The sequence below is a fragment of the Rothia sp. BD8 genome (assembly GCF_044878465.1).
GTDB lineage: Bacteria > Actinomycetota > Actinomycetes > Actinomycetales > Micrococcaceae > Rothia > Rothia kristinae.
This window is the reverse complement of sequence record NZ_JANJES010000008.1, coordinates 1-57,170: the sequence shown is the minus strand read 5'-3', so window position 1 is coordinate 57,170 and position 57,170 is coordinate 1. Positions and strand designations below refer to the sequence as shown.

The following is a 57,170-nucleotide window of genomic DNA, read 5'->3' as shown; positions in this document are numbered from 1 at the left end:
TGAACGAGCAGTTCAGCGGCCCCACCACCCCGCAGCCGGACGCGCAGAAGGACTGGGGCGAGCCCGTCGTCGGGAAGGCCCCGGCCCACGGGCAGCCCTTCGGCATCGTCTACATCCCCCGCTTCGGCGAGGACTACGAGCGCCCCCTGGTGCAGGGCACCTCCCAGGACGTGCTGGACACCCTGGGCCTGGGCCACTATGACTCCTCGGCCATGCCCGGGGCGGTGGGCAACGTGGCCGTGGCCGGGCACCGGCAGACCAACGGGAAGGTGCTGGACCGCATCGACGAGCTGAGCCCCGCGGACCGCATCTACGTGCGCACCGCGGACGGGTACTACACCTACGCCGTGCGCAACCGGGAGATCGTGCTGCCCTCGGACGCCTCCGTGATCGCCCCCGTACCGGGCGAGCCCGGGAAGGAGCCGGCGGACCGCCTGCTGACCCTGACCAGCTGCAACCCCCGCTTCGGCAGCACCGAGCGGTTCATCGTCTACGCGGTGCTGGAGCGCTGGCAGCCCGCCTCCGCCGGCCCGCCGCAGGAGATCGCCCACCACCTCGCCGAGGAGCGCTAGATGTACGCCTGGATCTTCCGCCACCTGCCCGGACCCCTGTGGGTGCGCATCCTGCTCGCGATACTGTTGATCCTGGCGGTCGTCCTCGCGCTGATGCAGTGGGTCTTCCCGTGGCTGGCCGAGTACAGCCCGCTCAGCCCGGACGTCACCGTGGACCAGCCCGACGGCGCCTGACCCGCCCGCCGGGCGCCCGCCCATCGCACCCCGACCCAGGAGGAACCCGTGAGCATCCGGATCCTCGTCGTGGACAACTACGACAGCTTCGTCTTCACCCTCGTCGGCTACGTCCAGCAGTTCGGCGCCGAGACCACCGTGATCCGCAACGACGCGCTGAGCCCCGACGAGGCCCGCGCCCTGGCCGCCGAGCACGACGGCGTCCTGCTCTCCCCCGGGCCCGGCGCCCCCGCGGAGGCCGGGGTCAGCATGGACCTGATCCCCTGGGCCGAGCAGACCGGGACCCCGCTGTTCGGGGTGTGCCTGGGCCACCAGGCCATCGCGGAGGCCTACGGAGGCACCGTCTCGCACTCCCCGGAGCTGATGCACGGCAAGACCTCCGTGCTCACCCACGACGGCACCGGGGTGTTCTCCGGGGTGCGGATGCCCTTCACCGCGACCCGCTACCACTCCCTGGCCATCCAGGACGGCACCCTGCCGGAGCAGCTGCGCGCGACCGCGCAGACCGAATCCGGGATCATCATGGGGGTCGCCCACCGCACCGCCCCGATCCACGGGGTGCAGTTCCACCCCGAGTCCGTGCTCACCGAGGACGGCTACCTCATGGTCGGCAACTGGCTGGAGATGACGGGGCTGCACGGGGCGGCGGGCCGCGCCCGCGGCATGTCCCCGCTGCTGGCCTCCTGACCCGCCGGACCGACGCCGCCCGGACCAGACGAGACCGGGACCCGACGACGATGGGCCCGCCCCTCCCGGAAGGAGGGGCGGGCCCATCGTCGTATCGATGCCGGACCGGCGGTTCCCGGTCCCGCGGGGCTCAGCCGCGGCGGCTGGCGCTCGGGCTGGGGGTCGCGCTCGCGGTGGGGGCGGCGTCCCCGGCCGGGCTGCGGTCCTCGGAGGAATCCTCTTCGGTGCTCTCCTCTGCAGCGGAGGCCGAGGCCGACGGCGTCGGGGAGGCCGTGCGGGTGGTGCCCGCCGGGCCCTGGGAGACGGTGATCGTGATCGTGGAGCCCTGGGCCACCGCGGTCTCGGCGGCGGCGGACTGCCTGATCACCGTGCCGGCCGGCTGGCTGGAGTGCTCCGTCTCGATCTGGGTGCTCAGCAGCACGTCCTTGTCCGTCAGGGCCGCGACCGCCTGATCGCGGGTCAGCCCCACCAGCTGCGGCACCGCCACCTTGCCGTCGGAGAGCACGAGGTTCACGGTGGATCCGTTGGCCACCTGCTGCCCCTGCGCCGGATCTGTGTCCACGACCATGCCGGCCGGGATGGACGGATGGTGCACGGTCTTCGTGGACCCGGCCACCAGCCCCATCTTCTCCAGCTGGGAGCGCACGTACGCCTCGGACTGCCCGGCGAAGTCCGTCGGGATCGTCAGGTTCGCCGGGCCCTCGGAGACGACCAGGGTGACGGTGGAGTCCTTCTCCACCTGCGTGCCCTCCCGCGGGTCCGTCTTGATCGCGGAGCCGGAGGGGATGGAGTCGTCGTACTCCTTCTTGACCGTGACCTTCAGGCCCTCGTTGCGCAGGGACTCCTCGGCCTGGTCCTGGGCGACGTTGCGCACCGCCGGGACGTCCACGTACACGGGCTTGTTCAGCTCGTGGCTGTAGTACAGCCAGGCCCCGGCCGCGGTGGCCGCCAGCAGCAGGATCACCAGTCCGAGGATGGTGTTCTTCCATGCCGCACGACGTCGGCGCTTCGCGGCCACGGCCTCGTTGCGCTCGTTCTCGTACAGCTCGTCCTCGGAGTACTCGTCCTGGGCCTGCGGGAAGAACCCGGAGACCCCGGCCTCCTCCAGCTGCGGCTGCTCGCCGGTGGCGGTGGTGTACGGGTCGTCCACGGTCTCCATGCTGGTGCTGTCCGGGCCGTACCCGCCGGCGGTCTGATCGTGGGCTCGACCGCCGTAGGCCGCGGCCGCGGCGAGCCCCGCGGCGGCCGCACCGGCCCCGGCGCCGTGGGCCCCGGGGGCGTCGGCGGAGGCGCCCGGGGCGCGCACCACCAGTCCGCGGGCCGCGTTGTCCAGGGCCCAGCGGAAGTCCTCGGCGGACTGGAAGCGATCCGCGCGGGTCTTCTGCAGGGCCGTGAGCACCACCTCGTCCAGGGCCTCGGAGACCTCGGGGCGGTGGGTGCTGGGCGGCTCGGGCCGCTCCGTCAGGTGCTGGCCGGCCACCTCCACGCTGGTGGTCCCGTCGAAGGGCGGGCGCCCGGCGAGCATCTGGTACAGCACCACGCCCACTGAGTACAGGTCCGTGCGCGCGTCCACGACGGCGCCGCGGGCCTGCTCGGGGGCGATGTACCGGGCGGTGCCCATGATCGTGTGCGTCTCGGTCAGCGGGGTCGCCGTCTCCGTGAGGGCGCGGGCGATCCCGAAGTCCATGACCTTGATGCGGGAGGGCCGCCCGAGGGACTCATCCTCCTCGTCCCGGTCCAGGACCATGACGTTGGCCGGCTTGATGTCCCGGTGGATCACCCCGTGCTCGTGGCTGTAGGCCAGCGCATCCAGGATGTCCTCGGCGTAGCTCACGGCGTCATCCAGGCTCAGCTCGCCCTGCTCGGCCAGCAGGTCCTTCAGCGTCGTTCCCCGCAGGCGCTCCATGACGATGTACGGGACCTGCGCGGCCCCGTCCCCGGCATCCAGGGCGACGGTCGGGTCGCCCTCCAGCTCGGGCTTCAGCGCCGGCATGGGAGCGGTGGCCTGGGGATCCCCGTCATCCCGGGACTCCTCGTCCAGCGGGGCGAAGGCCCCGGTGTCGTACACGGCGACGATGCACGGGTGGTTCAGGGAGGCCACGGCCTCCGCCTCCCGCTGGAAGCGGGCACGGAAGGTCGGGTCCTTCGCGTGCTCGGGGCGCAGCACCTTGATGGCCACCTGCCGGCCCAGGCGCGTGTCCTCGGCGGCGTAGACGGTGGCCATCCCCCCGGAGCCGATGACGTCGTGCAGCTCGTAGCGGGAATCGAGAATGCGGGGAACGCGCTGGTTCATGGGTGCATCATCCGTCAGTGTCCTGGGAGGCCTGCTCGGTGGGGGTCGGGCTCGGGGAGGCCGAGGGGGAGGTGGAACGCTGGTCGGAGCCGGAGTCCTGATCCGAGCCGCCGGAGTCCCGGGAGGAGGAGCCGGTGGAGACGTACACGTCCACGCTCGAGCCCACCTCCACGGTGCTGCCCGCCGACGGGCTGGTGCGGATGACCTTGCCGGAGCCCACGCTGTCCGAAGCCTCGTCGTGGCGGGTCACGTTGACCCCCTCGGAGGTGATCTCATCGATCACGGTGTCCGCGTCCCGGCCCTCCATGCTGGAGGGCAGGGTCACCGAGCCGGGTCCGGTGGAGTAGGTGACGGTCACGTCCGAGCCCACCGCCAGCTGGCCCTCGGGGGAGACGCCGAGCACCGTGTTGGCGTCCTGGTCGGAGCGCTGGCCGGAGGACTTCACGCTCAGCCCCTTCCCGGACAGCTCCGAGACGACGGCGTCGAGCTTGCGGCCCTCGTAGTCCGAGGAGCGCACCTGCACGGTCTGCTGCCCCGAGCTGCTCTCCTGGGCCTGGGTGGGCTCGGCGGAGGCGGAGGTGACCGTGCCCTGGGTGGGCTGGGTGCCCGGGTCGTCGTCGCCGCTGGCCCCGTTGGTCAGCAGCAGGGCCACGCCGACGGCGATCGCGACGATCAGCACCAGCAGGGGCACGAGCCACCGCCAGGGCCCCCGTCGCTTCCCGTCCTTGCCGGAGGCCGTCGAGCCGGGACCGTCGTAGCCGCCCTGGTACTCCAGGGAGCGCGGCTGCTGATCCACCGCCGGCAGGGAGGCGGTGCTCGGATGGGTCGCGGCACCGGCCGCGGCCCCGGACCCGAAGGTGCGGGTGGGGGCGTCCCCGAGGGCCTCGGTGGGGGCCGTCATCGCCTGGGTGGGATCCTCGGAGCCCAGGTCCAGGTACGGGGCGAGCCCCGGCACGGACTTCACGGCCGCCCGCAGGTCGTTGCGGCGGATCGAGTCCACGGCGCTGGCCAGGGTGGTCGCGTTCTCCGGGCGCTGCGCGGGGTCCTTGGACAGCAGGCACATGATCAGCGCCTGCGCCGGGACCGGCACCGTCTTGGGCAGCGGCGGCGGCGGATCGTTCACTTGGGCCAGGGCGATGGCGATCTGGGACTCCCCGGTGAAGGGGCGCTTGCCGGCCAGGCACTCGTAGCCGATGACGCCCAGGGAGTACAGGTCCGAGGCGGCGGTGGCGGTCTGGCCGGTGGCCTGCTCCGGGGCGAGGTACTGGGCGGTGCCCATGACCTGGCCGGTGGCGGTCAGCGGGACCTGGTCGGCCAGGCGGGCGATGCCGAAGTCCGTGACCTTGATGCGGTTGTCCGGGGTGATGAGGATGTTGCCGGGCTTCACGTCCCGGTGCACCAGGCCCTGCGCGTGGGCCGCGGCCAGGGCGCGGGCGGTCTGGGCGATGATGTTCAGCACCCGATCCGCCGGGAGGGTCTTCTCCCGCTCGATGATGTTGGACAGCGGCTCGCCCGGAACCAGCTCCATGACCAGGTACGCGGAGCCGTCCTCCTCGCCGTAGTCGAAGACGTTGGCGACGCCGGGGTGGTTCAGCAGGGCGGTGTGCCGGGCCTCGGCGCGGAAGCGCTCCAGGAAGCCCGGATCCCCGGTGTATTCCTCTTTGAGGATCTTCACGGCGACGGTCCGGCCGAGGACCTTGTCCTTGGCCTTCCAGACCTCGCCCATGCCGCCCACGGCGATGCGCTCGGTCAGCCCGTAGCGACCACCCAGGGTCGTGGATGATGAGGGCCTCACTTGTCCAACACCGCCTCAAAGATCTTCTGTGCGCCGGGCGAGGTCAGCTGCGCGCCCGTCGTCGCATCTACGTCTTCATAGACAATAGCAACCGCAACCTGGGGATCGTCGGCCGGAGCGAAGCCGGTGAACCAGGCGTCGTTGAGCCCGTCCTGTCCGGTCTCCGCGGTGCCCGTCTTCCCGGCCACCTCCACCCCGGGGACCTTGGCCCCGGAGGCGATGCCGTCGTCCACGTCGTTGACCATCCACTCCTTGATCTGCTGGGCCACCGGAGCCGTCGTGGAGCGGCGCAGCTGCTGGGCCTTGAAGTCGTACAGGGTGGACAGGCTGGAGGAGCGGACCTTGCTGACCAGGGTCGGCTTCATCTGCACGCCGTCGTTGGCGATCGCCGAGGACATCATCGCGACCTGCAGCGGGGTGGTGCGCACGTCGTACTGCCCGATCGAGGCCATCGCCAGCTGGGAGCCGTTCATGTTCTGCGGGAACGTCGAGGAGGTGACCTCCTGCGGGATGCCCAGCTGCTGGCCGTAGCCGAACTTCTCCGCGGCCTCCTGCATCCGCTGCTGGCCCAGCTTCATGCCGATCTGGGCGAAGGGCACGTTGCAGGACTGCGCCAGCGCCCACTCGATGGTCGCCTCCGAGCGGGTGTGGCACTGGCCGTTGACGTAGTTGGGCAGGGTCGTGGTGGAATCCGGCAGGGTCAGGTTCTGCGGGTTGGGGATCACCGAGTCCTTGTCGTACTCCCCGGACTCCAAGGCGGCGGCGGCGTCGATGATCTTGAACGTGGACCCGGGGGCGTACAGGTCCCCGCCGATCGCCCGGTTGGCCAGGGGCTTGTCCGGGTTCCCGTTGAGCTCGTTGTACGCGGCGATCGTGGACTTGGAATCGTGGGAGGACAGCGCGTTGGCGTCGTAGGAGGGGCTGGAGGCCATCGCGAGGATCTTCCCCGTCTTCGGCTCCATCGCCACGATCGCCCCGCGGTGGCCCTGCAGCAGCTGCGTGGACAGCTTCTGCAGGTTGGCGTCCAGGGTCAGCTCCACGGAGGCGCCCCGGGCCTGCTGTCCGGAGAAGATCCGGGAGATGCGGTCGTAGAACTGGGAGTCCGAGTCTCCGGACAGCTCCTGGTCCATGGCCTGCTCGATCCCGGTGGCGCCGTACACCAGGGAGAAGTAGCCGGTGACATCCGAGTAGGTCTCGGAGTCGGCATAGACCCGCTGGTAGTTGAAGCCGTCCTTGGATGGCTGGGAGGAGGCGATCTCCTGCCCCCCGACGAGGATCGGGCCGCGGGCGGAGCCGTACTCGTCATACAGGCGCCGGGAGTTCCAGGCGCTGGCCTCCAGGGAGTCGGCGTCGAAGAACTGGACGTAGGTCAGGGAGCCCAGCAGCAGCACGAACACCCCGGCCACGGCCAGCCAGGTGCGGCGGATCGCTTGGTTCATCGACGGTCTCCATCCGGTTGCGGGGAGGTGGTGGGGGCGGCGCCGTGGGAGTCTGCGCGGGACCGGCCCAGGTGGGAGATCGCCGCGGTGGCCCCGAGCTCCTCGGCGGGGGCGGCGGGGCGTCCCGGCTCCTCCGACGTCGGCTCGGCGGCGTCGTCGACCACCCGCGGGGCGCGGGCGGAGTGGGAGATCGCCAACAGCAGGCCCACGATCACCCAGTTGGCCAGCAGCGAGGAGCCGCCGGCGGACATGAACGGGGTGGTCAGCCCGGTCAGGGGGATCAGTCTGGAGACCCCGCCGACGACGACGAACAGCTGCAGCACCATGACCGCGGACAGCCCCGCCGCCAGCAGCTTCCCGAAGGTGTCCGGGGTGCCCAGAGCCGCGCGCAGCCCGCGGGTGGCCAGCAGGAAGAACAGCATGAGCACCGCGCCCAGCCCGAGCAGGCCCAGCTCCTCCCCGATGAGGGAGACGATCATGTCCGAGTTGGCGAAGGGCACCAGGTCCGGGCGACCGTTGCCCAGGCCGCGCCCGAACAGCCCGCCCGAGGCCAGGCCGAACAGGCCCTGGACCACCTGGCTGGAGCCGCCGAACTCCCGGTTGTACACCTCCGGGTCGAAGGCGTGCACCCAGGAGTCGATGCGCACGGTCACGTGGCCCATGGTCCGGTAGGCGAAGACCCCGCCCACGGCCACCAGCACCAGCCCGATGCCGACCCACGTCAGGGAGTTCGTGGCCAGGTACAGCATCACCAGGAACAGCCCGAAGAACAGGATCGCGGAGCCCAGATCGTGCTGCATGACCAGCACCCCGATGCTGACCAGCCAGGCCACGAGCATCGGCGCGAAGTCCCGGAACCGGGGCAGGCGCACCGGGCCGATGCGCCGACCGGCCAGCAGCAGCAGGTCCCGGTTGGCGGAGAGGTACCCGGCGAAGAACACGGCCAGGGTGATCTTGGCGATCTCCCCCGGCTGGAAGGTGCGTCCGCCCAGGGAGATCCAGATGCGCGCCCCGTTGATCTCCTGCCCCAGCCCCGGCGCCAGGGGCAGCAGGAGCAGAACCACGGAGGCCGCCAGGCAGATGTAGGTGATCCGGCGCAGCGCCCGGTGATCGGTGAGGAACCACACCGTGCCCGCGCAGACCACCATGCCCAGCCCGGACCACACCGTCTGGGAGCCGATGACCTTGGCGGAGGTGGTCAGGCCCACCCGGTAGATCAGGGCCAGCCCGATCCCGTTCAGCGCGACGGCGATGGGCAGGATGAACGGGTCCGCGTACTTGGCCTTGGCGCGCAGGATCACGTGGATCACCAGGGAGCCGACCACCAGCACGACGGCGGCCGAGACGATGCGATGGTCCAGGGACTCGGCCAGCTCCAGGTCCACCAGGCACATCCCGCCGATGCCGATGACCCAGGAGAGCACCAGCAGGAGCAGCTCGATCAGCCGCCGCGGGCGCGGTGGACGCGAGGGGGTGCCGGAGTCCGGATCTTCGCCCGCGCGGGGGCTCGGGGCTGCGGTCATCGCGTTCACGGGCGCTCACCGTCCGTCCGGGAGGGGCTGGCGGAGGAGGAAGGGGACGAGGGCGCGGTGGAGACCGTGCCCTGCGGGGCGGGGGAGGCGGAGGGCTTCGCGGCACCGGAGGCCTCCTGCCGCAGGTCCCCCACGATCTGATCCGCCTCCGCGCGGGAGCTGGCGGCGATGCCCGCGCGCACCCGGGACTGGTCGTAGTCCGGCAGATCCGCGACCAGCACGTCGCTGCGCTGCTCGAGGTCGTCCAGGTGGATCGGACCCAGGGACTGATCCACGCCGCGGTACACCGCGACGTGGCCCTCGGACTCGCCGACGTAGTACTGCTGGCTGACCCAGTGCAGCACGGCCCACGCCGCCCCCACCACCAGCACCAGAGCGAAGGCGGCGATGAACAGGGGCAGCACCCAGCGGCGTCGGCGCCGGGAGGGGGTCTCCTCCACGAGTCCCTCCGGCAGCTCCTCACCCGGGGCGGCCGCGGTGGCCTGGGCCAGGCTGGCCCGACGCTGCACGGTCACCTCCGCGACGGCGGGGATCGCACCGGTGCGGGTGGCCTCCGAGGCCGCTCCCACCAGCACGTGCGGGCGCTCGGCCAGCTCGGTGCGCAGCGCCGAGGCGGAGCTGAGCTCCTGGGTGCCGGCATCCTCCAGGTCCATCCCGGAGCGCTGGGTCATGGCGTTGAGCACGCCGTCGGAGAAGGAGTCGCCCTGCCACGCGCCGTGGCGCAGGGTGTGCCGGACCATCGCTCCGTGCTCGCGGGGCAGGCGACGACGCCACGGGGCCACCCGGCGCAGGGGCCGGGCCTGCTCGGGTCCGCCGGGCTGGGCATCGGCCTGCTGCGCGTCGGTGTCGGGGGTCTCTTCCGCGGTCTCCGGGTCCTCGCGCTCGGCGGGGTCCCCGCTCGGCTGCTCGCCTGAGTGCTCGACCGGCTGCTCGGCCGGCGGACGGGCGGTGTCGGTCGCGGCGTCCTCGGCGGGCGAGTCCGGAGCCCGCCGGTCCGCGTCCACGGGCGGGCTGGAACGCAGGGTGCGGGTGGTCGCGGTGGGCAGCGCCGGGGCATCCTGGGCGGGCAGGCGGCTGGTCGTGGGCTGCGTGGCATCCGGGTCCGGGATGACCTCCACGATCGCCACGGTCACGTTGTCCGGGGCGCCGCCGTCCAGGGTCCGCTCGATCAGGGTGCGGCAGATCCGGTCCAGGTCCTCGCCGCCGGCTAGGGCCGCGCGGATCTCCTCCTCCGGCACGACGCCGGAGAGCCCGTCCGAGCACAGCAGCCACCGGTCCCCCGGGACGGCGTCCACCCGCAGCAGCTCCAGCTCGGGGGAGGCGTCGGTGTCCCCGAGCACCCGCATGACCACGTTCTTGTGAGGGTGGTGCTCGGCCTCCTCCGGGCGGATGCGGCCCTCCTCCACGAGGCGCTGCACGAAGGTGTGGTCCGTGGTGACCTGCTCGAAGTCCTCCCCGCGCAGCCGGTACGCCCGGGAGTCCCCGATGTGGGCGACCTCGATCTGGTCCCCGTCCACCAGCAGCGCGGTGCAGGTGGTGCCCATCCCCGCCAGCAGCGGGTTCAGCTCCACCAGCTGGTTGAGGATGATGTTGGCGGTCTGGATCTCATCGGCCAGGTACGTTCCGGCGGAGCCGTGGTAGCCCGGGTGGTCCAGGGGGGTCAGGTCCAGCACGGTGGCGGCGGAGGCGACGTTGCCGCCGACGTGCCCGCCCATCCCGTCCGCGACTACGACGAGGTAGCGCCCCGTGTAGGCGGAGTCGTCGTTCTTGGACCGCACCCGACCCGTGTCCGAGGCGGCGGCGTAGCGGAAGGCGATGCTCATGGGCCTCAGGCTCTCAGCTCCAGCACGGTGCGCCCCACGGTGAACGGCTCCCCGGGTTCCAGACGGGCGGTGCGGCTCAGGCGCTGATCGCCCACGAAAGTTCCGTTGGTGGAGCCGAGGTCCTCGAGGAACCAGCGGGAGCCCTGCGGGAACAGGCGGGCGTGGTGCCCGGAGCAGTAGTCATCCTGCAGGGTCACGGTGCAGTCCGGGGCCCGTCCCAGCAGCACCGGGCCGTGCCCGAGGGCCGCGACCCGCCCGGCCTCCGGGCCGTCCACGATCACCAGCTGGCCCGGCAGCTGGGGGGCCGGGGGCATCTGCTGGCGGAATCCGGCGGACGCGGAGCTCTCCGCCGGGGGCGCGGCCTCGGCCGAGCGGGCGCGACGGCGACCCGGCAGAGCGGTGAAGCGCACACCCTGCCCGACGCCGAGATCCCGCCGCTGAGCCGCGAGGATCACGAAGACGAAGACCCACAGCAGGGCCAGGAACCCGAAGCGCAGCAGGGTGACGGTCAGCTCTGAGGCCATGCGGTGCCACTCCTCGGGGTCAGCAGACGGAAGACGATCGTGGTCCTGCCCATTGTAATGACGGACCCGTCCGTGAGCTCCCGTCGCCCCCGCAGCCGCTCCCCGTCCACGGTCGAGCCGTTGGTGGAGCCGAGGTCCACGGCGAGGTAGACCCCGTCCTGGTGGAGGATCTCCAGGTGGCGCCGGGAGACCCCGGTGTCCTCCACGGTGATGTCCGCCGCGGAGGAGCGGCCCAGCACGACCGACGGGGCCCGCAGGGTGAAGCGCTGCCCGTTGATGTCCAGGACCGGCTGCGGGCGCGGGGCCGCCTCCGGGCGGCGCACCGCACCGGCACCGGAGCGCCCATCGGCAGCAGCGGCGGCGGCCTGCGCGCGGGCGGCACCCCGGCGGGAGCTGGGCACCCGCGGGGCGATGCGCGAGGAGCCGGTGGGCAGGGAGCCTGCCGCGGCCGCGGCCGCGGCGGCGGGGGCTGCCTCCGCGGGGATGGGCGCCCCGGCGTCGGGGGCCTGCGGGGCGCGACGCCGGTACTGGCCCTGATCCGAGGACGCGGTGCGCGTCCCGTCCTCGCGGGGGCGCGCGGCGGCCGGGCGGGGCCGACGCCGGTCCCGGGAGGCCTCCTGCGGGTGGCGCCCGGAGCGCTCCTGCCCGGAGGTCACCACGAACTCGCCGGGACGCAGCTCGCCGGTGCGGTCCCGGGTGAAGCTCACCCGCACGGCCCCGCGCAGGGTGTAGCCCTGGGCGCGGGCGTGGCGGATCGCGACGTCGCACAGTTCCTCGGCGAGGTCCTGACCCCAGTCCTGGGCGCGGGGGAAGTCGGTCTCGGAGAACTCGATGACGAAGACGTTGGGGGCGATGGTGCGGCCCTCGGCGATCGCGTAGGCCTTGTTGTCCATCTCCGCGCGCAGGCGGCTGGCCAGGTCCACGGGCTCCAGGCGGTGCTTGGAGCCCGCGCTGAAGACTCCCCGCACGGCCTTCTCCAGGCCGCGCTCGATGTTCTCGATGACTCCCATTGAGTCCTCCTCGCTCCGGGCCGCCGTCGGGGGCGCCCTGCGCGGCGCAGGGCTCTCGCGGGCCTCGTCCCAGGATAGAGGAGACCGCGCCGCCCCGTGCCGGGACGGACCTGGGGATCCGCTGGGCGCGGGATGGTGCGGGCCGGGACGGGGGTGGCGCAGCTCATGCTCGCGCGGATTGGACAGCGCCGCCGGGAGCTGGGTACGATCAACAGCGTTGCTTTTCGCGACGACCCTCCAGGGTCGCTGCGAAGGTCCAAGCGCGAGTGGCGGAATAGGCAGACGCGCACGGTTCAGGTCCGTGTTCCTTAATCGGAGTGGGGGTTCAACTCCCCCCTCGCGCACCAGTCGGAACCGGCTGATCGCTTCGGCGATCAGCCGGTTCTTCGCGTCTGGGGACCCTTCTCGCGGTCCGGATGCGGCCTTCGTGCTCAGATGCGGGGTTCCTGCTGAGGTGCGTCCCGTCGTGCGGTATCTCAGCACGAACACGGTATCTCAGCAGAAACCCCGCATCTCACGCGGGTGGGGTGAGGTGGGGTTGACCCCCGGGGGCCGGATCAGTCGTCGGCCTCGGTGCCCTCCTCGGGGCGCTGGGCCAGCTCGGCGTCCAGACGCAGGATGCCGGAGCCGTCGTCGCCGACCAGCTTCACGCGGCCGATGATCTCGGAGACCGTGGCCTCCTCCTCGATCTGCTCGTCCACGAACCAGTTCAGCAGCGGACGGGAGTCGTAGTCGCCCTCGGCGTCGGCTTCGCGGTACAGCTCGCGGATGGACTCGGAGACCTTCTGCTCGTGGGCCAGGGCGGCCTCGAAGATCTCCAGCACGGACAGCCCGCGCTTCACGCCCGGGGCGGGGATGTCCCCGATGGCGGCGTGGTTGTCCCGGTCCGCCAGGTGGTCGATGAACTTGTTGGCGTGGACGATCTCCTCGTCCGCCTGGTGGCGCAGCCACGCGGCGATGCCGGGGAGGTCCTGCTCCTCGGCCTCGATGGCCAGCTGACGGTAGGTCAGGGAGGCCTCGAACTCCATGGTCACCTGGGCCTGGAACTTCTTCTCAAGATCTGCAGACATCTTCATGGTCCCGACGATATCCGCGAAACCGCTCCGTGTCAGCAGTGCCCAGCCTTGCCTCAGCCGCGGGTGCGGCGCACCAGAGCGACGGCGCCCACCACCACCGTGCCGGCGAGGAACCCGGCGACCATCGCGCACAGCGTCTCCACGAGCCACGTCAGCGCCCCGGCCGCAGCCCCCGCGCCGTGCACCAGGTGCTCCGCGGCGTGCACCAGCGCCATCGGTGTGTGCCAGCCCAGCTCATCCGCGCCCGTGAGCAGCAGGTGCCCGCCGACCCACAGCATCGCGAAGACCCCCACCACGGAGATCACCGTCATGACCGCGGGCATCCCCCGCACCAGCCCGGCCCCCACGCCCCGGGAGGCCGGCCCGCCGCGGCGCGACAGGGCCAGCCCGACGTCGTCGGCCTTGACCAGCAGCCCCACGACCCCGTACACGAGCACCGTGATCACCACGGCCACGATCACCAGGACCACCGCGCGGGACCAGAACCCCTCCGAAGCCACCTCGTTCAGGGAGATCACCATGATCTCCGCGCTGAGGATGAAGTCCGTGCGCACCGCCCCGGAGACCACCTGCCGCTCCGCATCGGGACCCTGGTGCGCGGCCGGCTCCTCCTGCGGGGCGTGCCCGGTCAGCTTCTCCCAGATCTTCTCCGCGCCCTCGAAGCACAGGTAGGCGCCGCCGATCATGAGCAGCGGGGTCAGCGCCCACGGGGCGAACTGGCTGAGCAGCAGCGCCAGCGGCAGGATGAACAGGATCTTGTTGCGCAGAGAGCCCTTGGTGATCTTCCAGATGATCGGCAGCTCCCGCGCGGGACTGACCCCCTGCACGTAGCGCGGAGCCACCGCGGTGTCGTCCACGACGACGCCGGCCGCTTTCGCGCTGGCCCGTCCGGCCGCCGCCGCGACGTCGTCCGTGCTGGCCGCGGCCATCTTCGCCAGCGCCGCCACGTCATCCAGCAGCGCCGCGAGCCCTCCCGCCATGACCGGGTCCGCTACTTCGCCTCGACGCGCGGGCGGACCCACACCTCGGTCAGCTGGGTGTCCGCGGGGGCGTCCAGGACGTGGCGCACCGACCGGGCCACGGTCTCCGGCTCGATCAGCCGGGCCGGGGCGGCCTTCGGGTAGTCGTCATCCCACTGCACCATCGGGGTGTCCACGGGCCCGGGGGCCACGGTCGCCACCCGCAGCCCGGTCTGCGCGGTCTCCTGCCGCAGCCCGTCGGCCAGGGCCTGGACCGCGTGCTTGGAGGCGGCGTAGGCCACGTTGTACGGGTTCACCGCCCGGGAGGCCCCGGAGCCCAGGAACACCACGGTGCCCGGCAGGGCGTCCGCCTCCACCGGGGCCGCGGCCTCGCGCAGCAGGGGCAGCAGCACCCGGGTCAGCTCCGCCGGGGCCATCACGTTGGTCTCGAGCATGTCCCGCCAGTGGGCGATGCCGGCGTCGGCCACGGTGGCGCGCGGGGCGATCGCCGCGGCGTGCACCAGGGCGTCCGCGCGCGGCAGCCGGGAGAACACCGCGTCGATGCCCTCCAGGTCCGTCAGGTCCGCGACCAGCGGCAGGATCGCCCCGGGGGCGGCCTCCGGGCGCCGGGGGCCCTGCTGGGCGCGGGCGGCCAGCTCCTCGAGGCGCTCGCGGCGGCGCCCGACGGCCACCACGAGCCGGTCCCGGGACAGGTCCAGGGCGATGCGCGAGCCGATGCCGCCGCTGGCGCCGGTCACGACGACGACGGGCAGGTCGGAGCGCTGGGTCGCGTCCTGGATGGCGTCGAGATCTGCGGAGAGGGTGCTGTGCTGCTCGGTGCTCATGGGGACAGCCTACGGGGCGAGCCGGGGGTGCGTGTCGGGTGCGCGCCGACCCCGGATGCTTCGGCAAGCTCAGTATTGTCAGGTGGTTCCCAGGTCCCTGGGGGTGCGGCCACAGGATCGGCCCCTATCGTCATCAGTACCTCATGAAGGTGCGAGTGATTGATGAGGGGCGGACCGCGAATCCGCTCCCACCGACGGCCCGGCCGCAGCGTCTCCCACGACGCGGCGTCCGGGCCGTCGGCGTCTGCGGGACCCGCTCCTGCGCGCACCCCCCGCCGCGTCCGGGAATAGAGTCCCCGCCCCGCGAGTTGATTGATCCGTAAAGCAATCGGCCGTGAGGGCCGGGACGAGGAGGAAGCCATGAAGATCGCCGTCATCGGAGCCACCGGCATGATCGGATCCCGCACGGTCGCCGAGGCCGTGCGCCGCGGCCACGTCGTGGACGCCTACAGCCGCAGCGGCCGCACCGTCGAGGGCGCGGACGCCTCCGCGGCGCTGGACCTCGCGGACACCGCCGCCGTCATCGACGTGATCGGCCGGCACGACGTCACCCTGATCGCCGCCGTCTCCGGTCGCGGCGGGGAGATGGACCAGAACGTGGCCGACCACCGGGCCCTCATCGAGGCCGCCCCCGTGGGTCGGCTCGTGGTGGTCGGCGGGGCCGGGGCCCTGCAGGCCGATGCCCAGACCCGCCTCAAGGACACCCCGGACTTCCCCGAGCAGTTCAGGACGGAGGCCCAGACCTTCTCCGACGTGCTGGACCTGTACCGCGCATCCGAGGGTCTGCACTGGAGCATGCTCGCCCCCGCGCTGATGATCGCTCCCGGGCAGCGCACCGGCAGCTACCGGACCGAGCTGGACGTGCCGGCCGGGGAGAGCATCTCCGCCGAGGACTTCGCGGTGGCCCTGGTGGACGAGGCGGAGTCCGACGCCCACGCCGGCCGCCGCTTCACCGTCGCCAACTGAGCCGCCGGGGGCCGGGGGCCCGGGTGCGGCGTCGATAGAGTGGTCGCCATGAGCACCACCGACCCCGCCCCGCAGGGTCCCGGCAGCGTCCGGCTGGACGCGTGGCTGTGGTCCGTGCGCCTGTTCAAGACCCGCTCCGCCGCGACCGCCGCCTGCCGGGCCGGGCACGTACGGCTGGACGACCAGCCGGTCAAGGCCTCCCAGCCGGTGCGCGTCGGCGACGTCGTGAAGGTCCGCCAGCCCGGCTGGGAGCGGGTCTTCGAAGTCACCCGGCTGATCGCCAAGCGCGTCGGGGCGCCCGTGGCCCGGGAATGCTACGTGGACCATTCCCCGCCCAGACCCAGCGCGCTCACCGCCCCCGTCCCGCGGCGCGAGCGCGGGGCCGGGCGGCCCACCAAGAAGGAGCGGCGCGAGCTGGATCGGCTGCGGGCTCGCTGAGCCGCGGAGGGAGCTGGCACCGCAGCGCGTCCTCCGCGAGCCGTCATCCCCGTGGCCACCGGGACCCTGCGCACGACCGCGAGGGCGGCGTGTGGCCCTCTGCCGTGCCGGGACGGCTGAGAGCTTAATCGGCGGGTCCGGGGCCGACGCCGCGCTCCGGTGTGGAGAAGAATCGCAGCCGAGACAGGATCGGCCGCACGACGAGCGCGCGGCGGTCCGTTCACGAGAAGAGAAGGGAAGGCACGAACATGATGGGCAAGCGTCGTCAGCGTCGTCAGCAGGAGCGCCGGCTGCAGCGGTTCCAGGAGGCCGCCGGAGTGCCGCAGGGGGAGGACCGCGTGGTGCCCGGGCACCCGGGTCGCAGTCTGGCCCGGGTGGCCCTCGGCGGGTTCCTGACCTTCGCCGGGGTCGGGCACCTGACGTTCTCCCGGCAGGAGTTCCAGGCGCAGGTGCCCTCCTGGATGCCGCTGGACCCGGATCTGGTGGTGCTGGGCTCCGGGGTCGTGGAGATCGCCCTGGGGCTCGGCCTGATCTCCGGGAAGAGGCCGAAGATGTTCGGGCACCTGGCCACGGGCCTGTTCATCGGGGTGTTCCCCGGCAACGTCGCGCAGTTCGTGGAGCGCAAGGACGGCTTCGGGCTGGACACGGACCGCAAGCGCGCCGCGCGCCTGCTCTTCCAGCCCGTGCTGGTGGACTGGGCCCTGTCCAGCACCCGCCAGGACTGACGCCCCGCTGAGATACCGGGTTCGTGCTGAGATACCGCACGGCGGGACGCATCTGAAGCACGATCTCCGCATCTCAGCACGAAACCCGACCCGGCCCCCGCCCTCGGTGGGCGGGGACTGCTGCCTGAGCCTCAGGGGACCCGGTGGGTCCACTCCTCGGTGCCGAACTTCTCCTCCACCAGGCGGCGCCCGGCGTCGAGCTCCTCCTGGCTCAGCTGACCGTCGGCGGCACCCGTGCGGGCGCGGAACACCCGCGTCATCGCCGCGATGATGCCCTCCCGGGACTCCCCGGTCTGCCGGCGCAGCGGGTCCACTCGCTTCTTGGCGCTGCGGATGCCCTTGTCGGAGATCTTCGCCTGCCCGACCCGCAGCACCTCCATCATCTTGTCCGCGTCGATGTCGTAGGACATGGTCACGTGGTGCAGGATCGCGCCCGGCACCCGCTTCTGGGCTGCTCCGCCGATCTTCCCGCCGGTGGAGGTGATGTCGTTGATCGGCTTGTACCAGGCCTGCACCCCCAGCTCCCCGAGGGCCTGCAGCACCCACTGATCCAGGAAGGCGTAGGACTGCTCGTAGCTCAGCCCCGCCACCAGGGAATCCGGGGCGTACAGCGAGTAGGTGACGCAGTTGCCGCCCTCCATGAACATCGCCCCGCCCCCGGAGATCCGGCGCACGACGTCGATCCCGTGCTCGGCCACCCCTTCCGGGTGCAGCTCGTTGGCGTAGGACTGGTAGGAGCCGATCACGGTCGCCTTGTCCTCCCAGTCCCAGAACCTCAGCGTCGGCCCGCGCCGCCCGGCCTGCACCTGCTCCAGCAGGTGCTGATCCAGGGCCACGTTCAGCGCCGTCGGCAGGGTCCCCGGGCGCAGGATCTCCCAGGAGAAGTCGGAGAAGTCCTGCGCCTCGGTCACCGCCCGGCGCACCGTGAGGGCGACGTCGGCGGTGGAGAAGCCGTGCAGGTGCAGCTCCTGCCCGAAGGGCGCCAGCGCCGCATCCAGCCGCGCGGTCAGGGCCGCGCCGTCCTCGTGCACGGAGGCGCCGACCAGGGCGGGGGCCAGACTCTCGAAGGCCTCCTCCGGCTCCAGGAAGAAGTCCCCGGAGATGGTCGCGGCCGTGATGCGCTCGGCGTCGGTGGTCACGTCCGCGACGACGAGCTTGCCGCCGGGGACCTTGATCTCAGCATGGTGTCCGCTCATATCCTCCAGCCTAGGACCGCCCGGGTCCCTCCGCCCGACCCGATCCCGCTTCCGGCGGATACGACCAGGACCGCGGAACCCGCCGGACCCGTCCGCGCAGACCGAAGACCGCCGGCTCGCGGGCCGCCAGGCGCGCTCGCGCCCGGTCCGCGCCTCGCCCCGGTGGAGGTCCTCCTGGCACGTGCCCGTGGGGCTGTTCGTCCTGGCGCTGTCCGTGCTCGGCGTCGTCGCCGGCACGCTGGTGGGCCGGATGCCGTGGGAGACGCCCAGCAGCGCCACGGCCCAGTTCCGCTCCGCGCAGACCTACCGGCTGGAGTCCGGGCATACCTACGACATCTACAGCAAGGTGCTGCTGCTGGAGGACGCCTGCACCGTGACCCCGCAGGGCGGAACCGGAGCGGTGCTGCGCCAGGACCTGGACCTGGACAGCGCCGTGGTGCAGGACGAAGCCCTCTGGGTGCCGGTGCTCACCTTCCGGGTGAGCGCGGCCGGGGAGTATCGGCTCTCCTGCGAGGCCGGGCACCCCATGCTGCTGGCCGATCCCCAGCAGATCCCGGATCAGCACCGGCAGAACACCGCGGTGATGGGTGAGAACGACGCGGACGTCGCCGTCCTCCTGGGGGCCTTCCTCGGCCTGCCGCTGGGGGCGGTGCTGTGCGGGGTCGGCTCCGCGCGACGTCGACGCCGCCCCGGGGAGGGCCGGCAGAAGACGGGCCGGAACCTCACCGTGCTGGGCGGGGCCATGATCCTCACCGCGATCGGGCTGGCGATGCTCACCCCCTCGGCGGGGATCCCCGGCGGGCAGAGCTTCTCAGGGTCCCGCGAGATCACCCTGCCCGCGGATGCCGAGATCAGCATCTACCGGGCCGAATGGATGTCCGGACCGTATCCGCAGAAGTGCACCGTGGAGGCGGTGGAGGCGGGCGGGGACGGCCGGGTGCGCCCGCTGCCCCTGGACACCGCCAGCACCGGGTGGGACGGGGAGGCCCTGCTGCGTCCCGTCGCGACGGTGCGCACCGGTGAGGCCGGGACGTACCGGGTCTCCTGCCCGGACGGCAAGAAGGCGACGGCGGCCGGGCCGCACCGGATGTGGACCGCGGACCACGGCATCGCCCCCGGGGTCTTCGGTGAGACGGCGGCCGTGCTGCTCCTGCCCGCCCTGCTCCTGCTGATCCTCGGGCCCATCCTGTGGATCGTGGGGCACCGTCGGATGACCGGGAAGGGGCGGTGGAGATGGGTATGAGACTCAGGGCCCTCATCGCCCTGCTGCTGGCCGCGCTGATCCTGGCCCTGGGCGGCTGCGGCGGGGAGCCCGGTGATCTGCCCCAGCGGCCGCCCGGCGGCAACGTGCTGGACCAGCCGAACGTGCTCTCCGCAGCGGACCTGCGGGAGTTGAACCGGCTCATCGAAGACGGCAACCGCACCACGGACCGGGTGCGGGTCGCCGTCGCCATCGTGGAGAAGTCCAGCGGCGACTGGGAGCAGTGGACTCGGGAGCTGGCCACCCGCTGGGCCGTGGGTGATGCCGGCAGGGACAACGGCGTGCTGATCGCCGTGGACATGGACCGGCGCAAGACGCGCATCGAGGTGGCCGACGGTGCCCGCGAGATCCTCCCGGATCGGGCGGCCGAGGAGCTGCTGGACGACGTCCTGGGCCCCGGCCTGAAGGAGGAGCGCTACCGGCAGGCCCTGTCCTCCACGATCCAGCAGATCTACCGCCGGGCCGACGGCTCGCCGATCCCGTACCCCCGCAGCACCGCCGCCTCCGTCGTGGTCGGCGTGATGGCCTTCGGCACCGGCGGGATGCTCGCGGCGATCCTGATCTGGCCGATCGTCGTGCTCACGCGCCGGTACCGCAACCCGGCCCGCCGCACCCCGGACGGCGGCCAGACCGCGATGGCGGAGATGGACCGCTTCGAGCGGGAGCACCCGGGGGTGCGGGTCTCGCGCACCACGCGCCAGGCCTACCCGGGATACCGCACGTACTACATCGACATGCCGAGGCCGGGGGATCAGGATTCCGTCGATCCCACCGTGCGGACCATCTGGGTCGCGACCTTCCCCGCCTGGCTGGCCCTGTACCAGCAGGTGCCCCGGCTCTACAGCGGTTCGGGCCGTCCGGCCTGGGGATCCTCCTGGACCCCCGCGTACGGGTCCTACGCGGGTTCCTCCTCCGGCGGCGGCTCCTCCTTCGGCGGGGGCGGCGGGTTCTCCGGCGGCGGGGCCAGCGGCAGCTTCTGATCTCTCCCGACGCCGGGCAGTCCGAGCCAGCCCAGGTGCCGCGCGGCTCCTAGACTGATCCGGTGATCTTCCGCCGCCAGCCTCCGCAGCACCCCGACGCCGTCTCCGCCGCAGGCGCTGCCCCGAGCGCCCCGCCGGGGTCCGTCGCCGCGGACCCCCGTTCCCTGAACCGCCAGATCCTCGCCCTGGCGGTGCCGGCCTTCGGCGCGCTGATCGCCGAGCCGCTGTTCGTGCTCGCGGACACCTCCATCGTCGGGCACCTGGGCACCCCGCAGCTGGCGGGCCTGGCCGCGGCCTCCCAGGTGGTCACCACCGTCGTCGGGCTGATGGTTTTTCTCTCCTATTCCACGACCCCCGCGGTGGCCCGGGCCTACGGGCGCGGGGACCTGGCGGGGGCCTACCGCAAGGGCGGGGACGGGCTGTGGACGGCGGCCGGGCTCGGCGTCGTGCTGGCCGTGCTGGGCTGGAGCTTCGCCCGGCCGCTGCTGGCCGCGGTGGGCGCGCACGGGCCCACCCTGGAGCACGCGGTGGCCTACCTGCGCTGGTCCATGCCCGGCCTGCCCGCGATGCTCGTGGTCCTGGCGGCCCTGGGCATCCTGCGGGGCCTGCAGGACACCCGGACCCCACTGTACGTCGCGGCGGTGGGGGCCGCGGCGAACGTCGGGATCAACTGGGTGCTGGTCTACCCGCTGGGGATGGGCATCGCCGGCTCCGCGCTGGGCACCTCCCTGGTGCAGTGGGGCATGGCCGCGGTGTACCTGGTGATGATCGTGGGCGGGGCCCGCCGGCACGGCGTGGCGCTGACGACGACGCCGCGGCGCCTCGGGGCGATCCTGTCCGTGGGGTCCTGGCTGATGCTGCGCACCCTGTGCATGCGGATCGCGATCCTCGCGACGGTGGTGGTCGCGACCCGCCAGGGGGAGACCAATCTCGCCGCGTATCAGCTGACGATGTCCGTGTTCAGCTTCCTGGCCTTCGGTCTGGACGCCCTGGCGATCGCCGCGCAGGCCATGCTCGGCAAGGAGATGGGCGCCCGGGACGTGCGACGGGCCGAGGACCGAGCGCAGGTGAGGCACCTGATGGACCGGCTGATCCGCTGGTCCCTGGGCTTCGGGGTGGTGACCGGGCTGCTGTGCCCGCTGATCGGGTGGGCGCTGGGCCCGGCGTTCACGCAGGACCCGCAGGTGCGGGGGCTGTTCCTGCTGGCGATGCTGGTGGTCGCGGTGGGTCAGCCGCTGGCGGCCTACGTGTTCATCCTCGACGGCGTGCTGATCGGCGCGGAGGATGTCCGGTATCTGGCCGTGGCCTCGCTGATCGCGCTGCTCGGGTACCTGCCCGGGCTGCTGGCGGTGGGGTGGGCCTCCGGTCCGAGCGGCACCGGTGCGGGGCCGGATCCCGCTGGATTCGTGTGGCTCTGGGCGGCATATGCCGGGCTGTTCATGGGTCTGCGCGGGCTGACCCTGGGTCTGCGCGCCCGCCGCGACGTCTGGATCCGCACCTGACCAGCCTCCCTCTTCCCTCCCGCAGAACTGGAGATGCGTGACATTCCTGGGCGTGCAGCACCCCGGAATGTCACGCATCTCCCGTTGTGTGTAACGGTGCGGTGAGCAGGGGCGGCCAAGGGCGAGGTAAGGCTATACTGAGTCCGCCCGCCTGGGCCCCCGACGTCGTGCCGCCGTCCATCGGCGTGCCCCGCGGAGACGCGGCGAGCGAGTTCACATCCGCTCTTCCCCCGAGGATCGTCGCGTCCATGTTCATCGCCAATCTGCTCATCGCCCTGCGCGAGGGCTTCGAGGCCAGCCTCGTCGTCGGCATCCTGGTGGCCTACCTGGTCAAGGCCGGGCGCCGGGACGTGCTGCCCAAGCTGTGGGCGGGCATCGGCCTGGCCGTGCTGCTGCCGCTGGGGGTGGGCGCCCTGCTCACCTGGGGCCCCAAGACCCTGACCTTCCAGGCCCAGGAGATCATCGGCGGCGGGCTGTCCCTGGTGGCCGCGGCCCTGGTCACCACCATGATCTTCTGGATGGGCCGCAACGCCCGCGCCATGAAGCACGAGCTGGAGAGCTCGATGGCGGGTTCCCTCGCCAAGGACGCCAAAGGCTGGGGCGTCGTCTGGATCGCCGTGCTGGCGGTGGGCCGCGAGGGCGTGGAGACCGCCTTGTTCATCTGGGCCACGGTGCGCTCCTCGATCGAGCAGAACGCCTTCCTGACCACCGCCGGGGTGATCACCGGGCTGGTGCTGGCCGTGATCCTGGGCTGGGTGGTCTTCCGTAGCACCCGCCGGATCAACATGCACCGCTTCTTCTCCTGGACCGGGTTGTTCCTGATCTTCGTGGTCGCCGGCATCGTCTCCTACGGGATCGGCGACCTGCAGGAGGCCGGGGTGCTGCCCGGGGTCTTCCACCACGCCTGGGACCTCAGCACCTGGCTGCCGGAGAACTCCTCCCCGCTGTTCTGGCTCTACGTGCTGCTGCAGGCCATGTTCCAGGTGAACCTGCAGCCCACGGTCCTGCAGGTCATCGGCTGGTGGCTGTACCTGGTCCCCGTGCTGTTCTTCTTCCTGCGCCAGGTCCGCGGCAGCGCCCCGCGGCCCGCGGCCCACCCCGTCGAATCCGTCCGTCCCGTCGAATCCCGGAGGAACCCATGAGAATCACCCGCCCCCTGAGCGCCGCCGCCGCCGTGCTGCTGGCCGTCACGATGGCCGGCTGCACCGACAACCCCCAGAACTCCGCCTCCTCGGACTCCAGCGCCGGCGGGGGCTCCGGGGACACCCAGACCGTCAAGGTCACCATCACGGACGACACCTGCCAGGTGGAGCCCGCCGAGGTGAAGTCCGGGAAGGTGAAGTTCGAGATCACCAACCAGGGCACCAAGCCCAATGAGCTGGAGGTCCTGGCGGAGAACAAGCTGCAGATCGAGTCCGAGCAGGAGAACGTCGGCCCCGGCACCACCGCCCAGCTCACCACCGCCCTGGAGCAGGGCACCTACTACACCGCGTGCAAGCTCAACATGGTCGGGGACTTCGTGGGGCTGAGCCAGTTCACGGTGACCCAGGGCGAGAAGGTGGAGATCGGCGACGACACGAAGGCCGCCGAGGACAAGGCCATCGCCAACTACACCAGCTACACCAAGGACCAGGTCGGTCAGCTGCTGACCGCCACCCAGGAGTTCACGCAGGCCTACACCTCCGGGGACACCGAGCGCGCCAAGCAGCTGTACCCGCTGGCCCGCCAGCACTACGAGCGGATCGAGCCCACCGCGGAGTCCTTCGGCATCAAGGAGGCCGGGGACCTGGACACCGCGATGGACGCCCGCGTGCAGGACCTCGCCGCAGACGCGGACAAGAAGGTCACCGACCCCGAGGTGCTCAAGGACTGGACCGGGTGGCACCGGATCGAGGCGGACCTGTTCACCGAGGACGGCTCGCCCTTCACGTTCGCCTCCGCGGCGGACCGGAAGAAGGCCGCCGACCAGCTGGATGAGGACACCCAGAAGCTCTACGACCTCGTCTACGGGAAGGTGGACGGGGCCAGCGGCAAGTTCCAGCTGAAGCTCTCCGACGTCGTCGACGGCGCCTCCTCCCTGATGGAGGAGGTCGCCAAGTCCAAGATCGTGGGGGAGGAGGAGACCTTCTCCCACACGGACATGTACGACTTCAAGGCCAACGTGGAGGGCGCGAAGGTCGCCTACGGCAACGTGCAGGACCTGGTGAAGAAGCAGGACGCGGACCTGGACCGCAAGATCGCCGAGAGCTTCGAGAAGGTCGACGGGCTGATCGACGCGCAGAAGGACGGCGAGGTGGACGGGCAGGCCACGTACAAGCCCTACGACCAGATCGCCGCGGTGCAGAAGGATGCCGGGGAGGCCCCCTCGGACAAGGACTACACGAAGGTCCAGCGGGAGTTCTCCGACGCCGTCAACGCCCTGAGCGAGCCGCTGTCCCAGGTCGCCGGCACCGTCCTGCACTAGTCCCCGACCCGCCCACCGGTGCCCAGCGTCGGCGCTGCCCCTCGGGCGCCCGGCGCCGCGCACGCCCACCGTCCCGCACCCCACCGACCGCACCCCGAGGAGGGATCGACCACGAACCGCCGCACCGAGGAACCGCAGGAGCACCGCACCGGTACCCCCGCATCGTCCGCCCCCTGGGCGGATCCCGACGCCGGGACGGCCGCCGCTTCGTCCGGATCCGCCGGGGATCCCGCCGCCGGGGACCCTGCTGCGGGGGACGACGCCGCGGCGACCGGCGGGCGCACCCGCGGGTTCACCCGGCGTCGGCTGGTGGCCGGGGCGGGGATCGCCGGGGCCCTGGGCATCGCCGGCTTCGGCGGGGGCGCCCTCGGGCACCACCTGGGTCGGGAGCAGGCGGCCCGGGAAGCCCCCACGCAGCTGACCTACCCGTTCCGCGGCCAGCATCAGCAGGGCATCACCACTCCTGCGCAGGACAACATGTACATCGCCGCCTACGATGTCAGCACCACCGACGTCGCGGAGCTGAAGGACCTGCTGGCCCGCTGGACCGTGGCCGCGGAGCAGATGTGCGCCGGGGAGCTGGTCGGCGGGGAGCCGGACGCCAACCCCAACAAGCCGCCCGCGGACACGGGTGAGGCATGGGGGTATCCGCCGGCGGGGCTGAGCATCACCTTCGGCTTCGGTCGCAGCCTGTTCCAGGACGCCGACGGGAAGGACCGCTTCGGGCTGAAGGCCAAGATGCCCGGCGTCCTGGCTGACGGCGTGCCCCGGTTCGCCGACGAGAACCTGCGCGCGGCCTCCAGCGACGGGGACCTCGTCGTCCAGGCCTGCTCCAACGACCCCCAGGTCTGCGTGCACGCGATCCGGAACCTGACCCGGATGGCCTTCGGCACCGCGGTGCTGCGGTGGGGGCAGATCGGCTACGGCCGCACCTCCTCCACCTCCGCGGATCAGGAGACCCCGCGCAACCTCTTCGGCTTCAAGGACGGCACCGCCAACATCAAATCCCAGGACGGCGATGACGTGCTGGAGAAGGAGGTGTGGGTCCAGGACGGCGACGACGCAGCGGCGGACTGGATGGTGGGCGGCAGCTACCTGGCCGCCCGCAAGATCCACATGTACCTGGAGGTCTGGGACCGGGTGCGCCTGTCCGAGCAGGAGCAGGTCATCGGGCGGGATAAGCGCTACGGCGCCCCGCTGTCCGTGGCCGACCCCAGCGCGGAGCACGAGTTCGACGCCCTGGATCTGTCCGCCCGGAAGGACGGGGAGCTGGCGATCCCGAAGGACGCGCACGTGGCCGTCGTCGCCCCGGAGAACAACGGCGGGCACCGGATGCTGCGCCGGGGATACAACTACACGGACGGCAACGATTCCCTGGGCCGGCTGGATGCGGGCCTGTTCTTCATCGCCTTCGCCCGGGACCCCCGCGCCGGATTCTTCCCGATCCTGCGGAAGATGACGGAGAAGGATGCGCTGACCGAGTACCTGCAGCACGTGGGCTCCGCCCTGTTCGCGGTGCCCCCGGGGGTGGCCGAGGGGGACACGATGGTCGGGCAGCGCCTGTTCGAGTAGCCTCCCCTGGTCCGGGTGCCGGCGGGGGTCACTCCCGAGATCCGCCGGTGGGAACGGGTCCTCCGGTGGCACCGGATCCACCGGCGTCGGCTCGCGGCTCAGACCAGGCCCAGCCACTTCCAGTAGGACGCGGAGAACAGCAGCACCAGCAGGTACCCGGCCACCGTCAGCGGGATGCCGGTCTTCAGGAACTGGCGGGTGGTGAACGCCCCCGTGCCGTAGGCCAGCATGTTCTGCGGCGCGGAGACCGGCAGCAGGAAGCCGAAGCAGATCACGAACTGCTGGATCACCACGAAGCCGATCCCCTGATCCGGCAGGCCCGGCAGGCTCTGCGCCAAGGCGATGAACACCGGGATCAGCGCGCTGGACAGCGACGTCGCCGAGGCGAAGCCCAGGTGGATGAGGATGGTGAACGCGGAGACCAGCGCGATCGTCGCCAGCAGCGGCAGGTTCTCCAACCCCATCGCGGAGAACGTCTTCTCGGACAGCCAGGACGCCGCCCCGGTGCTCAGCAGCACGCTGCCCAGGGAGATCCCGACGGCGAAGACCACCAGCGTCCCCCAGTTGACCAGGTGCTCCACGGTCTTCCAGTCGTACACCCCGACCTTCGGCAGCAGCATCAGCGCGACCGCGATGACCGTGACCGTGGAGGAGTCCAGGGAGTGCACGGTGCCTTCGGTGGCCCACAGCAGGAGCAGCAGCACCGAGATCCCCACCAGGCGCTTCTCCGCACCCGTCATCGGCCCCAGCTCGCCCAGCTCCCGGTGCACGACCTCCCGGCCGCCGTCGATCCGGTCCACCTCCGGGCGGATCGCCCGGCGCATGATGAAGAACAGCAGCACGGACATCACCGCGGACCAGGGCGCCGCCCACAGGAACCACTGCGGCCAGGAGACGGTGGTGTCCAGCTGCTTCTCGATGAACCCGATCGCCACCATGTTCTGCGCGGCCGCCGTCTTGATCCCCACGTTCCACACGGACACCGCCTGGGCCGCGGTGATCACCAGCAGCGCCGCGAGCTTGGAGTCCTTCGGCAGCCCGAACGCGGCCACCATGCCCAGCAGGATCGGCACGACGGCGCCGGCCCGCGCCGTCGCCGAGGGCACGAAGAACGCCAGCACCACGGAGATGACGATGGCCCCGGCCACCAGGTGGCTGGTCTTCTCCCCGGCCACCCGCAGCACGTGCAGGGCCAGGCGCCGGTGCAGCCCGGTGGCCTGCATGGCCGCGGCCAGGGCCAGGGCGGCGGCGACCAGGGCGACGGCGGAGGATGAGAACCCGCCCAGAGCCGCGGTCAGCCCGCCCTTGGTGCCCAGCAGCTCACCCGGGTCATCGGGGTCCGGGGCGGTGCCCAGCAGCACGGCCAGCAGTCCGATGATCAGCAGGGCGCTGACCGGGTAGGTCACGGCCTCGGTGACCCACAGGATCACCGCGAAGGCCAGGACGGCCAGGGCACGGTGGCCCGCGACGGACAGGCCCTCCGGGGTGGGCAGGATCAGGATGACGACGAGCGCGAGCACGGCGAGGCCGAAGCTCACGGGGGAGACCCAGGGGGCGCGCTGCCTCTCGGTCGGAGACGCCGGGGCCGTCGAGGCGGGGCCGGAGGACCGGGCATCCGGGGCGGTGGTCTCGGCCGAGGCGTCCTCGGCGGTCGCGGCAGGGTGCCGGTCTGCGTGGTCTCGGTGCGGGGACGTCATCGTCGGTGCCTCGATCCGTGCGGTGCGAATGAACTGGCACCTTCCATGCTAGTTTCCGCCGGGGCGAAGATCCGGGAGGATCGCGGGAATCACCGCCGATGATCCTCCCGAAGGGGGTCACCGGGGAATGAGGCCCAGCAGCTCCCGATGCACCGTGGTGTCCCCGGTCAGCTCCGGGTGGAAGGAGATCCCGAGGATCCGGTCCTGACGCACCGCGACGACCCGGCCCTCGAAGCGGGCGAGCACCTCGGCGTCGGGCCCGTGCTCCACGACCTCCGGGGCCCGGATGAACGCCGCCCGCACGGTGCCCTCCGGCGTCGCGCTCCCGCCCCAGGTCAGCAGGGCCTCGGCGGAGGAGGTCTGGGGGCCGAAGGCGTTGCGGGCCACGGTCGCATCCAGCAGGCCGAGGCTGCGCTGGCCAGGTGCCGGGTCCCGGATGGTCCGGGCCAGCAGGATCAGCCCCGCGCAGGTGCCCAGCACGGGGTGCCCGGCGCGGGCGAAGTCGATCAGCGGTTCGCGCAGCCCGAAGGTGCGGGTGAGCCGGTCGATCGTCGAGGACTCCCCGCCGGGCAGCACGAGCGCATCCAGACCCTCCAGATCCGCCGGGCGGCGCACCTTCCGCGCCTCGGCCCCGAGGGATTCCAGCATCCGCAGGTGCTCGGCGACCCCGCCCTGCAGGGCCAGCACCCCGACGGTCGAGTTTCGATTTGGATTATCGCGCGGGTGTATTATTTCTTCCTCCGGAGCATATTAATTCTTCTTTTGCTCAACCCCAATGCATTTAGCTCATCCCATCTCACCTGAATCAACCGCAGCCGATTCTTGTTTATATTTTCTGCGTCGCTCGGTGAAGTGAATTGCCTCCACATCTTTCCGCCGAAGATTGCGCTAGGCAGGAGGGGGAGCAAGGATATAACTAAAGGAAGGATAAAATTCGGTATTAAGTCCTTAACTATGTCGGTTGCCTTCACCTCACCGGAGCGAAACAGCCAGAAGTACCCCAGAACCGCCGTCAAGACCAGAAAACCGAAGGTGATCGCAAAGGATATTGCCCCACCTTTAATTCTTTTGCTCCTCGTCTTCCTTATAATCTTTCTGGAGTCATTCTCCGCTTCGGCAAGCTGCTCCGCAGTGGACTCGAGTATGGAAATCGAAGGATTACTTCCTACGATCTGGGTTATGTTGCTGCCGATAATATCTCGACCGGCACTCACGTTACCGTTGGCGTTCATAATGTTCGATCCTACCAACCGCGCTCGGCCAGGCGGTGCGGGGCGGGCAGGTCCGCGACGTTGATGCCGACCATCGCCTCCCCCAGGCCGCGGGAGGCCTGCGCGATCGCCGCGGCGTCGTCGTAGAAGGCGGTGGCCTTCACGATCGCGGCGGCCCGGTGGGCCGGATCCCCGGATTTGAAGATGCCCGAGCCCACGAACACGCCGTCCGCGCCCAGCTGCATCATCATCGCCGCATCCGCCGGGGTCGCCACCCCGCCCGCGGTGAACAGGACCACCGGCAGCTTCCCGGTGCGGGCCACCTCCAGGACGATGTCGTACGGGGCGGCCAGCTCCTTGGCCTTCACGTACAGCGCCTCCGGGGTGGCGGCGTACAGCGCCTGCAGCTCGGCGATCTGGGCGCGGATGGTGCGGATGTGCTTGGTGGCCTCGGAGACGTCCCCGGTGCCGGCCTCGCCCTTGGAGCGGATCATCGCCGCGCCCTCCGCGATGCGCCGCAGCGCCTCCCCCAGGTTGGTGGCCCCGCACACGAAGGGCACCGTGAAGCCCTGCTTGTCGATGTGGTTGACGTAGTCGGCGGGGGAGAGGACCTCGGATTCGTCGATGTAGTCCACCTTCAGCTCCTGGAGCACCTGCGCCTCCACGAAATGCCCGATCCGCGCCTTCGCCATGACCGGGATGTCCACCGCCTCGATGATCTGCTCGATGAGGTCCGGGTCGGACATGCGCGCCACCCCGCCCTGCGCGCGGATGTCCGCCGGCACCCGCTCCAGGGCCATGACGGCGACGGCCCCGGCGTCCTCGGCGATGCGCGCCTGATCCGCGGTGACCACGTCCATGATCACCCCGCCCTTGAGCATGTCCGCCAGGCCGCGCTTGACCAGGGGAGACCCGGTGCGGGCCCCCTGCTGCTCGGTGCTGGTGGTGGGGGCGGTGTTCTCCGGGGCGCTGTGCTGCTCAGTCATGCCCACCATCCTGTCGCGCGGCGCTGGACCGACGACAGGTCCAGATTCCGCCCAGGTTTTTGGTCCACAGGTACCGGCCCCGCGCCCCGCCGTCGCGTTTGGGAGCCGTTTCGACGTTTGGGAGCCACGAGAACGCTCCCGAACACCGAAACCGCTCCCAAACGCACCAGAGCGGCGCGGAGGAGCGGTGCGGCGGGGGCGGTGGGGTGGTCGCGCCTACACTGGGGTGCCATGTCCCGCCACCGCACCGACGCCGAGCTGCCCGTGCGGATCCGCCGCGGCGGCGGGCCGCTGCCCACCCAGCTGGCCGAGCAGATCCGCGACCTCGTGGCCGTCGGCACCCTGCGCCCCGGCGACGCCCTGCCCTCCACCCGGGCGCTCGCGGCCCGCCTGGGCATCTCCCGCGGCAGCGTCACCACCGCCTACGACCATCTCACCGGCGAAGGCTTCCTCATCGCGGATCGAGGCGGCACCCGCATCACCCCCGAGCTGCCGGCCCTGCCGCCGCGCCCCCGGCATCTCCCGCGCCCGCGGCGGACAACGCCGGAGACCCCGCACCGCGTCGGTCCTGCCGCTTCCGGGATCGCAGCCGCCACTGGCCCCGCCGCCTCGGTCGCCACCGGCCCCGGGGAGAACGCTGCCGGTGGGCCGCGCGCCCACACCGAAGCCGCCTCCGCCCTCCGGTACGACCTGCGGCCCGGCACCCCGGATGTCTCGGCCCTGACCACCACGGCCTGGCGGGCCGCGTGGCGGGCGGCCGCCGCGCAGCCGAGCCTCGGTCACCCGCCCCAGGGGTCGGCGGCGCTGCGCCGGGAGCTGGCCGAGCACCTGCGCATCGGCCGCTCGGTGCCGGCCGACCCCGAGGATCTGCTGGTCACCGGGGGCGCCCGGGACGGGCTGCGGCTGCTGCTGACCGTGCTGGCCCAGCGGCTCGGACGGGTCCTGACCGTCGCCGTCGAGGACCCCGGCTACCCGTCCCTGCACCGGGTGCCCGCCGCCCTCGGGCACCGGGTGGTCCCCGTGCCCTTGGATGCCCAGGGCCTGGACCCCGCCCACCTGGAGGCCGGCCCGGCCCGCCCCGACGTCGTGCTGGTCACCCCCTCCCACCAGTACCCGCTGGGCGCCTCGATGCCCGCGGCCCGGCGCGCGGAGCTGCTGGCGTGGGCCGTCGAGCGGGAGGCCCTGCTGGTGGAGGACGACTACGACTCCGAGCTGCGCTACGTCGGGGACCCGCTGCCGGCCCTGGCCGCGATGGACACCGCCCGCTACGGCGCCGGGGACCGGGTCGCGACCCTCGGCTCCTTCGCCAAGACCCTCACCCCGGGCCTGGGCCTGGGGTTCCTGCTCATGCCGCCCCAGCTGCGTCGGCAGCTGCTGGCCCACAAGCGCGACGCCGGCGCCCCGGTCTCCGGGATCGTGCAGGACGCGATGACGGGCTTCCTCGCCGAGGGCGGCCTGCGTCGGCACACCGCCCGGATGCGCCGGGAGTACCGGCGACGCCGCGACCTGCTGGCCCGGGTCCTCGCCCCGGATCGGCTGCCGCCGGGGGTGCGGGTGCTGCCCATGGACGGCGGGCTGCACACCGTCGTGGAGCTGCCCGACGGGCAGGGCACCGCGGGGGAGCGCCGCCTCGTCGACGCCTTGGTGCGGCAGGAGGTGGGGGTCGCCGGGCTGACGGGGTACTGGAGCCGCCCCGGGGCGCGGGCCGGGCTCGTCGTCGGCTTCGGCGGGCTGAGCGAACCGCGCCTGGAGGAGGCCCTGCGGCGGCTGCGCGCGGCACTGGTCCGGGAGCTGCCCGCCGGCTGAGAAGAGCCCGGCTGGGCCCGCGGCGCGCACGATAAGCTGGTGGGCGACGTCGCCCGCCCCAGCCCGCCCAGCGAAAGGCCGTCCGCCCCCATGCCCGTCACCGAAGCCAGCGCGACCCTCGAGGAGCTGCGCGCCCTGCACCGGCCCGTGCTCGCCCGCGCCCTGCTGTGCCTGGCCTTCGGACTGCTCACCGTGTTCTGGCAGCCCTCCAACTACTGGTCTTGGGGGGACCCGGGGCTGTCCGCGGTCACCTGGGCGGTGGGGCTGTTCATGATCGCCCACGGGGCCGTGCTGCTGTGGCTGCACCGCAGCCTCGCCGCACCGCTGGCCGAGGGTCCGGAGCGCTCGGCCATCCAGTCCTTCGCGGTGCTCTACGCCCTCGGCGGCGCGGTGGCCCTCCTCTTCGCGGGGCAGCTGGGCCAGCTGGTGCTGATCGTCGGCCTGGTCTACGGCATCGCCGGGCTGACGGAGCTGATCCTCGGGCTGCGCACCAGCCAGACCTCCGCGATGGGCCGGGACTGGACCATCGCCGGACTGGTCGCGGTGCTCGCGGCGGCCGGGCTGTTCCTGTTCGGGGAGATGGGCTCCAAGGCGCTGTTCGGCATCGTGGGCGGGGCGGCGATGATCGTGGGGGTCTTCCACCTCATCGCGGCCCTGACCTTCCGCCACGACGCCCGGGTGCTCCAGCGCCACGGGACGCGCGGCGACTCTGCGAACCGGGCGGGCGACCCGGGCGGGCCGTAGACTGGCAGACGGACCTCACCACACCCCCAGGAGGAGCATCTTCGTGGCACAGCGCCCCAAGCGCGGACTCAAGGCCGACATCAAGGCCCCGCTGATCCTCGCGGCCATCCTCGCGATCATCGCGTTCGTGGGCGTCTTCGTGTTCGCCACGGGCGGGACCAACAACCAGCCGGAGATCAAGCTGGCCCTGTCCGCGGCCGGCGGCGTGTTCGTGGTGACCCTGGTGGTGTGCGCGACCCTGATCATGGTCGAGCGGCCCAACGACGAGGAGCTGGGCCAGGGCACCGGCATCAACCGCCGCTCCGCGGACCTGTACGCCGCGGCCAAGGCGCGCAAGGAGGAGCGGGAGCGCCGCGAGCGGGAGCAGGCGGGTTCGGGCACCGGCGACGCCGCGGCGGGCGCCCGCGAGCGTGACGATGCCGCCACGAAGGAGTCCCCCGAAGACGACGGGCCGACCTGGGGCCAGCGCGCCCACCCCGAAACCCACAACTGAGGCCGGGGGCCCGCGGCGTCGGGATCAGCGGCGCACGAGGTCCAGCACCTCGGCGCCCGTCAGCGCGGCCAGCTCCGCGCCGCTGACCAGCAGCTTCGCCTCGCGTCGACCCGCCCCGATCACCACGGCCTCGGCGTCGGCCACGGCCCGGTCGATCAGCACCGGCCAGTCCGCAGGCAGCCCCACCGGGGTGATGCCGCCGGAGGTCATGCCCGTGCGCCGCTCCGTCTCCTCCTGATCCGCGAAGGAGACCTTCCGGGCGTCCAGGTGCTTGCGCACGGTGGTGTTGATGTCGGCCCGATCCGCGGCCAGCACGAGCACCGCCGCGGTGGTGACCCGCTCGCCGCGCCTGCCCTGCACGACCACGCAGTTGGCGGTGGCCTGCACATCGACGTCGTAGGCCTCGCAGAAGGCGGCGGTGTCGGACAGCTCGGGGTCGATGCGCGCGAGGCGAGCCGTCGGCACGGCGCCGGCGCGCACGGCGTCGGCCACGGCCGGGGCGACGGCGTCGGGATCGTCGGTCAGTGCGGTCCAGTCGAGGTTTCCCTGTGGTGTCGGCATGGGGCCAGTGTAGGACCGGACGGGACGGAAGATGGGTCCCGCGCCACACGAGGACCAGCGAGGACGCACACCTTCCCATCGCGACCCGGCGCATCCGTTCCCACCCCTGACGCGAGACGGCGCATCCGTTCCCGGGAAAGCGAAAACCGGGAACGGATGCGCCGTCTCGCGAGGTAGAAGGGGAACGCCTACCGGTCGAAGCGGGTCAGGCGCAGGGAGTTCAGCACCACGAACACCGAGGAGAACGCCATCGCAGCACCCGCGATCATCGGGTTGAGCAGCCCCAGGGCCGCCACCGGGATCGCGATGACGTTGTAGCAGAACGCCCAGAACAGGTTGGAGCGGATGATGCGCAGGGTCGCCCGTGACAGTCGGATGGCCTGCGGCACCGCCGCCAGCTCGTTGCGCATCAGGGTCAGGTCCGCGGCCTCCAGGGCCACATCCGTGCCCGCGCCCATCGCCACCCCGAGGTCCGCCCGGGCCAGGGCCGCGGCGTCGTTCACCCCGTCCCCGACCATCGCGACCACCCGGCCCTCGCCCTGCAGCCGCTCGACGGCGCGCACCTTCTGCTCCGGGGAGACCCCGGCGATGACGTCCTCGGCGGCGATGCCCACCTGCTCGGCGATCGCCCGGGCCACCGGTTCGGCATCGCCCGTGAGCAGCACCGGGCGCAGGCCCATCTCGCGCAGCTGGGCCAGGGCGGAGGCGGCGTCCTCCTTGGGTTCGTCGCGCAGCAGCAGCAGTCCGACGCTCACCCCGTCCACCGCGGCGACGACGCCGATGCGCCCCTCGCCCTGAGCGGCGGTCAGCGTCTCCCGGTGGGCGGCGGGCACCTCGATGCCCTCGGCGGCGAGCCAGGACGGCTGGCCCACGGCCACCCGGTGCTCCTCGTCGTCCTCGGCCAGGCGCACCAGACCGGAGACCCCGCCGCCGGCCGCACTGGCGAACTCCCGCACCGCGGGCAGCTGCTTCCCGGTGCGCTCGCGGGCGCCGGCGGCGACGGCCCGGGCGATGGGGTGCTCGGAGGCCTCCTCCACGGCTCCCGCCAGCAGCAGCAGCTCCTCGGCGGTGACCGGGGCACCCCGGCCCTCGCCGGTCTGCGATGCCGCGGGCGCCTCGCCCCCGGCGGAGTGCGCCGTCGTCTCCGGCAGGCGCACCTCCTCCAGGGACAGCTGCCCGCGGGTCACGGTGCCGGTCTTGTCCAGGACCACAGCGTCCACCCCGCGGGTGTCCTCCAGGACCTGCGCGGACTTGATGAGGATCCCCAGCTGGGCTCCGCGCCCGGTGCCGGTGAGCAGGGCGGTGGGGGTGGCCAGGCCCAGGGCGCACGGGCAGGCGATGACCAGCACGGAGACCGCCGCGACGAAGGCCGCGTTCAGCCCGCCGTCGGCCGCCCCGCCGATCAGCAGCCACAGCAGGAAGGTCAGCACCGCGATGCCCAGCACCACGGGCACGAACACCGCGGAGATCCGGTCCGCCAGCCGGGCCACCGGGGCCTTGGTGGACTGCGCCTGGGAGACCAGGCGCCCCATCTGCGCCAGAGTGGTGTCCTCGCCCACGCGCTCGGCGCGCACGATCAGCCGGCCCCCGGTGTTCAGGGTCGCGCCGGTGACGCGGTCTCCCTCCGAGACCTCCACGGGCACGGATTCCCCGGTGAGCATGGATTCATCCACCGCGGAGTGGCCCTCGACGACGGCGCCGTCCGCGGCCACCTTCTCCCCGGGCCGCACGATGAAGCGCTGGCCCGCGGCCAGCCGCGAGACGGGCACGCGGTGCCCGACGCCGTCCTCGTCCAGGACCTCCACGTCCTTGGCGCCCAGGTCCAGCAGCTTGCGCAGCGCCTGCCCGGAGCGGTCCTGCGCGCGGGCCTCCAGCCACCGGCCCAGCAGCAGGAAGACCGTGATGACGCCCGCGGATTCGAAGTACAGCTGGTGATCCGCCATGGACATGGCGTGACCCAGGTGCGCGTGCGCCGTCATCCCCGGGTCGGCCAGCAGGTGGCCCAGAGAGAACAGGTAGGCGGCGGCGACCCCGAGGGAGACCAGGGTGTCCATGGTCGAGGAGCCGTGCCGGGCGTTCACGGCGGCACCCCGGTGGAAGGGCCAGGCCCCCCAGGTGACCACGGGCAGGGACAGCACGGCCGCGACCCAGCCCCAGTGCGGGAACTGCAGGCCGGGGATCATGGAGATCGCGAAGACGACCGCGGCCAGGGGCAGGCTGACCCACACCCGGCGGCGCAGGGCGGCGGTGCCCGGTTCGGCGCGCTGCGCGGCGTCGTCGTCCTCCTGCGGGGGGCGCTTCAGGGACGGGGTGTACCCGGCGTCGCGCACGGTCTGCAGGATCTGCTCATCCGTGACGCCCTCCGGCACGGTGACCTGCGCGGATTCCAGCGGGAGGTTGACGCTGGCGTGCACCCCGTCGATCTTCCCGAGCTTGCGCTCCACCCGGCCGACGCACGAGGCGCAGGTCATCCCCTGGATATCGAGGTCGACGACGCGCTGGCTCACCGGTGCTCGACCACCCGGTAGCCGGCCTCGGACACGGCGGCCTCCACGGCCTGCGCGTCCAGGTCCCCGGTGTGGGTGATGGTCACGGGGGAGGTGCCGCCGCTGTTCAGGTGCACGCTCACGTCGGTGACCGCGGGGATCTCCCGCAGCTCCTCGGTCACGGAGGCCACGCAGTGCTGGCAGGTCATGCCCTCGACGTTCACGGTGGTGTTCATGGTGCTTCCTCTTCCGATGGTGGTGTGTGCGTCCGGGCCGCTGCGGAGCGGGCCCGGGCGCGGGTGGGTATCAGCTGCGGACCAGGCGGGCGACGGCGGCGGAGGCCTCCGCGACCTTGGCCCGCATCTGCTCCTCGTCCCCGGAGGCAGCGGCCCCGGCCACGCAGTGGCCCAGGTGCTCCTGAAGCAGTCCCACGGCCACGGCGTGCAGGGCGCTGCTGACCGCGGAGATCTGGGTGAGGACGTCGATGCAGTACTGGTCCTCGTCGATCATCCGGGCCACCCCGCGCACCTGCCCCTCGATGCGGCGCATCCGCTTGAGGTAGCGGTCCTTATCGTGGGTGTACCCGTGCGGCGGGTGCGGGGTCTGGGCGGTGGTGTCCGCGGCGTCGTTCTCCGGCTGGCTCATACTCCCGGTATACCCCCGAGGGGTATCCTGCGCAAGGGTCGGGGCGGGAGGGCGCGGCCTCACGGGCCGGTGATCTTCGCCCCGCCGCCACAGGAAAAGCACGCCTGCTGATCATCAGCCGATAGATTGGGGATCATGGCTTCACACATCGAGGACTACGCCCTGCTCTCGGACATGAGCACCGCGGCCCTGGTCTCCCGGGACGGCTCCGTGGACTGGTTCTGCACCCCCCGGTTCGACGCCGAGGCCGCCTTCGCCGCGCTGCTGGGCACCCCCGATCACGGCCGCTGGCTGCTGGCCCCCGCGGCCTCCGCCTTCGCCCCGGCCGCCGCGCAGGTCGCCCCCGGCGGCGCCGCCGGACAGGACGCCCCGCGCGCGGAGGTCGTGGAGCGCTTCTACGGGGAGAACTCCTTCGTCCTGCACACCGTGTGGACCACGGACACCGGCTCCGTGCGCGTCACGGACTTCATGCCCCTGAACGGGCGCACCGAGATCGTGCGCCGCGTGGAGGGGCTGATCGGCGAAGTCACGATGCACCAGGAGCTGCAGCTGCGCTTCAGCTACGGGCGCACCCACCCCTGGATGACCCGCTACGACGGCGCCCCGGACCCCGCCACGGGACTGCCGGACCCGGCCGAGGCGATGCTCGTGGCCATGGCCGGGCCCGATGCTCTCGTCTTCCGCGGGGACCCGGTCCCGGAGGAGGGGGACCGCTGCCACGCCGGGCAGTTCCAGATCGCCGCCGGGCAGATCCGGGACTTCACCCTCACCTACTTCCCCTCCCACCGCAACCCCCCGGCCCCGCTGGACGTCAACGACACCCTGCACCGCACCGTCGCGCACTGGTCCGAGTGGACCCAGCTGTGGGATGCCTCCTCCGCCCCGGCCCCCGTGCCGACCACCACCGCGCCCCTGGCCACCACCACGATGCCCGTGCTGCCCGCGGACGGGGCCGCCTATCCCGGGACGGAGGAGGCCGAGCGGGACCCGCGGCTGCAGGACTACCGGGACGCCCGGCTGCGCTCGCTGCTGGTGATCCGCGCCCTGATGAACCGGGAGACCGGCGGGCTGATCGCCGCGCCCACCACCTCCCTGCCGGAGGTCCTCGGCGGACAGCGCAACTGGGACCACCGCTTCTGCTGGCTGCGCGACGTCGCCCAGGCGGTGGACGTGGCCGCGACCCACGGGCACGAGCGGGAGGCCGCCCAGCTGCGCAACTGGCTGCTGCGGGCCATCGCCAACGACCCCTCGGAGCTGCACAACGTGTACGGGGTGGCCGGGGAGTCCGATGAGCTGGAGCGCACCGTGGACTTCCTGCCCGGCTACGAGTCCTCCCGGCCGGTGCGCCGCGGCAACGGCGCGGCCGAGCAGCTGCAGGGGGACGCGATGGGTCAGCTCATGGTGACCTTCGAGCGCCTGCGTGGGCTGGGCTTCGCCGAGGATCACCTCTCCTGGCCGCTGCAGCAGGCGCTGCTGCGCGCCGCCGTCGCTCACGTGGGGGAGGAGGACCAGGGCATCTGGGAGATGCACGGGGGCACCCACGTGTACACCCACTCGCAGGTGATGCTGTGGGCCGCGCTCGACGCCGGGGTGCGGGCGGTGCGGGTGCACGGGCTGGCCGGGGACGACGCCGCGTGGGCGGGCGCCCGGGACCGGCTGGCCCAGCAGATCTGGGAGCACGGCTACGACGCCGAGCTGAACTCCTTCGTGCAGGTCTACGGCGGCACCGAGGTGGATTCCTCGCTGCTGAACATCGCCCAGGTGGGCTTCGTGGCCTTCGACGACCCGCGGATGCTGGGCACGGCCGAGCGGATCGAACAGGAGCTGGGCACCGAGGCCGGGCTGATCTACCGGTACCGCAACGCGGACGGGCTGGACGGCATCGAGGGCCAGGACAACCCGCACCTGGCCTCCTCGCTGTGGCTGGCCCAGCAGCACATCCGCTCCGGGCGCACCGAGCGGGGTCGGCTGATCCTGGACGCGGTGCTGGACCGGGCCAACGACGTCGGCCTGCTCAGCACCGAGTACAGCCTGCGCAGGTCCCGGATGACCGGCAACTTCCCGCAGTCCCTGGCGCACATCGCCCTGGTGGACGCCATCGACGCCCTGCTCGGCGCCTAGCCCGGCCCACCCGACAACCCACCCCAGCGCCCCGTCCTCAGCGCCGAGTCATCGATTCCTGCGGATTTTCGGCCGAAATCTCGTCGGAATCGATGACTCGGCGACGTCGGGGGAGGCGAGGGAGGGTGAGTCTCAGCGGCGCAGCCAGAGGGTGGCCTCGGCGGGGACGGTTCCCGACGACGACGCGGCGGAGCCCAGCACCACCTGGCCGGCCAGCGCCTCGGGCAGCCGCACCGGCTGGTCGGAGAAGTTGGTGACGCACACCCAGCCGCCGGGTCGGGCGAAGGCCAGCACCTGCGGGTCCCCGGTCTCGAGCCACTCCAGCTCCTCGGCCCCCTGCAGCTCGCGCCGGGCGGCCAGGGCCCGGCGGTACAGGGTGAGCGTCGAGTCCTCATCCTGTACCTCCACGGACACCGCGTACCGGCCGAACCAGTCCGGCTGCGGCAGGTGGGCCCCGTCCGGGCCGAAGCCGAAGGAGGAGCCCTCCGGGGTCCAGGGCAGCGGCACCCGGCAGCCGTCCCGGCCCTTGTCCACCCCGGGGCTGCGGAAGAAGGTGGGGTCCTGGCGGTCCTCGTCGGGGATGTCCGCGACCTCGTGCAGGCCCAGCTCCTCGCCCTGGTACAGGTAGGCGCTGCCGGGCAGGGCCAGCTCGAACAGGGTCGCCGCCCGCGCCCGGTGCAGGCCCCGCTCGGCGTCCAGCTGCGGCTCGGTTCCGCCGGAGAGGATCCAGGCGACCCCGGTCTCCTTGTCCGTCCTGCCGGGCACCTCCGGCAGGCCGTAGCGGGTCGCGTGGCGCACGACGTCGTGGTTGGACAGCACCCAGGTGCTGGAGGATCCGGAGCGGGCGGCCAGATCGGTGTTGAAGGAGACGATGTCCTTGAAGCTGCGGGCGTCGAAGTGCGCGGAGAGCAGGTCGAAGTTGAAGGCCTGGCCCAGACCCTTCGGGCTGGCGTAGGCCGGGCGTCGGTCCGCCTCCACCCACGCCTCCGCCACGGCGGTGCGCGGCGGGTCGTAGGAGTCGAAGACCTTCCGCCACTCGGCGTAGATCTCGTGCACCTCGTCCCGGTCCCACAGCGGGTGGGTGCCGTCGATGGGCATCTCGTCCAGCTGCGCCTGGGTGGGCAGCCGATCCGGCAGATCCTTGGCCAGGCCGTGGGCGACGTCGATGCGGAAGCCGTCCACGCCCCGATCGGACCAGAAGCGCAGGGTGGTCAGGAAGTCCGCCCGCACCTCGGGGTTGTCCCAGTTCAGGTCCGGCTGCTCGGGGGCGAAGCTGTGCAGGTACCACTGCCCGTCGTCCACCCGGGTCCAGGCGGGCCCGCCGAAGATCGAGATCCAGTCCGCCGGCGGCTCGGCCCCGTCCGGGCCCTGCCCGTCCCGGAAGATGTACCGCTCGCGTGCGGGGGAGCCGGGCCCGGCGGCCAGGGCCTCCTGGAACCAGGCGTGCTGATCCGAGGTGTGGTTGGGCACGATGTCCACGATCAGGCGGATCCCCGCGGCGTGCAGGGCCTCGACCATCGCGTCGAAGTCCTCCAGGGTGCCGATCTTCGGGTCCACGTCCCGGTAGTCGGCGACGTCGTAGCCGCCGTCGGCCAGGTCCGACGGGTAGAACGGGCTCAGCCACACGGCATCGACCCCGAGCTCGCGCAGGTACGGCACGCGCTCGGTGATGCCGCGCAGGTCCCCGATGCCGTTGCCGTCCGCGTCCGCGAAGGAGCGGGGGTAGATCTGGTAGACGGCGGCCTGGCGCCACCACTGCGGGTCCGGGGAGAGGCCGACGGCGGGTGCGTTCTCGGTGCGCTCGGTGCTCATGCGGTGCGGGTGTCCTTTCGAGACGGGAAGCGGAAGGGGCGCGGGGCTACTTGACGGCGCCCTGGGTGAGACCGGCCATGACCCACTTCTGGGAGATCGCGTAGGCGATCACGGACGGGCCGATCGCCAGCAGGTAGGAGGCGAAGGCGATGTTGTAGTTGTTGCTGAACTGGGTCTGGAAGATCTTCTGCACCACGGGCAGGGTCTGCATGCTCGGGTCCGCGATGATCATCGAGGGCATCATGAAGTCGTTCCAGGAGGCCAGCAGGGTGAAGATCCCGACGGTCGCGGCCATCGGCATCATCAGCGGGAACATCAGGGTCCAGAAGATCCGCCAGGTGGAGGCCCCGTCCATCCGGGCGGACTCCTCCAGCTCCTCCGGCAGGGACCGGATGAACGCGGTGAACAGCAGCACGTTGAAGGACAGGCTGAACATGATGTGCAGGACGATCACGCCCACCGGGTTGGCCAGGTGCACGTACCCGGAGAGCTTGACCTGGGACAGGGCCAGCACGGGGAAGGGCAGGAACATCGCGGCCAGCAGGTAGTAGCAGGAGATGCGGAAGAACCGGCGGTTCCAGTTGCGCGAGATCGCGTAGGAGGCCATCGCGGACAGCAGCACCGCGCCCACCGTGGAGACGACGGTGATGGTCAGGGAGATCGCGAAGACCTTCGGGAAGTCGGTCAGCTCCCAGGCCTCGCGGAAGCCCTCCACGCTCCAGGGGGCGGGCAGCTTGAAGGCCTGGCCGAGCACGGCTTGGTCCGTGGTCTTGAAGGCCATGGACACGGCCACGAAGAACGGCAGGAGCACGGACAGGGAGCAGACCATGAGGATGATGGTCAGCGGCCAGTTGGTCCCGTGCGCCGAGCGGCGACGACGCCGGGTGGTCGAGGAGCCGGTGGCGGCGGCGTCGTGCGCGGTGCGCTCGGGGCCGCCGGGCAGCGGGGTGGCGGAGATGTTGGGATCGACGGACATCTAGAACTGGGTCCTTCCGCGGGAGACGCGCAGCTGGAACAGCGCGATGACCAGGGTGATGAGGAAGAAGATGGTGGAGTTGGCCATCTGGTAGGCGTAGTCCCCGTTCTCGAAGCCGGAGAAGATCTGCATGGCCACTGAGCGGGTCGCGGTGCCGGGACCGCCCCCGGTCAGGCCGACGATGATGTCGTAGGTGCTCAGGAACGTCTTGAAGCCGAGGATCACGTTGACCAGCACGTACCCGGAGATCATGGGCACGGTGATGCGGGTCAGCTGCTGGAACGGGGTGGCCCCGTCCAGGGAGGAGGCCTCGTAGACCTCGCCCGGGATGGTCACCAGGGCGGCGATGTAGATGAGCATGGCCTGCGGGATCGCCTGCCAGGTGGTCACCAGCACGATCGAGATCCAGGCCAGGTGCGGGTTGGCGAGGATGGATTCGCGCAGCGCGTCGATGCCGATGGCCTCGGCCGCGGCGGGGATGGTGTTGGAGAAGATGAACTGGAAGACGAAGGCGATGATGATCGCGGAGACCACCATGGGCAGCACGAAGATGGTGCGCAGGGTGGTGCGGAAGCGGATCCGGCTGGTCAGCCCGATGGCCAGCAGCAGCGCGATGATGTTCACCAGGATGACGGTGACCAGGGCGACGCCGATGGTGAATCCGTAGGCCCCGAGCATCCCGGGGTCGCTGAACAGCACAGCGTAGTTGGTCAGGCCCACGAACTCCCAGTCGCCGAAGCCGATGGAGTCGGTGAAGCTGTAGAAGATGCCCATCACGGCCGGCAGCGCGATGCACAGGCTGAACAGCACCAGCGCGGGGACGAGGAACCAGTAGTAGACCGGATCCACGCGGCGTCGGCGGCGACGGCGGGTCGGGGCGGCGGCGCGGGTGCCCGTGCGCGGCTGCGAGGCCGCGGCGGAGCCTGCGGCGGGGGCGCCCGCGGCGGGCGGCTGGGCGTGACTCGGTGTCGTCATGGTCAGTCCTTGGCGGGTTGGCGTTCGGCGAGGCGGTGCCAGTCGCCGTCGAGCTTGCGGAGGGTCTCCTCGAGGTCCTGCCCCGTGAAGATGCCCTGCATGTAGTTCTCGAAGGGCACGGTCTTGGGCATGGACACCGAAGCGCCTTGGTAGAAGGCGGAGCGGTCCACGTACTTCTGCAGGTCCTGCAGGCGCGGGTCCGTGACGGGCGGGGAGTCATTGCGCACCCCGAAGCCCAGGTTCTGCTGGTTGTAGGCGTCAGCCACCTCGGGGGTGATGAGATAGCGCAGCAGGGTCCGGGCGGCCTCCGGCTGGTCGGACTTCTCCGGGATCCACAGGGCCAGGTCCAGGTTCACGCGCACCTTGCGGTCCGCGGGGTCCTCGGTCATGGGCAGCGGGAAGATGCCGATGTCGGCCTGCGGGTTCACCGTGAGGATCTCGTTCAGGGCCCAGGGGCCCTGCAGGTACATCGCGGCCTGGCCGTTGGCGAAGGCGACGTTGCCGTCGCCGTACTTGCGGTTGGCGGCGTCGCCGTTGGCGTAGTCCATCAGCCGCAGCGCCTTGCTCAGCGGCTCCTTGAACACTCGGGTGAAGGAGATCTCCCGGTCCGGCCCGGAGTCCTTCCCCTGCGCGCGCAGCTTCTGGAAGAAGTCCCCGACGTCGATGGCCCCGCCGATGCTGTAGTCCGCGATGCCCTGGGAGACGGTCCAGGCGTCCGCGCTGGTGAGGTAGAACGGGGTGACCCCGGCGGACTTGAGCTTCTCGCAGACCTCCAGCAGCTGGGACCAGGTCTGCGGGACCTGCACCCCATGCTGGTCGAAGATCGCCTTGTTGTAGAACACGGCGGCGGCCATCATCGAGTAGGGGATGGTGCACACCCGCCCCGGGTAGGTGGGGTACTGGTCCACGAGCTGCTGGATGGAATCGGCGATGTTCGCCTCGGCCTGCAGATCGGAGAGGTCGGAGAGCTCCCCGCGCTCCTGGAAGCGGGCCATCTCGTAGTTGTAGTTCAGGCAGCCCAGGTCCGGCGGGTCGGCGCGGGCGAAGCCGCTGGAGAGGTTGGAGGCGCTGTCGTGGATCGCCTCGATCTTCCCGTCCTGCTGCTCGTTGAACGTCTTCAGCAGGTTCTTGAAGTAGGGGATGGCCTCGGGTTTGGACTGGTAGAAGCGCACCTGGGGGACGTCCGGGCCGCCGCAGGCGGACAGTCCCAGGGCCAGCGAGCCGAGGGCGGCCGCGCCGAGGAAGGAGCGGCGGGACAGCGGGCGGGGCCCGGGAGCCGTGGCGGAACGAGCCGGCGGCAGGTGGGGCACGGCGACCTCCTGGAAGGGCGGACGACGGGCCCGACGGCGCCGTCGCGGATGGGCTGTGGTGCGGCGCACAGCACCGCTTCGACTAAATATAGACCGTAAATATAATCGAGGCAACGACCTCGTGGAAGGATGGCGCCTCATGACGACCCCTGACCCGGCAGGCGGCAGCTCCGCCGCCCTGCTGCGCCGCCTCAACACCCGCACCGTCCTGGATGTGATGTGGGCGGGACGGCCGGCCACGGCCAGCGATCTGATGCGCCGCACGGGGCTGACCCGCGCCACCGTGCTGGCGGTGTGCCGGGAGCTGACCGAACAGGGCTGGCTGCGCCCCGCCCGGGACACCCGCGCCGCCGGCGCCGCCTACACCAAGGGCCGGCCCGCCCTGCGCTACGCCTTCGCCGCGGAGAAGGCGCTCGTGGTGGGGGTGGACGCCGGGCAGCACCGGATCGCCGCGCGCGTCACGGACCTGGCCGGGCGGGATCTCGGGCTCGCCGAGCGCGCCCAGGACCTCACCGTCCCCCAGCCCGGAGAGCCCCCGCGCCCGGCCGAGCGGATCGCGGCGGAGGCCGCCCGGCGCCGCGAGGAGGTGCGCGCCGTCGTGGACACGGCCCTGGGCATCGCCGGGGTCGAACCGGAGCGGGTGGGCTGCGTGGTCCTCGGGATCCCCGCCCCGGTGGATGCCGCCGGGCACTCCCCGGAGGGGGCCAACCAGTACTGGGAGCTGATGAACCCCGGACTGGCGGATCTGTTCGCCGAGCGCGGCTGGGTCTGCCGGGTGGAGAACGACGCCAACCTCGCCGCCTTATCCGAGCTGGCCCTGGACCCGGCGCGGACCGAGCAGAGCTTCGCCCTGCTGCTGGCGGGGGAGCGCTACGGGGCGGGGCTGGTGCTCGGTGGCGAGCTGCTGCGCCAGCGCCGCGGCGGGGCCGGGGAGCTGGGCGTGCTGGGGCTGGTCTCCGGCGTGGAGGGCACCGGAGCGGTGGGCCAGACCGTCCGGGAAGCCGCGGCGGCCGCGATCGCCGCCGCGCAGACCGCCGACACGGTGCGGGGCGATTCGGGGGGCACTGGGGCGGAGGAGGCCGGTCCGGCGGGCTCCGACGGGCGGGAGCGCCGTCGGACCGGGCTGACCCGGTGGGCCCCGGAGCAGGTGCGCGCGGAGAACGTCTTCCGCCTGGCCGAAGAGGGCGACGTCGTCGCCGTCGGGATCGTGGAGGACGCCCTGGACCGGCTGGCCCGGGTGTGCGCGGTGCTGGCGGGACCGCTGGACCTGGATGCGGTGGTGATCGGCGGCGGCATCGCCCCGGCCATCCGGCCCCGCCTGGAGTGGCTGCACGAGCGAGTCCAGCGCTACCTCCACGCCCCGTGGCTGCGGCTGTCCACCTCGGCGGCCGGCGCCGACGCCGTGCGCATCGGCGCCTGCTGGGCCGGCATCGAGGCCGTGCGCGCGGCCGCCCTGGAAGACTGACCCTGCCCCCCGGGGGTGGGAGCACGCCCGCGTCGGAGGGCTGCGGGGAGGTGCCGCCGGGGTCCTGCTCTCCCGTGCCCGTGCCGGTGGGCGCGGTTGCTACTCCGCCCAGGGGGCGGCGTCGGCCTCCACGGCGGAGGTGTCCACCTGCGCTCGCTGCTCCTGCCCCGCCACCGCGGCGACGTCGATCGCGCCGGTCAGCGGCCCGGTGGGCTCCAGGTTCTCCTCGGTCTCCGGGTCGAAGAAGTGCGGGCGCCCGGTGGGGGCGATGAACAGGCGGTCGTAGCGGCGCACCGGGGTCCGCCCGTCCGTGCGCACGATGATCTGCGCGGGACGCTCGGTGTTGGGGCTCTTCATGCTCACCGGGGAGCGGCGCGGCAGGGAGGCATGGATGTAGGCGTCCGCCCCGAGCTCCTCCACCAGGTCCACGTGCACCTCGAAGCCCTCGCCCTCGGCGACGATCCCGAAGTCCTCCGGGCGCACCCCCACATCCACCGCGCCCTCGGCCCGGCCGGCGAGGCTGGTGGGACGGCGCAGCACGGCGTCGCCCAGGTGCACGCCGTCGGCCCGCAGCTGGCCCTGCAGGATGTTCATGGACGGGGAGCCGATGAACCCGGCGACGAACTCGTTGGCCGGGTGGTCGTAGAGGTTCGCGGGGGTGTCCACCTGCTGCAGCTTCCCGGCGCGCAGCACCGCGACCCGATCCCCCATGGTCATGGCCTCGGTCTGGTCGTGGGTCACGTACACGGTGGTCACCCCCAGCTGATCGGTCAGCTCGGAGATCTGGGTGCGGGTCTGCACGCGCAGCTTGGCGTCCAGGTTGGACAGCGGCTCATCCATCAGGAACACCTGCGGCTGACGCACGATCGCCCGGCCCATCGCCACCCGCTGGCGCTGCCCGCCGGAGAGGGCCTTGGGCTTGCGGTCCAGGTACTCGGTGAGGTCCAGCAGCTGGGCGGCCTCCTCCACGCGCTTGTCCCGCTTGTCCTTGGGCATCTTGGCGATCTTCAGCGGGAAGGCGATGTTCTCCCGCACGGACAGGTGGGGGTACAGGGCGTAGTTCTGGAAGACCATCGCGATGTCCCGCTCCTTGGAGGGCAGGTCCGTGGCGTCCTTCTGGCCGATGCGGATGCTGCCCTCGGTGACGTCCTCCAGCCCGGCGAGCATCCGCAGCACCGTGGACTTGCCGCAGCCGGAGGGGCCCACGAGCACCAGGAACTCGCCGTCGCGGATGTCCAGGTCCAGGTGGGAGACGGAGTCCCGATCCGCCCCGGGGTAGCGGCAGGTGACGTCGTCGAAGGAGATGGCGGCCATGGTGTCCTCATTTCTCGCGGCAGCGCGGGCGTCGTCGTCCGGGAGGCGGGCCGGGTGCGCGCGACGCTGCGGCACGGCCCGAACGAGTTTATTTAGAACCAGAATAAACTCCCGGGCCCGGATTGCATAGCCTGCGTCACAGGCGCGTCGCCCGTCCCGCGCCCAGCGCAGCGCCCCACCCGCTCACCCGCCCGCCCACCTCAGCGCCCCGCCCCCAGCGCCGAGTCATCGATTCCTGCGGATTTTCGGCCGAAAACCGGCAGGAATCGATGACTCGGCGACGTCGGTGGGCGCGAGGGAGGCAAGGGGTGGCGGGGGTGGGTCAGGGCCCGACGGCGTCCAGGTTCAGCGTGCGCTGGATGCCCACGCGGGCCGCGACATCGTCGTCGTGGGTGACCAGCAGCAGCGCGCCCCGGTAGGTGCTCAATGCGTCCACCAGCCAGTCCACGGTGGGCAGGTCCAGGGCGTTGGTGGGTTCATCCAGGATCAGCAGGCGCGGGGCCGGGGCGGCCAGCAGCTCCCGGGCCAGCGCGACCCGCAGCCGCTCTCCGCCGGAGAGGTCCCCGACCCGGGAGAAGACCTCCTCGCGCCGGAACAGCAGGGCCGCCAACCGATCCCGCAGCTGCTGCTCGGAGGCCCCGGGGTTCGACGCCGCCACGCAGGAGAGCACGGTGGCCTCCGGGTCCAGCAGGATCCGCTGCGGCAGGTGCCCCGTCTCCGGCACCCGGAAGCGCACCGTGTACGGACTCGGCGGGGCTTCGGCCGGGGGGACCTCGCCAGGGTGGGCGAGGATGCGGCGGATCAGCGTGGACTTCCCGGACCCGTTGGCCCCGGCCAGGCGCACCCGCTCCGGTCCGGTGAGGATCACGTGCGCCAGCTCGGTGGGCAGGGGCTCCTCCCGCTGCGCGAGATCGTCGGAGATCTGCAATTCCACGATCTTCGTCCCGGCCGCCACCGAGGTCTCCGGCAGCTCCAGGTGCACCCGGGGGCGGACGGCGAGCCCGGCCTGCGCCTGTTCGAGGCGCTCGCGGGCGGCCTCCTCCCGCTCGGAGTGCACCCCGCGACGCCGGGCCGCCGTGCGCTGCGCCGCGCGCTTCTTGTTCCCGGCCGCCAGCGGAGCGTACCTGCCCTCGCGCTCAGCCCGAGCTCCGCGCCGGGCATCCCGGACCTCCCGGGTCTGCAGGGCGATCCGCTCCCGACGCTGCCGGTCCAGGTCCGCCGCGGCCTCCCGCACCCGACGTCGGGCCGTGTTCTGCTCCGCGCTCGCGGTCTGCTCCCACACTGAGTACGGGCCCTCGACCTGCCGCAGGGTCGCGGCCACCGCCCGATGCCCTCGGGTGAACTGCGCGGGGACCAGCCCGGTGATCGTGTCGCACTCCTCCAGCAGGGTGCGGTCGTGGCTGACGACGAGCACCGGGATGCGCCCGCGCAGCTCCGCCAGCAGGGCGGCCAGCAGCTCGCGTCCCGCGGCATCCAGGCTGTTGGTGGGCTCATCCAGGATCAGCGCCTTCGGGCGGGCCAGGTGGATCCCCGCCAGGGCGACGCGCACGGCCTGGCCCCCGGAGAGCTCTCCGATGCGCCGGTGCGGGTCCAGCCCGGGCAGTCCGGCGCGGCCCAGGGCGCTCGCGATGCGCTCCTCGACGTCCCAGTCCTCGCCGATGCGCTCGTACAGGGCGGGGTCGGCGTCCCCGGCGATGACGGCCTCGAGCGCGTCGAGGGTCTCGGCCGCACCGAGCACCTCGGCCACCCGCGCCTCGGCGCGCAGCCCCAGATCCTGGGGCATCGCGTGGATGGGGGCCGGAGCCGAGACGGCGTCGACGGCGGGGGTGAGGTCTCCGGTGATGAGACGTACCAGGGTGGTCTTCCCGGAGCCGTTGGGTCCGATGATCCCGTGCAGGCCGGGTCCCCAGGCGGCGTCGGCGGCGGCGAGGCAGGGGGTGGAGTCCGGCCAGGAGAAGGTGAGGTCGTGGATGGCGATGGCGGATGCGGGCATGGTGCGCTCCCTCGTCGGCAGATGCGGGTGCCGAGGGGCGCGGGGGCTCCTCGGCGCTTATCGGCTGAGAGGGAGCAGATCCACCGGGATTCCTGACGCAGGGGGCATTGACGACCCCAGGGTAACATGCGTCACGGTTGAGGGGACAGGGTATGGCCCATGGCTGCCTTCCCCGCATCCTCCTGATCCATGGAGCCTGGCACGATGCCGCAGCGCTCCGGGAGCGGATCGCCGACTCGGAGCGCCCCACTCTCCGCAGAGATCCCAGCGCCGAGTCATCGATTCCGACGAGTTTTCGGCCGAAAACCCGCAGGAATCGATGACTCGGCGACGCCGGGGGGAGGAGGGAGGTGGGGGGCGACGTCGCGGAGGGGAGAGAGGCTGCGCAGCTCAGGCGGTGAAGCCGGGGACCTGGCCGAGGCGTTCGGAGTTGTCGTCCCAGTCGCCTTCCTGCTCGTCCTGGACGAAGGCGACCACCAGCAGCTCGAAGGTCACGTTGGCGAAGGGGGAGCGCACCCAGTACTTCAGCGGGATCTCCGCGACGTCGCTGGGCTGCAGGGTGCCGGACCAGGACCAGTTCCACTTGGACCCCTCGCCCTTGGCGAAGACCGGGGTGGGGATCTCGGTGAGCGTGGCCTGCGGGGTCCCGGAGGCGAGTTTCACCTGGTTGCTGCCCAGCGGGATGTAGTCCGAGGCGTAGTCCTTCATCGCCGCCTCGAAGGTCCCCACCGGGTTCACGGCCGGCACGGAGCCCACGTTGGTAACCCGCACCATGGGCGGCAGGCTCGCCATCTGCGCGACGGTCCTCAGGTCCTGCTGGTAGACGGGCACCGTCATCTCCGGCTGCCAGGTGTCCATATCCACGGGCGGGTCCACGACGTCGATGGCCAGGTCCGTGGGCTGATCGGGCAGGACGCTCGCGGCGGCCGCCGGCGCCGCCGTCGCAACGACGACGGCGGGAGCGCCCCACGCGGCGCCCTTGAGCATCGCGCGGCGGGTGGGAGCGGGAAGATGCGGCCGGGAGGTGGATGACATGGGTTCCTCGATTCGGTGCGAGTCGGGTGCGGAGAGGTCCTCGTGCGGGGCGGATCAGGAGAAGCGGCCGGCCTCGAGCAGCCGGTCCATGGAGCGCATCGCCAGGGCGGTGATCGTGACGAACGGGTTGACGCCGATCTTTCCGGGGATCAGGGAGCCGTCCATCACGAACAGCCCCGGGGCGCCGCGGACCTCGCCCTGCTCGTCGGTGGCCTGGCCGAGCACCGCCCCGCCGAGCGGGTGGTAGGTGAAGTAGTCCGTGAACTGCTTGCCGCCCTCGAACAGATCCCCGCGGTACCGGGTGCCCGGATTCGCGGCGTTGATGCGGTCGAAGACCGCGCGCACCGCGGCCACGGAGGGCTGGGACATCTGCTGGGTCCAGCCGAGGCTCAGCCCGCGGGCGGGGTCCCACCCGAAGCGCGCCAGATTCGGGTTGTTGGTGATCGCCAGGTACACGTTCGAGTGGGTCTCCAGACCAGCCGGGAACGGCGCGATCTCCGCGAACACGGAGTTCTGGGAGCCGTCCCAGGCCCGGATGCCCAGGGCGGGGATGGTGGACTGCAGGGAGCCGGTGCGGGTGCCGAAGCCCAGCCAGCGGGCCAGCATGGTGTTGCCGTTGGGACCCCACCCGGCGCCGATGCCGTCGTTGCCGCGCAGACCGGCGACGCCGCCGTCGTGCTGTGCCTTCATCAGCAGCCGCGCGGTGCCCACGGAGCCGGCGGCGAGGATGACGCGGTCGTACACGCGGGTGCTGCGGGACAGGACGTTCCCGCTGAAGTCGATGGTCTTCAGCTCCAGCCGGTAGGCGCCGTCCTCCTGGCGGGTGATGCCGGTGACCTCCGTCAGCGAGGTGAGGTTGACCAGCCCGGTGTCCAGGGCCTTCTTGAGCAGGGTCCGGGTCAGGGACTTCTTGCCGTGGTTGTTCCCGTAGATCACCTCCTGGGCCAGGGCCGAGCGCTCGGCACGTCGGTGGCCCTCGCGGCGCATGTGGTCCCAGTCGTAGACGTTGGGCACCGGCACGGTGCGGTACCCGGCCTTGGCCGCGTGGGAGGCGGCCACGCGGGCGAACTGGTAGTACGCGGCGGTGCCCACCAGGGCGGTCGCCGGGGCCTGCACGCCCAGGGCCCGGTTGGCCTCGGGGAAGTAGCGGGAGTACATCTGTGCGGCGTCGACCTGCGGCAGCACCTGCTCGAAGAACGCCCGATCCGGGGTCACGGCCATGCCGCCGTTGACGAGGGAGCCGCCGCCGACGCCGCGCCCCACGTACACCTTCATCTGCTCGAAGCGCTCGATGCCGAGCACCCCGGCGCCGGCGGCGACGTCGCGGTTGATCAGGTCGAAGCCGCCGAGGGTGCTGAAGGGCATGTCCGTGCGGGTCTCGAACCACACCGAGCGGGAGGTGGGCTTGGTCATCGAGGTGAAGGTGCGCCCGCCGCCCTTGGGGAAGGAGTCCCAGTCCACGCCCATCTCGATGAGGTCCACCGGGATGCCGCGGCGGGTCAGCCGGTCCGCGGCCACGGCCCCGCCGTATCCGGAGCCGATGACGGCCACCCGCCGGCCGGCGCGCTGTTCGGCGGCCCGGGCGGCGTCGGTGCGCTCTGCGGCGGAGGCGGGGAAGGTGAGGGCCAGCGCGCCGGCGGCGAGCGTGCCGCTGGTCAGGGCTGCGCGCAGGACGGCGCGGCGATCGTGCAGGGGCATGGGTGATCTCTGTCCTGGGAGTGCGAGTGATGTCGAGGCGCCGCGACGGGTGCGGCGCATCGCGGATCATCGTAGGGTCCGGGCGCGGTCCGGGTCCGCTCCCTGCACGGAACGGGTGACAGGATTCCCGCGCGGCGGCGTCGGCCGGTCGCTGCGGGGCGGGGTTTGTGTTCAGATGCGCCGTTCGTGCTGAGATGCTGCACGGCGGGGCGCATCTCAACACGAACGGCGCATCTCAGAACGGAACCCGCATCTCACCGGCGGGGGCCGCTTGCCTCGGGGCCGTCCGCTTCGGGATCCCCGTCGGAGGAACCCGCCCCGGCCGGGCCCTGCGGGGGCACGGGGCTGCGGCGCACGCCGGGGGCCACCCACAGGGTGTCCAGCAGATCCGGGACGGGGGCGTCGCGCCGCTCCACCGGGACCCACCGGTGGGTGGCGTTGATGCCCCAGTGCTGGTTCTCCGGCGCGGGGTGGTAGGCGTCCGTGAAGCGCCCCGCCTGCAGCGGATCCGCCCAGGAGGCGGCCGGCTCGGCGGCCGGGACCATGCTCAGCGGCTCGCGCGGCGGGTTCTGCTTGGGCCGCCAGATCAGGCGCCCGGGGCGGGAGCGGTCTCGCAGGGCGTGGGCCCGCCAGGTGTTGGCCGGATGGGTCAGGCCCAGGTTCGCTAACCAGGTGAACAGGCCGCGCTCGTACACGGCGCGGTCCGCGTACTCGTCGAAGTTCACGTCCGCGTTGAGGTACTTGCCGGCGGCGAGCACCTTGATCTGCCCGCGCGCCCCCTGCGGGCAGAAGCGGTAGCCGAAGTTGTCCGCGGTGTACTCCTGGGCGCGGGAGAGGATGTTGCCCAGGACCGGGATCTGGTTGAACAGGGACAGCCCCAGGAGTCGGAAGTAGGAGACGTGGCCGGCGGCGATGTGCCCGACCTCGTGCCCGATGATGAACCGCAGCGCCTCCGGGTCCCGCGCCGCCCCGCCGATCTCGAACAGGTCCGAGTACACGGCGATGAAGCGGCGGTGCCCGTGACCGGCGGCGAAGGCGTTGATCTGGCCGTTGCCCAGCATCACGTAGGCGTCCGGCACACGACGCAGACCCGCGGCCTCGGCGGCCTCCACGACCATCCGGTAGGCCTCCGGGAACTGGGTGGGGGTGATCCGCACCCCGCTCAGCCGGATCTGCGCGTACATCAGGGCGCGGGCGAGGAAGAACACGATCGGGGCGACGATCGCCAGCGCGATGATCTGCGCGGACAGGGACTGGGCGAAGCCGATCAGCTCGTACAGCGGCTCGCCGGGCTGCCCTCGGCGCATGATCCCGGCGATCTGCCGGCCGAAGACCAGGTTCACCAGCATCACGTACCAGGCGAACAGCCACCCCACCACGGTGATCACCACGCCGACGACGACCCACGGGATCTCCGCGGCGTGCCGGATCCTGCCCAGCAGCGGGCCGGCGAGCAGGGACTGGAAGCCGAACAGCTTCGGCGCCGGGAACGGGCTGGCCGGGTTCTGGCGGGCGTCCTCCGGGACCCAGCCGCCGGAGAGGTCATCCGGCAGGGGCTGGGGAGGGAAGGCGGCGGCCGCGGGTGTGGTGCCCGGCGCGCCGTAGGTCCGCCGCACGATCCCCGGGGGCGGGAAGCCCGGCCCGGTCCCGCCCGGGCCCCCGGGGCCTCCCTGTCCGCCGGGCCCGCCCGACGTCGGTCCGCCCGGGGCGCCTGCCCCGGCCCCGCCCGACGTCGGACCACCGGGTCCCCCGGGACCCCCCGGCCCGGAGCCCGCCCCGGATCCCTCCGGTCCTCGCGCTGCGCCGTCGGGCTGATCGGTCATGGCTGCCCCTTCCCCGCGATGGTGCGCCGCACAGGCGGCGGTGATCTCCGACTACTGTAGCCGGGTGCTACCGACGGGCGCCCCGCTGACGGCGCGCGACCACCAGGCCGGCCGTCGCCTCGGCGATCGCCCGCTCCTCGTCCGTGGGCACCACGAGCACCGTGATCGCCGAATCCTCCCCGGAGATCACCCGGGTCTCGGAGGAGCGGCGGGCGTTGGCGTGCTCGTCCAGCGTGATGCCCAGGGCGCCCAGGCGCTGCAGCACCAGCTCGCGGAAGTACGCGGAGTTCTCCCCGATCCCGGCGGTGAACACGAGGGTCTTCGCCCCGCCCACGGCCACGTGGTATCCGCCGATGTACAGGGCCAGGCGGTAGGCGGCCATGTCCAGGGCCAGCTGCGCGGACTCGTCGCCGTTGACCGCGCGGATGGACAGCTCCCGCATGTCGTTGGTCCCGCCGATGGCCTTCAGCCCGGACTCGCTGTTGAGCGTCCGGGCCATCTCCTCCGGGTCCATGCCCTGACGCTGCATCAGGGAGGTCAGCACGGAGGGGTCGACGTCGCCGGAGCGGGTGCCCATGACCAGCCCGGCCAGCGGGGTGTACCCCATCGAGGTGTCGATGGACTCCCCGCCGCGGATCGCGGTCACCGAGGCGCCGTTGCCCAGGTGGGCGATGATCCCGTCGAAGCTACTGCGCTCCACCCCCAGGTGCTCGCAGGCCTTCTGGGTGACGTAGTCGTGGCTGGTGCCGTGGAAGCCGTACTTGCGGATCCCGTGCATCCGGTAGAACTCATCCGGCAGGGCGTAGCGCCAGGCGTACTCCGGCATGGAGCGGTGGAAGGCGGTGTCGAACACGACCACCTGCGGCAGGTGCGGCCACTTGCGCTGGATCGCGCGGATGCCCATCGCGTTGGCGGGGTTGTGCAGCGGGGCCAGCGGGGCCAGGCGCTCGATCGCGCGCACGATCTCGTTATTGACGATCACCGGGGCGGAGAAGCGCTCCCCGCCGTGCACCACCCGGTGCCCGACGGCGTCGATCTCCCGGCCGTCCAGCGCGGCGTCGATCTCCTCGCTCATCCGCTCCAGGGCCTCGGTGTGGTCCTTCGCCCCGCCGGGCTCCCCGATGTTCTCGATCAGCCCCTTGGCCAGCACCTGATCTCCCTCCACCCCGAGGGTGGCCCGCTCCAGGGTGATCCGCTCGTTGATCGCGGGCATCGAGGAGGTGTACGGGTCCGTATTCTCCTCGGAGGTGCTCACCTCCCGCACCTGGTACTTGATCGAAGAGGATCCGGAGTTGATGACCAGGACGAGCAAGGGGGGCTCCTTCGCCGGGGACGTGCGGGAAATGTGACCCCCCGATCATCTCATCCGCGGCGGGGCTTAGCCTGGAGGAGCGCGCCGTCGGAAGGCGCGTCGCCGCAGCAGCGACGCCCCGCATCGAGGAGAGGAACACCCGTGAGCACCCTGGCAGAGCTGGCCCGCACCTACTACGACACCGTGGACACCGTCCCGGCCGACGTGCCCCCGCTGTTCGCCTCCGACGCCGTGTACAAGCGCCCCGGCTACCCGGCCTTCGAGGGCGCGGACGCGCTGGTGGCCTTCTACACCGGGGAGCGGGTGATCGCCTCCGGGAAGCACGGCATCACCCACCTCATCCCCGACGAGGCCTCCCGCACCGTGTTCGTGGAGGGGGTGTTCACCGGGCGGCTGAAGGACGGCACCGAGGTGCGCGCGCCCTTCGCGGACGTCCTGGAGTTCGACGACGCCGGGCTGATCCGGCGCCGCCAGACCTACTTCGACGACACCCAGGTCTGAGCCCCCGCCCCAGCCGTCCCGCCCACCCCGACCCCCTCCCCGGCCGGAGCCGTTCGGAGGCGGGGCGGGGCGAGCCCGCCGCCCCGGGGCTCAGTCCTGCTGGGCCTGGATCGCGGTGATCGCCACGGTGTTGACGATGTCGTCCACGGTGCAGCCGCGGGAGAGGTCGTTGACCGGCTTGCGCAGCCCCTGCAGCACCGGACCCACCGCGACCGCGCCGGAGGACTGCTGGACGGCCTTGTAGGTGTTGTTCCCGGTGTTCAGGTCCGGGAACACGAAGACCGTCGCCTGCCCGGCCACCGCGGAGTCCGGGAGCTTGGAGGCGGCGATCGAGGCGTTCGTGGCGGCGTCGTACTGGATCGGGCCCTCCACCGGGAAGTCCGGATCCGCGGAGCGCACCAGCTCGGTGGCCTCGCGCACCGTGTCCACGTCCTGCCCGGAGCCGGAGCCGCCGGTGGAGTAGGAGAGCATCGCGACCCGGGGCTCGACGCCGAACTGCCGGGCGGTGGCCGCGGAGGCCCGGGCGATGTCCGCCAGCTGCGCCGCATCCGGGTTGGGGTTCACCGCGCAGTCCCCGTAGACCAGGGCGCGGTCCTCCAGGAGCATGAAGAACACGGAGGAGACGATCTTCACGCCCTCCTTGGTCTTCACGAACTCCAGGGCGGGGCGGATGGTGTTGGCGGTGGTGTGCGCCGCCCCGGAGACCATGCCGTCGGCGTCGCCGAGCTGGACCATCATGGTGCCGAAGTAGCTGCCGTCCAGCATCCGCTCCATCGCCTGCTCCTGGGTGACGCCCTTGTGGGCGCGCAGCCGCGCGTACTCCTGTGCGTAGGCCTCCCGCAGGGCGGAGGTGGACAGGTCGATCAGGCGCACCGCGCCGCGGGCCGGCTCCTCGTCTTCGCTCAGCTCCAGGGCCAGGCCCTCGTTCTGGGCCAGCTCCCGGATCTTCGCGGCCTCGCCCAGTATGATCAGATCGCAGAAGTCCCGGCGCACGATGATCTCCGCGGCGCGCAGCACCCGCACGTCCTCGCCCTCCGGCAGGACGATCCGACGCCGCTGGGCCCGGGCGGTCTCGATGAGGTTGTGCAGGAACCGCAGCGGGGTCATCGTCGCGGGTCGGGGAAGCTCCAGCCGGTGCAGCAGTTCCTGCTCGTCCACCGCGTTGGCCCATTCGCCCAGGGCGGCGGCGATCTTGCGCCGCTCCCCGGCGCGCAGGTCCCCCTGCGCCCGGCCCACGGCCTGCGCGGCGGAGTAGGTGTCCTGGCCGGTGCGCAGCACGGGGAACGGGGCGGCGTCGATCAGCGCCTGCGTGGCCGTGCCGGTCAGGTGGTCCCCGGACAGTAGCACGCCGGCGGGGGCCGGGAAGCTCGGGGACAGGGCGGAGGCCAGGGTGGCCATGACGACGTCGGCCCGGTCCGCGGGAGTGATGATGAAGTCCCCGTCGCCCATCTGCTCCAGGAAGTTCCCGACCGTCATCGCCGCGACCTTCACCGCCTGGATGTCCCGGTCCGCGGAGGCGCCCAGGGCGGTGTCGTCCAGGGCGAGGCTGCGGATGACGTCGGCGACGGTGGGCTGGGAGATCGCCGGGTTCTCCGGGATCACGTACACCTGCCCGCCGCGGCGCCCGGCCGGGGTGCGCTCGGCGACCTCGGCCACCCGCTCCGGGTCCACCCGGTTCACGACCACGCCGAGCAGGTCCGTCTTGGCCGAGCGCAGCTCCGAGCGGGTCACCTCCACGGAGTTGACGATGTCCTCCACGGACTCCGCCTCGCCCCCGTTGATCACGGCCAGCACCGAGCAGTCCATGGTGTTGGCCAGGCGGGCGTTGAGGTCGAACTCCGCTGTCGCGGCGTTGTGCGCGAGCAGATCCGTGCCGTCCACGATGACGACGTCGTAGCTCGGGGCCATCTGCGCGTAGACGGCCAGGCACACGCTGACCAGCTCATCCTGCTGGCCGGAGGCCAGGTACTCCCGGCACTGGGCCAGGCTGACGCCGCCGCGCGCGGCGTCGTCGTCCAGGCCGAAGGTCTCCTGCATGAGCCGCACGCGCGGATCCTGGGCGGGGGTGTCCCCCAGGTGCACGGGGCGGAAGTAGCCCACGCGGTCCGCGCGGCGGATCAGGGAGTCGGCCAGGCCCAGGGCGATCAGGGTCTTGCCGGCCCGCGGCGTCATGGCGTCCAGGAAGATGCCGGTGCTCATTAGGGGTTCCTCGCGGTCGGTGGCAGGGGTGCGGTCCGTCCTCCAGTCTAGGCCGTGTTGCTAAAGGGTGCTCGTGGGCACGTGGGTGATCCTTGTGTTCGTGGCGCGTGTGGAGATCTCTGATGATGATTGGGCTGTGATCGGCCCATTGTTTCCGGCCGTGGGCACGACTGG

Annotated in this window: 48 protein-coding genes and 1 tRNA gene (1 of these 49 running past the window's edge); 19 read left to right on the top strand and 30 right to left on the bottom strand. The window is 72.0% G+C overall.

From position 1 onward, the window contains the following. The 3 genes in view from NQ707_RS07745 to NQ707_RS07735 are tightly spaced (at most 48 nt apart) and all read left to right on the top strand, a layout consistent with a single transcriptional unit that may run on beyond the window. Positions 1–572, top strand: partial view of a class E sortase gene (locus NQ707_RS07745; protein WP_058731759.1) — the 3' portion only. The gene continues 181 nt to the left of window position 1, outside the view; the window shows 572 of its 753 coding nt (coding positions 182–753); its start codon lies off the left edge, out of view; its stop codon occupies positions 570–572. Continuing rightward, positions 573–746 (top strand): hypothetical protein, encoded by a 174-nt coding sequence (locus NQ707_RS07740; RefSeq protein ID WP_165590132.1) that lies wholly within the window; start codon positions 573–575, stop codon positions 744–746. A gap of 48 nt (positions 747–794) precedes the next feature. Then, positions 795–1,433, top strand: coding sequence for an aminodeoxychorismate/anthranilate synthase component II (locus NQ707_RS07735; RefSeq protein WP_061225186.1), 639 nt, complete (start codon positions 795–797; stop codon positions 1,431–1,433). Positions 1,434–1,563: 130 nt separating this feature from the next. Here the strand turns inward: NQ707_RS07735 and pknB are convergent, their stop codons facing one another. From pknB to NQ707_RS07700, 7 genes are read right to left on the bottom strand one after another with little or no spacing between them, the layout of a single operon-like run. Then, the gene (pknB, locus tag NQ707_RS07730) at positions 1,564–3,726 is read right to left on the bottom strand and encodes a Stk1 family PASTA domain-containing Ser/Thr kinase (RefSeq protein ID WP_404435327.1); all 2,163 of its coding nucleotides are present in this window, start codon (positions 3,724–3,726) and stop codon (positions 1,564–1,566) included. Positions 3,727–3,733: 7 nt separating this feature from the next. Next, complete coding sequence (locus NQ707_RS07725; RefSeq protein ID WP_404435326.1) at positions 3,734–5,521, bottom strand: protein kinase; 1,788 nt, start codon at positions 5,519–5,521, stop codon at positions 3,734–3,736. After that, positions 5,518–6,960: a penicillin-binding protein 2 gene (locus tag NQ707_RS07720; RefSeq protein WP_100463400.1), complete on the bottom strand. Its 1,443-nt coding sequence runs from the start codon at positions 6,958–6,960 to the stop codon at positions 5,518–5,520. The genes NQ707_RS07725 and NQ707_RS07720 overlap by 4 nt, the downstream gene beginning before the upstream one ends. Continuing rightward, entirely contained in the window at positions 6,957–8,483 is a 1,527-nt protein-coding gene (locus tag NQ707_RS07715; protein WP_404435387.1) for an FtsW/RodA/SpoVE family cell cycle protein, read from the bottom strand. The genes NQ707_RS07720 and NQ707_RS07715 overlap by 4 nt, the downstream gene beginning before the upstream one ends. A gap of 5 nt (positions 8,484–8,488) precedes the next feature. After that, on the bottom strand, positions 8,489–10,315 hold the full coding sequence (locus NQ707_RS07710; RefSeq protein ID WP_081101471.1) for a PP2C family serine/threonine-protein phosphatase: 1,827 nt from the start codon (positions 10,313–10,315) through the stop codon (positions 8,489–8,491). A 5-nt stretch (positions 10,316–10,320) separates the two neighbouring features. Continuing rightward, entirely contained in the window at positions 10,321–10,839 is a 519-nt protein-coding gene (locus tag NQ707_RS07705; RefSeq protein WP_064725861.1) for an FHA domain-containing protein, read from the bottom strand. Then, the gene (locus NQ707_RS07700; RefSeq protein ID WP_404435324.1) at positions 10,824–11,849 is read right to left on the bottom strand and encodes an FhaA domain-containing protein; all 1,026 of its coding nucleotides are present in this window, start codon (positions 11,847–11,849) and stop codon (positions 10,824–10,826) included. The genes NQ707_RS07705 and NQ707_RS07700 overlap by 16 nt, the downstream gene beginning before the upstream one ends. Before the next feature lie 260 nt (positions 11,850–12,109). On the opposite strand from NQ707_RS07700, the gene NQ707_RS07695 reads away from it, so the two are divergent. Then, positions 12,110–12,196 (top strand) — tRNA-Leu (locus NQ707_RS07695). A gap of 210 nt (positions 12,197–12,406) precedes the next feature. Here the strand turns inward: NQ707_RS07695 and NQ707_RS07690 are convergent. From NQ707_RS07690 to NQ707_RS07680, 3 genes are read right to left on the bottom strand one after another with little or no spacing between them, the layout of a single operon-like run. After that, positions 12,407–12,925, bottom strand: a complete 519-nt coding sequence (locus tag NQ707_RS07690; protein WP_061225192.1) for a ferritin — start codon at positions 12,923–12,925, stop codon at positions 12,407–12,409. Positions 12,926–12,978: 53 nt separating this feature from the next. Next, complete coding sequence (locus NQ707_RS07685; protein ID WP_404435320.1) at positions 12,979–13,905, bottom strand: DUF808 domain-containing protein; 927 nt, start codon at positions 13,903–13,905, stop codon at positions 12,979–12,981. Positions 13,906–13,916: 11 nt separating this feature from the next. Beyond that, on the bottom strand, positions 13,917–14,729 hold the full coding sequence (locus NQ707_RS07680; protein ID WP_058731034.1) for an SDR family NAD(P)-dependent oxidoreductase: 813 nt from the start codon (positions 14,727–14,729) through the stop codon (positions 13,917–13,919). A gap of 360 nt (positions 14,730–15,089) precedes the next feature. Between NQ707_RS07680 and NQ707_RS07675 the strand changes: the two genes are divergently transcribed. From NQ707_RS07675 to NQ707_RS07665, 3 genes are all read left to right on the top strand, one after another. Then, entirely contained in the window at positions 15,090–15,695 is a 606-nt protein-coding gene (locus tag NQ707_RS07675) for an NAD(P)-dependent oxidoreductase (protein ID WP_404435318.1), read from the top strand. Positions 15,696–15,743: 48 nt separating this feature from the next. Continuing rightward, entirely contained in the window at positions 15,744–16,133 is a 390-nt protein-coding gene (locus NQ707_RS07670; protein WP_058731036.1) for an RNA-binding S4 domain-containing protein, read from the top strand. Positions 16,134–16,381: 248 nt separating this feature from the next. After that, entirely contained in the window at positions 16,382–16,858 is a 477-nt protein-coding gene (locus NQ707_RS07665; protein WP_242650361.1) for a DoxX family membrane protein, read from the top strand. 131 nt (positions 16,859–16,989) lie between these two features. On the opposite strand, the gene NQ707_RS07660 is transcribed toward NQ707_RS07665, so the two are convergent. Continuing rightward, on the bottom strand, positions 16,990–18,054 hold the full coding sequence (locus NQ707_RS07660) for a biotin/lipoate A/B protein ligase family protein (RefSeq protein WP_058731037.1): 1,065 nt from the start codon (positions 18,052–18,054) through the stop codon (positions 16,990–16,992). 181 nt (positions 18,055–18,235) lie between these two features. Between NQ707_RS07660 and NQ707_RS07655 the strand changes: the two genes are divergently transcribed. The 6 genes from NQ707_RS07655 to efeB all read left to right on the top strand — a co-directional run bounded on the left by NQ707_RS07655 (position 18,236) and on the right by efeB (position 25,833). Then, complete coding sequence (locus NQ707_RS07655) at positions 18,236–19,297, top strand: hypothetical protein (RefSeq protein WP_100463399.1); 1,062 nt, start codon at positions 18,236–18,238, stop codon at positions 19,295–19,297. Further along, entirely contained in the window at positions 19,294–20,295 is a 1,002-nt protein-coding gene (locus NQ707_RS07650) for a YgcG family protein (RefSeq protein ID WP_166637410.1), read from the top strand. The genes NQ707_RS07655 and NQ707_RS07650 overlap by 4 nt, the downstream gene beginning before the upstream one ends. 62 nt (positions 20,296–20,357) lie before the next feature. Further along, positions 20,358–21,797, top strand: a complete 1,440-nt coding sequence (locus NQ707_RS07645; RefSeq protein WP_404435314.1) for an MATE family efflux transporter — start codon at positions 20,358–20,360, stop codon at positions 21,795–21,797. Between the two features lie 248 nt (positions 21,798–22,045). Then, the gene (efeU, locus tag NQ707_RS07640) at positions 22,046–22,939 is read left to right on the top strand and encodes an iron uptake transporter permease EfeU (RefSeq protein ID WP_100463396.1); all 894 of its coding nucleotides are present in this window, start codon (positions 22,046–22,048) and stop codon (positions 22,937–22,939) included. Further along, positions 22,936–24,261 (top strand): iron uptake system protein EfeO, encoded by a 1,326-nt coding sequence (gene efeO / locus NQ707_RS07635; protein ID WP_404435312.1) that lies wholly within the window; start codon positions 22,936–22,938, stop codon positions 24,259–24,261. Before efeU ends, efeO begins: the two co-directional genes overlap by 4 nt. 18 nt (positions 24,262–24,279) lie before the next feature. Continuing rightward, positions 24,280–25,833 (top strand): iron uptake transporter deferrochelatase/peroxidase subunit, encoded by a 1,554-nt coding sequence (gene efeB / locus NQ707_RS07630; RefSeq protein WP_404435311.1) that lies wholly within the window; start codon positions 24,280–24,282, stop codon positions 25,831–25,833. Between the two features lie 98 nt (positions 25,834–25,931). On the opposite strand, the gene NQ707_RS07625 is transcribed toward efeB, so the two are convergent. The 4 genes from NQ707_RS07625 to pdxS form a co-directional block, all read right to left on the bottom strand. Beyond that, positions 25,932–27,530, bottom strand: a complete 1,599-nt coding sequence (locus NQ707_RS07625) for a DASS family sodium-coupled anion symporter (protein WP_404435309.1) — start codon at positions 27,528–27,530, stop codon at positions 25,932–25,934. A 117-nt stretch (positions 27,531–27,647) separates the two neighbouring features. Further along, positions 27,648–28,217, bottom strand: a complete 570-nt coding sequence (gene pdxT / locus NQ707_RS07620; RefSeq protein ID WP_404435307.1) for a pyridoxal 5'-phosphate synthase glutaminase subunit PdxT — start codon at positions 28,215–28,217, stop codon at positions 27,648–27,650. A 41-nt stretch (positions 28,218–28,258) separates the two neighbouring features. Continuing rightward, entirely contained in the window at positions 28,259–28,762 is a 504-nt protein-coding gene (locus NQ707_RS07615; protein ID WP_404435305.1) for a hypothetical protein, read from the bottom strand. A gap of 11 nt (positions 28,763–28,773) precedes the next feature. Then, on the bottom strand, positions 28,774–29,727 hold the full coding sequence (gene pdxS / locus NQ707_RS07610; RefSeq protein WP_100463385.1) for a pyridoxal 5'-phosphate synthase lyase subunit PdxS: 954 nt from the start codon (positions 29,725–29,727) through the stop codon (positions 28,774–28,776). A gap of 231 nt (positions 29,728–29,958) precedes the next feature. Between pdxS and NQ707_RS07605 the strand changes: the two genes are divergently transcribed. From NQ707_RS07605 to NQ707_RS07595, 3 genes are all read left to right on the top strand, one after another. Further along, complete coding sequence (locus NQ707_RS07605; RefSeq protein WP_404435303.1) at positions 29,959–31,533, top strand: PLP-dependent aminotransferase family protein; 1,575 nt, start codon at positions 29,959–29,961, stop codon at positions 31,531–31,533. Positions 31,534–31,623: 90 nt separating this feature from the next. Continuing rightward, the gene (locus NQ707_RS07600; protein WP_404435301.1) at positions 31,624–32,277 is read left to right on the top strand and encodes a hypothetical protein; all 654 of its coding nucleotides are present in this window, start codon (positions 31,624–31,626) and stop codon (positions 32,275–32,277) included. 43 nt (positions 32,278–32,320) lie between these two features. Then, positions 32,321–32,770: a hypothetical protein gene (locus tag NQ707_RS07595; protein WP_058730341.1), complete on the top strand. Its 450-nt coding sequence runs from the start codon at positions 32,321–32,323 to the stop codon at positions 32,768–32,770. Between the two features lie 24 nt (positions 32,771–32,794). Here NQ707_RS07595 and NQ707_RS07590 read toward each other — a convergent pair whose 3' ends face one another. The 4 genes from NQ707_RS07590 to NQ707_RS07575 form a co-directional block, all read right to left on the bottom strand. Then, complete coding sequence (locus NQ707_RS07590) at positions 32,795–33,331, bottom strand: YbaK/EbsC family protein (RefSeq protein ID WP_404435299.1); 537 nt, start codon at positions 33,329–33,331, stop codon at positions 32,795–32,797. Between the two features lie 188 nt (positions 33,332–33,519). Then, positions 33,520–35,838: a heavy metal translocating P-type ATPase gene (locus NQ707_RS07585; RefSeq protein ID WP_404435298.1), complete on the bottom strand. Its 2,319-nt coding sequence runs from the start codon at positions 35,836–35,838 to the stop codon at positions 33,520–33,522. Beyond that, positions 35,835–36,053, bottom strand: coding sequence for a heavy-metal-associated domain-containing protein (locus tag NQ707_RS07580; RefSeq protein ID WP_058730338.1), 219 nt, complete (start codon positions 36,051–36,053; stop codon positions 35,835–35,837). Before NQ707_RS07580 ends, NQ707_RS07585 begins: the two co-directional genes overlap by 4 nt. 70 nt (positions 36,054–36,123) lie before the next feature. Further along, positions 36,124–36,462, bottom strand: coding sequence for a metal-sensitive transcriptional regulator (locus NQ707_RS07575; RefSeq protein WP_058730337.1), 339 nt, complete (start codon positions 36,460–36,462; stop codon positions 36,124–36,126). Positions 36,463–36,597: 135 nt separating this feature from the next. On the opposite strand from NQ707_RS07575, the gene NQ707_RS07570 reads away from it, so the two are divergent. Further along, a complete protein-coding gene (locus NQ707_RS07570) occupies positions 36,598–38,583 on the top strand; it encodes a glycoside hydrolase family 15 protein (RefSeq protein WP_100463528.1) in 1,986 nt (661 codons plus the stop codon). Between the two features lie 132 nt (positions 38,584–38,715). Here the strand turns inward: NQ707_RS07570 and NQ707_RS07565 are convergent, their stop codons facing one another. The 4 genes from NQ707_RS07565 to NQ707_RS07550 are packed head-to-tail and all read right to left on the bottom strand — an operon-like array spanning position 38,716 to position 43,656. Beyond that, positions 38,716–40,395 (bottom strand): glycoside hydrolase family 13 protein, encoded by a 1,680-nt coding sequence (locus NQ707_RS07565; protein ID WP_129357998.1) that lies wholly within the window; start codon positions 40,393–40,395, stop codon positions 38,716–38,718. Positions 40,396–40,441: 46 nt separating this feature from the next. Beyond that, a complete protein-coding gene (locus NQ707_RS07560; RefSeq protein WP_100463380.1) occupies positions 40,442–41,371 on the bottom strand; it encodes a carbohydrate ABC transporter permease in 930 nt (309 codons plus the stop codon). Further along, positions 41,372–42,346 (bottom strand): carbohydrate ABC transporter permease, encoded by a 975-nt coding sequence (locus tag NQ707_RS07555; protein ID WP_075515455.1) that lies wholly within the window; start codon positions 42,344–42,346, stop codon positions 41,372–41,374. It lies immediately after the preceding gene. Positions 42,347–42,348: 2 nt separating this feature from the next. Beyond that, positions 42,349–43,656 carry an ABC transporter substrate-binding protein gene (locus tag NQ707_RS07550; protein WP_279752236.1) on the bottom strand — a complete coding sequence of 436 codons (1,308 nt, stop codon included), beginning with the start codon at positions 43,654–43,656 and terminating at the stop codon, positions 42,349–42,351. A 139-nt stretch (positions 43,657–43,795) separates the two neighbouring features. Here NQ707_RS07550 and NQ707_RS07545 point away from each other — a divergent pair, with 139 nt between their 5' ends. After that, positions 43,796–45,121: an ROK family transcriptional regulator gene (locus tag NQ707_RS07545; RefSeq protein WP_404435294.1), complete on the top strand. Its 1,326-nt coding sequence runs from the start codon at positions 43,796–43,798 to the stop codon at positions 45,119–45,121. 99 nt (positions 45,122–45,220) lie between these two features. Here NQ707_RS07545 and NQ707_RS07540 read toward each other — a convergent pair whose 3' ends face one another. The 6 genes from NQ707_RS07540 to NQ707_RS07515 form a co-directional block, all read right to left on the bottom strand. After that, complete coding sequence (locus NQ707_RS07540) at positions 45,221–46,435, bottom strand: ABC transporter ATP-binding protein (RefSeq protein ID WP_100463375.1); 1,215 nt, start codon at positions 46,433–46,435, stop codon at positions 45,221–45,223. Positions 46,436–46,757: 322 nt separating this feature from the next. Next, positions 46,758–48,428, bottom strand: coding sequence for an ATP-binding cassette domain-containing protein (locus NQ707_RS07535; protein ID WP_100463374.1), 1,671 nt, complete (start codon positions 48,426–48,428; stop codon positions 46,758–46,760). Between the two features lie 390 nt (positions 48,429–48,818). Beyond that, a complete protein-coding gene (locus NQ707_RS07530; RefSeq protein WP_058743761.1) occupies positions 48,819–49,463 on the bottom strand; it encodes a hypothetical protein in 645 nt (214 codons plus the stop codon). 54 nt (positions 49,464–49,517) lie between these two features. After that, on the bottom strand, positions 49,518–51,161 hold the full coding sequence (locus NQ707_RS07525; RefSeq protein WP_100463372.1) for a GMC oxidoreductase: 1,644 nt from the start codon (positions 51,159–51,161) through the stop codon (positions 49,518–49,520). 254 nt (positions 51,162–51,415) lie between these two features. After that, the gene (locus tag NQ707_RS07520) at positions 51,416–52,777 is read right to left on the bottom strand and encodes a M48 family metallopeptidase (RefSeq protein WP_358293223.1); all 1,362 of its coding nucleotides are present in this window, start codon (positions 52,775–52,777) and stop codon (positions 51,416–51,418) included. A 274-nt stretch (positions 52,778–53,051) separates the two neighbouring features. After that, positions 53,052–54,296 carry an acetate/propionate family kinase gene (locus NQ707_RS07515; protein ID WP_404435292.1) on the bottom strand — a complete coding sequence of 415 codons (1,245 nt, stop codon included), beginning with the start codon at positions 54,294–54,296 and terminating at the stop codon, positions 53,052–53,054. Positions 54,297–54,437: 141 nt separating this feature from the next. Here NQ707_RS07515 and NQ707_RS07510 point away from each other — a divergent pair, with 141 nt between their 5' ends. After that, positions 54,438–54,797 (top strand): nuclear transport factor 2 family protein, encoded by a 360-nt coding sequence (locus tag NQ707_RS07510; RefSeq protein ID WP_064725673.1) that lies wholly within the window; start codon positions 54,438–54,440, stop codon positions 54,795–54,797. 90 nt (positions 54,798–54,887) lie between these two features. On the opposite strand, the gene pta is transcribed toward NQ707_RS07510, so the two are convergent. Next, positions 54,888–56,996: a phosphate acetyltransferase gene (gene pta, locus NQ707_RS07505; protein WP_404435290.1), complete on the bottom strand. Its 2,109-nt coding sequence runs from the start codon at positions 56,994–56,996 to the stop codon at positions 54,888–54,890. Between the last annotated feature and the right edge of the window lie 174 nt (positions 56,997–57,170).

Bases quoted from the DNA above. Each gene is read 5' to 3' on its own strand.
- NQ707_RS07525 (WP_100463372.1), bottom strand. From the start codon at position 51,161: ATGCCCCTGCACGATCGCCGCGCCGTCCTGCGCGCAGCCCTGACCAGC.
- NQ707_RS07530 (WP_058743761.1), bottom strand. From the start codon at position 49,463: ATGTCATCCACCTCCCGGCCGCATCTTCCCGCTCCCACCCGCCGCGCG.
- NQ707_RS07615 (WP_404435305.1), bottom strand. From the start codon at position 28,762: ATGAACGCCAACGGTAACGTGAGTGCCGGTCGAGATATTATCGGCAGC.
- NQ707_RS07605 (WP_404435303.1), top strand. From the start codon at position 29,959: ATGTCCCGCCACCGCACCGACGCCGAGCTGCCCGTGCGGATCCGCCGC.
- NQ707_RS07575 (WP_058730337.1), bottom strand. From the start codon at position 36,462: ATGAGCCAGCCGGAGAACGACGCCGCGGACACCACCGCCCAGACCCCG.
- NQ707_RS07545 (WP_404435294.1), top strand. From the start codon at position 43,796: ATGACGACCCCTGACCCGGCAGGCGGCAGCTCCGCCGCCCTGCTGCGC.
- NQ707_RS07680 (WP_058731034.1), bottom strand. From the start codon at position 14,729: ATGAGCACCGAGCAGCACAGCACCCTCTCCGCAGATCTCGACGCCATC.
- NQ707_RS07690 (WP_061225192.1), bottom strand. From the start codon at position 12,925: ATGAAGATGTCTGCAGATCTTGAGAAGAAGTTCCAGGCCCAGGTGACC.
- NQ707_RS07570 (WP_100463528.1), top strand. From the start codon at position 36,598: ATGGCTTCACACATCGAGGACTACGCCCTGCTCTCGGACATGAGCACC.
- NQ707_RS07535 (WP_100463374.1), bottom strand. From the start codon at position 48,428: ATGCCCGCATCCGCCATCGCCATCCACGACCTCACCTTCTCCTGGCCG.
- NQ707_RS07625 (WP_404435309.1), bottom strand. From the start codon at position 27,530: ATGACGTCCCCGCACCGAGACCACGCAGACCGGCACCCTGCCGCGACC.
- NQ707_RS07685 (WP_404435320.1), bottom strand. From the start codon at position 13,905: ATGGCGGGAGGGCTCGCGGCGCTGCTGGATGACGTGGCGGCGCTGGCG.
- NQ707_RS07565 (WP_129357998.1), bottom strand. From the start codon at position 40,395: ATGAGCACCGAGCGCACCGAGAACGCACCCGCCGTCGGCCTCTCCCCG.
- NQ707_RS07705 (WP_064725861.1), bottom strand. From the start codon at position 10,839: ATGGCCTCAGAGCTGACCGTCACCCTGCTGCGCTTCGGGTTCCTGGCC.
- pdxS (WP_100463385.1), bottom strand. From the start codon at position 29,727: ATGACTGAGCAGCACAGCGCCCCGGAGAACACCGCCCCCACCACCAGC.
- NQ707_RS07675 (WP_404435318.1), top strand. From the start codon at position 15,090: ATGAAGATCGCCGTCATCGGAGCCACCGGCATGATCGGATCCCGCACG.
- NQ707_RS07555 (WP_075515455.1), bottom strand. From the start codon at position 42,346: ATGACGACACCGAGTCACGCCCAGCCGCCCGCCGCGGGCGCCCCCGCC.
- NQ707_RS07590 (WP_404435299.1), bottom strand. From the start codon at position 33,331: ATGCCGACACCACAGGGAAACCTCGACTGGACCGCACTGACCGACGAT.
- NQ707_RS07560 (WP_100463380.1), bottom strand. From the start codon at position 41,371: ATGTCCGTCGATCCCAACATCTCCGCCACCCCGCTGCCCGGCGGCCCC.
- NQ707_RS07670 (WP_058731036.1), top strand. From the start codon at position 15,744: ATGAGCACCACCGACCCCGCCCCGCAGGGTCCCGGCAGCGTCCGGCTG.
- NQ707_RS07740 (WP_165590132.1), top strand. From the start codon at position 573: ATGTACGCCTGGATCTTCCGCCACCTGCCCGGACCCCTGTGGGTGCGC.
- pta (WP_404435290.1), bottom strand. From the start codon at position 56,996: ATGAGCACCGGCATCTTCCTGGACGCCATGACGCCGCGGGCCGGCAAG.
- NQ707_RS07715 (WP_404435387.1), bottom strand. From the start codon at position 8,483: ATGACCGCAGCCCCGAGCCCCCGCGCGGGCGAAGATCCGGACTCCGGC.
- NQ707_RS07540 (WP_100463375.1), bottom strand. From the start codon at position 46,435: ATGGCCGCCATCTCCTTCGACGACGTCACCTGCCGCTACCCCGGGGCG.
- NQ707_RS07600 (WP_404435301.1), top strand. From the start codon at position 31,624: ATGCCCGTCACCGAAGCCAGCGCGACCCTCGAGGAGCTGCGCGCCCTG.
- NQ707_RS07700 (WP_404435324.1), bottom strand. From the start codon at position 11,849: ATGGGAGTCATCGAGAACATCGAGCGCGGCCTGGAGAAGGCCGTGCGG.
- NQ707_RS07660 (WP_058731037.1), bottom strand. From the start codon at position 18,054: ATGAGCGGACACCATGCTGAGATCAAGGTCCCCGGCGGCAAGCTCGTC.
- NQ707_RS07650 (WP_166637410.1), top strand. From the start codon at position 19,294: ATGAGACTCAGGGCCCTCATCGCCCTGCTGCTGGCCGCGCTGATCCTG.
- NQ707_RS07710 (WP_081101471.1), bottom strand. From the start codon at position 10,315: ATGAGCATCGCCTTCCGCTACGCCGCCGCCTCGGACACGGGTCGGGTG.
- NQ707_RS07580 (WP_058730338.1), bottom strand. From the start codon at position 36,053: ATGAACACCACCGTGAACGTCGAGGGCATGACCTGCCAGCACTGCGTG.
- NQ707_RS07665 (WP_242650361.1), top strand. From the start codon at position 16,382: ATGATGGGCAAGCGTCGTCAGCGTCGTCAGCAGGAGCGCCGGCTGCAG.
- pknB (WP_404435327.1), bottom strand. From the start codon at position 3,726: ATGAACCAGCGCGTTCCCCGCATTCTCGATTCCCGCTACGAGCTGCAC.
- efeU (WP_100463396.1), top strand. From the start codon at position 22,046: ATGTTCATCGCCAATCTGCTCATCGCCCTGCGCGAGGGCTTCGAGGCC.
- NQ707_RS07720 (WP_100463400.1), bottom strand. From the start codon at position 6,960: ATGAACCAAGCGATCCGCCGCACCTGGCTGGCCGTGGCCGGGGTGTTC.
- efeO (WP_404435312.1), top strand. From the start codon at position 22,936: ATGAGAATCACCCGCCCCCTGAGCGCCGCCGCCGCCGTGCTGCTGGCC.